Genomic DNA, 57,671 nt, shown 5'->3' with positions numbered 1-57,671 from the left:
CAGCTGCAGGTGCAGGGGTTGGTGCAGTCGGCGGTTGACCCGCAGGACGCCCGCTCCGCGATCGTGTCCTTGACCAAGGCTGGACGGGCGCGGTTCCTCACCCTCGCCGAGGCCCACCACCAATGGATCGCGGATGTGTTCCGCGACTTCCCCCCTGAGCGGATGGCGACATTGCTGGAGCTTCTGACGGACCTCCGGTCGCTTCTTTCCAAAGAGAACTGACATGCCTTTCGAAACCACCACCCAGGTCCGCTTCGCCCACATCGACGCGGCCGGCATCGTCTTTTATCCACGCTATTTCGAGATGCTGAATGCGGCGGTAGAGGACTGGTGCGCGCAAGCACTCGGACAGGACTTCAGGACCCTGCATCTTCACCACCGCATTGGGGTACCGACCGTCAAGCTCGACGTCGAATTCGTCTCCCCCAGTGAACTTGGCGATGTGTTGACGATCTCCATATCCCCGCGTGAAGTCGGCCGCAGCAGTTGCCATCTGCACGTCGTGTTCAGCGGAGACGACCGGGTGAGATTGCAGGCCAATGTGGTTTTGGTCTGCATGGATCTGCAAACCCGTCGCGCGACCCCATGGCCCCAGGACATGCGGTCAAGCATTTTGGAGGGAATCGTTCACGCGGTCTAGCGCGCCCGGTTCCCGACCTCCAAAGGGTAACCGCCGCCCTGCTGCGGCGAGGGCGGCGGCGTCGGGGTCAAAAGGACGTACGATCAGAAAAGTATGTCCAACGTGAACCCGATCCAGCGGCCGACATAAATCACCGCCACCCATAATATGAGGGATGTCACCCCGGCCAACCGCGCGGCGGTCGGCGGTGGCGACACGCTGTCCCACACGGCGATGCGCCGATGGGCGGTCATATGGAAGATCACCATGTTGACGCCCGCCGCCAGCATCACCAGCATTTTGAGCTGGAACTGGGTGTTATTCGCATAAGCCGGGGCGTTCGCCGTGAAAAGCAGGCTTCCCGTCACCACAGCGAGGATAAAGGCCCCCCAGGTGAAGGGCAGCAGTTCGGCGATGAGCTTGTTGGCGCTTCGCCGGTGCGAGGCAAAGCCGAGCAGACGCAGATCGACTATCATGATCGTGCCGAAAACCAACGTGATGGCGACCACGTGCAGCGATTCAATGATGGGGAAGATGGCGGGGTTCTGGCGGATCCACAGGGAGAGGCCGGAATTCTGGATACTCTGCAGGACGGTTTGCAAGGACATGGTGCCCCCCTGGCTTAAGTCGGATAACGATCGCGTGCCATGTGGCTGGATCAGGTGTAGGCGATGAAACGGCCGCAAAAGATCACGGCCAGCCAAAGGCCCAGCGAAAGCCAGGCTGCGGACTTCGTCATGGTTGACCTGTCAGGGCCATTGTCAGCCGACTGGCGGTTGAGCAGCGGCTTTTGGAAAACCAGCGTCAGCACGAAGGCGAACAAGACCAGCGCCATCTTGGTCCAGAAAACCGCATTGTTCAGCGTGCGGCCCGGCTCGGCCACGATCAGCAGAAGGCCCGTCAGCAGCAGAACCGCCAAGGCGCACCACATCCAGGGCAGATAACGGCGTATGATCGTCGTGGGCGCCTCATCAGCCGCGAAGACGCCGGCCAGCCGCAAATTGGAAACCAGGGCCGAGCCGACCAGAACCGCGATGGAAAGGATATGAATGGCCTGGACCGTGGGAATGACCCAGACGGTCTCACGGATGGCGGCTGCGGCAGGCGTCGTGTAGAGCCACTGGCCGAATGCTTGTACAGACATCCCTCGATTTCCCCCTGATGGGTGATGGGCGACGCGGCGGCCAATGGGACGGGCCCCCGATGTTTCTCTGTCGATGACAGTCGCGCGGCGCCGCGTGGGGCGCGTAAGGACTATCCCGCTGCCAGGAATACCGCCATGCCCCACCATCCCGGCATGGTGAAACGGTTTGATACGGGAACAACACGCCATGAAACGGTAATGCAAACGGACCATACAGCGCGGGCTTTGGGGTGATGTCCGTACGATCAGCCTGCCGCACGCGAATGGATGAAAGCCTGCCCCTCCCTTACGCGACCAAGGCGATCACGCGCAGTGGACTCCCCGAACCGCCCTTGATCTTGAGCGGCATCGCCATCACCACCGCGCCGAAGGTGGGCAGCCGGTCGAGGTTGGTCAGGCATTGCAGGCCGAAGCGCCCGTTGCCATGCAGGATGGAGTGCGCCGGCAGGGGCTCATCGAAATGCGCGGCCTGCCCGGCGTCGGTGCCGACGGTTTCAACACCCAGGCCGACACAGTCGCGGTCATGCACCAGGAAGCGCATGGCGGTCACATCCGGCCCGGGTGAATGGGCGCCATCCTCCCTGAGGTTGAGATAGGACACGGTACCCACCCGCTTCGACCAGTCACTGCGCAGCAAAATCCAGTGCCGGGGCGGAATCGCGCCGTTACGGGCCTCCCAATCTTCAAGGAAAGCGCGGGTCAGGACGAAGTCCTCGTCGGCGGCGGCCTCCCGGCTGATATCAATGACCACTGCGGGGTGGATGAAGTCGTCGGGGTTGACCTCGTCCACCGTGCCGTTCGGCACATCGCGGCCCGTGATCCAATGCGCCGGCGCGTCGAAGTGCGTGCCGGTATGCTCGTTCATCGAGATATTGTTCCAGTACCAGGCGGGGCCGTTCCCGTCATAGCGGGAAACGGTTTCCATCCTGAACGGCTCGCATTGGCCGAACTCCGACGGCAGGACGATGACCGGAAAATCCGGTGACAGCGTATTGGTGAGATCGACGGTGCGGATCCGCCGTGAAGCGATGCCGGCGAGCAGGCCGGCAAGCGTTGGGTCCATCGCGATCATAGGTTCTTCTCCCTCATGTAAAGCGCGGGATCGGCCAGCCAACGGTCCATGGCGTCGACGGCGACATCACCAACGCATGAAACCTCCCGCCCCGCCTCCAGCGCCTCGATGATCGCCCGGGCGAGCCGCAGGGGCGCGACCTTGGGGGGCGGAGCCGATTGATGATCCTCGTCATCGCTGGGTCCGGTGAAGACCGACAGCACCCGAACCCCCACGGCGCGCATTTCGTGACGGAAGCTCTGCAAGAGGGAGTGCCGGGCCGCTTCACCGGCTGCATAGCCGGCGCAATCGGAATCGCCGGCCAGCGCCTGTGCGGACAGGAGGTCGACGAAGGCGCCGGATGGACGGCCCTGCAACAGGGGGGCGCTGGCCTGTGCCAGGCGCATGAACCCCAGAACGGCGATGTCCAGCATTCGCCGCTGCTCCACCAGGTTGCCGTCCGCGCTGACGCCACCGCCCCGCACCAGGCGTGCGGTGTTGATGACGATGTCCAAGGGCCCGGCTATCTTGCTCATGCATTCCGCGACCATGACCGGATCGGTCAGGTCAAGGGGGACCGGCTGAACCCGCGTCAGTCCCGACACGCCGTCTGACTGGTCCGCCACCCGGGCGGGTGGGGCCAGTCCGGCAACGATGTGGCCGGCGCCGGCCGCGTGCAGCGCGTGGACGACAGCGCGGCCGATCGCGCTGCGGGCGTCACTGACCAGGATCGTGCGGTCCTTCACCGGAACGACAAATTCGCGCCATTGCCGATCGCCCATGTCGGGTTCCCTTCCGGCGGGCAGGGCGAAAAGCGCCGCATTTCCGCCCCTGTCCAGCATCAACCGCATCTCAGCCCGTTCTCCCACCTTCAGACCGGCGTGCAGATGGGCAAGCGCCACCGGACCGGCATCCAATTCGACCTTGCCCATGCGCCAGGGCAGCTGGCCGCGGAAGTAAAGATCGGTCGAGACACGGATGATGGTTTCCGACAGCACGCGCGCCCCCCGGTCGCGGTCAGTCCATTGCAGCTCACCCCAGCAACGGGGACAGGCATCGCGCGGGGGATAGGTGACCTCGCCGCAGTCCACGCACCCCTGCAACACGAAGCGCCCCATGGCCGCCCTGGCGGACATTGCATGCATCGCGCGGCTGCGCGCACCTGGGGGGACGTGCCGTTCCTTGCGTCGGGCGAGCGGGTCGCGCTTCTCACGGTTCATCGGCATGCCTCGACAATGGCGGCGGCGGTGCACACGCCGCGGTCGTAGTTCACCAGGCCGAACCCGGATATCGCCGCGATATCGGCATCCGGCACTTGGGTCCCCAATGGCTGGCGCAGCACCTGGCGCAGCGCTTCCGTCACGTTCTGGAAACCACCCGCCGCCCCCGCCTGACCGAACGACAGCTGGCCGCCATTGGTGTTCAGCGGCAGGTCGCCGCCAATCTCGAAGGTGGTCGCCCGAATGAATTCCGCGGCCCCGCCTTTGGCGCAGAAGCCCAGATCCTCAAGCTGCATCGCCACGATCACCGGATAATCGTCATAAGCCTGAAGCGTATCGACCTCGGCCGGGGCGATCCCTGCCGACGCCCACAGGGAATCGGCATCCATCGCCCATCCCCCGCGCAGTTGCACCGGATCGTCCGGATAGGCGTTGTGCCGCTCGATCGTCGCCAGGATGCGCGCCATCTGCAGACCACGCCGCGCGGCGATCTCCGGGGTCGTCACAATGAAGGCTTCCGCCCCGGCGCAGGGCATCACGCAATCGAAGAGATGGACGGGATCGGAAATCGACCGCGCCCGCAGGTAGTCGTCCAACGTCAGTTCCCCGCGCTGAAGGGCGAGCGGGTTGGAGCGCGCATTGCGGCGCTGGGCGACACACAGCTTGCCAAAATCGTCGCGTGTGACGCCATAGGCGCGCATGTAGGCATCGGTGATAAGGGCGAAGGTCGCGTTCGGCCCGCCGAAGCCATAGGGATAAACGGCATCCTGGGAGAAACGCGAGAACGTCGCCAGGGTGTGCCGGAAACTGTCCAAGCGGTTGGTGTCGGCGGCCACGCAGGCGACGACATCCGCGTCACCGCACTGCACCGCGCGGGCGGCGCGGCGCAGGGCCATGACGCCACTCGCGCCGCCGGTCGGAATATGGTCCAGCCAGCGGGGGGAGAGGCCCAGATGCTGGATCAGGCCGACCGCCGTGTCCGGCATCGCCGAAAAGCTGGCGAAGCAGAAGCCGTCGATATCGGCCGGGCCGAACCCTGTCGCTTCGGCAAGAGACCGCATCGCCCGCCCAGCCCACCAGTGGGCAGGCTGGCTGGAATAGCGCTGGTAAGCCACCGTCACCGGCGCGCAGAGGACGACACCATCGTAGGAAGCTTGGGCGCGGGTCATGTTTGCCGCCGCTTCAGCGCGCGCGTATCGAAGAAGGCGCCCCCGTCCATTTTCTCGGCAACCAGCGCCTTGAGCGCCGCCCGCAGGATCTTCTCCGTCGGGGTCCGCGGCAATTCCGTCACGAAAGCGACCCAGCCCGGCACCTTGTAGTAGGCCAGCTGACCCAGGCTCCACCGCACTATTTCCTCAGCCACCCCCCTGCCCGCTTCGGTAGCGGGCGTTACGATCAGCGCCGCCACCTCATCGCCGCGCAGGTCGTCGGGTGTGGCGGCGACGGCCGCCTGCTTCACCAGCGGATGCTTCATCAGGACCGCCTCCACCTCGACCGCGGCGATGTTCTCGCCAGAGCGGCGAATGACGTTCTTTTTGCGATCCACGAAATGGAGATCGCCATCGTCATCGCGGGAAACGATATCGCCAGTGTGGAACCAGCCGCCCTGCCAGGCTTCCTGTGTCGCCCCGGGATTTTTGAGATATTCCTTGAAGAAACCGTAACCTGGATTGTCCCCCGCCCGCCGGACGAGCAACTCGCCCGGCGCGTTGGGGGCGGCCTCCCCACCCGCGTCGTCGATAATGCGCACCTCGACATCCCCCGTCGGCCGGCCGAAACAGTTGGTGCCGATCTTGCGCGGCGCATGGCTGGCGCAAATGACGCCGCCGCTGCCCGTCTCGGTCATCGCCCAAGCCTCGATCAAGGGAAAGCCAAAGCGTTCCTCAAAAGGCGCGTGAAGTTCGCGGGGCGTGCCGGCACCGAAGCCGAAGCGTACCGAATGATTCCGGTCCTGATCGCTTGCCGGCGCCTTCATCAGCATGGATGGCATGACCCCAAGGTAATGCAGGCAGGTCGCACCGCTGCGTCGCACGGAATCCCACCAAGTGGTGGGATGGAAGCGGTCCAGGATGGTCAGGCACCCGCCAACGGTGATCATGGCCAGCACCGATACAGCCATCGCGTTCATATGGAACACCGGCAGGGGGGTAAGCATGCGCTCCAGCCCAGGGCTCAGCGAAATCAGCCCCCCAACATCGCGATACCAGTCACCGGAATGGAGGAAATATTCATTGGCCAGCACGCAGCCCTTGGGATCGCCGGTGGTGCCGGATGTGTAAAGCAGGGCCGCCTCCGTGGATCGATCCGGAGCCGTCAGGTCAGGTGCCGCCCCCGGGAATTGCGGGAGCGGTTCTTGCGGTAGCAGCGTGACCATGCCGCTGCCAATGGCCTGTGCCGCCGCGGCCACCTCCGCCCGCCGATCCTGCAGAACGAAAGCGGCATTCATTTCCGAATGGCCGATCAGATATTCGAGTTCGCTGCGCCGCAGGTCGGGATTGATCGGCACCACCGAAGCGCCAAGCCCATTGGCCGCGAACCAGATCTCGATGAAGTCCGGCCTGTTTTGCAGCAGAAGACCGATCCGGCTGCCCTTGCCGAACCCAGCGGCGCGCAACGCCTTCTGCCGCGCCCGCACCCGCTCCAGCATGACGGCATAGGTGATCTCCCCGGCGTCGATGCCATATATCTCCGCCGTTTCGGGAAGCACGTTCAGGAAAGGGTTGCCCGGATATTTGCCGGCCGCCGACACGAACCTCGAAAAGACAGTTTCGCTGCTCACAACACCCTCACTCAAACAGGCGCGCAGCCTGATGTCGATGCACCGGGGCTTATGGGCCCATGTGTACGAATTACTATTTTAGGCCTAAACTTTTTAGATTCAGGCCTGCGGGCCTGGTCCGGGAATCGCACCGGCGAAGACTCTCTCCCTGCCTGCGGGCGCCTCTTCAGGATCCAGTTGGGCCAGCGGCGCGGAACCCGTCGAGCGGTACTCGCCGTCGCGATTCCAGCCTGCTGGCCATGGTGCTTTTCACCACCGGCCATTCGTCATTCGAGACGCTGAAGACGACCACGTCGCCGAATGTGCCATCGCCCATGGGGATCACGCGGCGCAGCATCCCGTCCTGGCGCGCCCCCAAACCGGCGATAGCGCGCCGTGACGGCAGGTTGCCTTCATATACGAGGAATTCGACCAGTATGCAGTTCAGCACGTCGAACGCGAAGGACATGAGCAGGAGCTTGGTCTGAAGGTTGGCGATGCCCTTGCGATGGGGCGCAGCGTACCAGGTGAAGCCAATCTCCAACTTCCTGCGCCATGGATCGAACACCCGGAACCAGCTGGTACCGATCGGTTCCCCCGTCTCCAGGCACACGGCGAATGGAAAGCTCCGCCCCGCCCGCAGATCGTAAATCGCCCGGCTGACATAGACCTTCATGTCGTCTGGCCTGGGAACGAAGCCCATGTCCCATTCATGGTCGGTCGCGGTCGCCGCCGCCTCGGTCAAGCCCGCGACATGATCCAGGGACAGCGGCTCAAGCCTGATGCCACCGCCCTGCAGGTTCCTGATGCCCTCCGGCCATGCCCACGACATTCAACGAGCCTCCTGAAGCGTCACAGGGTGTGTTCAATATAATAAACAATATATGTAAATTTACGTCATTGTCTCATAAATGATCCACTGCGTGCCACCTTTCAGAAATCATCCGGCCTTGCGATCGGGACCAGACGCGCAGCATCCGCTGGCAGCAGATAGCCTTGCTTTTCGGAAAGCACCTTCGCCGCCTCGAACTTGCGGGCATATGCGGCGAAGTTGCCGTAGAGCGATCTCAACATGTCCCGCGCATAGGGCACCTTGGTGTCGTAGACCATGCCGCAGCCGGTCTCCTGGTCGGTGAGATAGGCCGCCGCAGGGACCTCGACCCAGGCGGGCCGCACGCCCCCCACCATGTTCCCGGTTCGCGCGTCCCGCGCGATGCCCCGCCCCTCCCGCTTGAAACGGGGGGCCCTGGGCATCGGGCGGCCCTCGCGAACCCAGCGGTCCATGTCGTCAAAAAGGGCGGACACGATCATCTGCGCGGGTTCGTCATAGAGATGGCGACAGCGCGGGTCCGACTCCTTGCCCACATCCGCCGGCAAATCCTCAATTTCCTCGGTTCCCAAATCGGCAAGGCGCAGGTGGGAAACACCGGCAACCTCGTAATAGCGCAGGCGCGGCCGGTCGCTGTCGACCGGCACGTCGATCTGTTCAATCGCGTCGTGCATGGCTTCCGATTGACTGTAGACAACCACGAACGGGGCATCGTCCGGCATGTGACGGGGCACGCGGATGGCATCACCCCCAACCTCACCGAAGGACATCTTGCCCGTCATATAAGCGTCGATCAGGGGCCGACCGTCCGGCATGCGCCACTGCTGGTGCCGGCCTTGATCCAGATAGTCCATCCAGACCTGCGCCGTGACCGCCCAGCTGTCGACATAGACCCGCCTTACCTCCAGCCCCCGCATCGGACCATCCGCAAGATTTGACTTCAGCGCCAAAGCAAGCTGAGCGCCTATACCCTGGGACTGCGGAACGAAGGGATCGGCGTGACCGCCCCGTTGGAACCGCGCGGGATCGTAATACGTCCCGAGAGAGGCGTAGCGCGCGTAGTCGAACCGGCGCATGAAGTCGAGGTTGAGGTCCTGCGGTTCCGGATCGGGCCGCCAATCGGGATCGGTGGTGGTCTTGGGATCCTGCGCGGGCTTGTTGATGTTGAGGGTGTATCCCACCCATGCGTAGCCCTGCCGGATCAGATAGTCCTTGGTCAAAATCCAGCCCGCCCCGCGCTCGCCGATCCAGGTGAAAGGCTCCATCACCACGGTGCCGTTGAACTTCCTTGGATCCTTGGGCTTACGCACCAGAATGCGGGTGATATAGGGGACCTGGAAAAGGGTCGCTCCCTGCGCTGTGATCGCGGGGGCGACGCCCGACATATAATACTCCTCCTCGGCATAGCCGCTCCCGTCGAGATCGATATATTCGGTCCCGGGGTTGGTGACCCGCAGCGCCGAGGAAAGGGGCGGCTGGTCGCTCGGCGGCACCGGAATGATCGTCGGCATTGCAGGCACCTCTCCCGACGCGCCGCAGGCCCAGCCGGCAAGCATGAGGAAAGCCAGGAACCCCATCCTCCAGGGGACATCCTCCAGGAAAGAAAGCCGGCGGCGCATCGTCCACGCGCTCACGTCCGGACAGCCTCGGCCCATCATCAGCAGAAGGAGCGGATCGTGCGGATCAAGCCGTCCAGATCGCCCCCCTCCCCGTCCTTGATGGCGGTTTCACGCAGGCGCCTCGCCCAGTTCGCCGCATCATCGCGGTGGGCGAGACGGCGGATTTCCGCGATCACCTTGTCGAACCTCGAAAGTCCCCGCGCGTGCGTGTCCGAATAGCCCTTGACCAGCCGGCGGCATTTCAGCACCTCCCCGCCCAGGACATAATCCTTGCGGACAAGGTCGCACGCGCAGGCCAGCCAGACCTCGCGGTGCGCCACCTCCTCGGCATGCCGCAACGAGCGCCGGCGCAACCACCGCATCCCGCCCAGCGTGTAGAGCGTCAGGAACCAGGCGGGCGAATAGGTCCGCACGCGGCGCCCCTTGTTCACCCGGCGGTCCAGCCACGCATAGATCGCACCCTGCCGTTTCAGCCAGCGCGCAAAACCGGCCGGCAACAGGCCGGCGATCTCCTCCATGCGAGGATGCATGAATTCGGTGGTGGTCAGCACATGGTGCGGCCCGGCCCCCACCTCGCTTGCGATCCGGCTGCGCCGGCCAGCGCGCGTCTTCAGGTCGGCGACCCGGATGACATCATCGTAGGTCATCGCGTTCGCCACATACTTGGCCGCCGTCACGGTGAAGTCATGGCCCCGGTCCTGGCCCCCCGCCTGCCGGTCGACGGCATGCAGGCGCGCCAGAATTTCCAGATACTCGGTCCCGTAGCGCTCATCCTGATAATCGACGACTTTACGCAGGCCCGCCCACGCCATCGGCCAGGCGGCCTCGGGCAGGGAGGTGCGCAGCAGGTCAAGCAGACGGGCCACGCGCGGATCGGCGGAGGATGAGGGCACACCGGCCGTCCGCGACGCGGCCGGGATTTCCGCCCCAACATGCGGCGGGGACGGATTTGCCGCCCGTTCAAAGGCGGCGTCGAAGGTCTTCAGGCTTGCGGCCACCCCCTTGCCGTCCTGCCTGATCACGGCGTGATACGCGTCGCGGTCGAAGGGAAGCCCCCCCGATCCGGCCAGCGCGCCGAACATCGCCGAGGAGATGACGCTGCCGTTGCGCGCCGCCAGCTCATCCATGTTGAAGATGATCTGCCGCCGCGCCGTCACGCCGATGGCATCGGCCACCGCATCGCTGTCGGCGATGCCATCGCCGGGCGCGCTCTTCTCGGAAATCGCGAAGGAGCGGTGGTCGGAAGCGATCAGGATCGTCCGTTCGGGGGTGACGATCCCCCTCAGGATCGAGCGGCCGGCCTCCATGAATTCCGACGCCAGGACGACGTCGACATCGCCCGGCGTCGGCATCTGCGCCAGTATGGGCTTCCGGCCCGCCGCGAGCGGCATCATCTCGATATAGTAGATGGTGGCGCCCGTACGTTGCGCCACGCCGGGCACCGATGTCGATTGCGCCACCCAGCCGGCATTTTCGGCCAGCTGGACGATCCACCCGGACAGGACGCCACCGCCCTGTCCCCCCATGGCCACGATGGCGATGGAAATCGGCCGTTCGGTCGCGGCACCCGCGGCGGCCAGCGGCAGCCGGACAATATTGTCCCCCATCACGCCACCTCGAAGGCGACGCGGCGGCGCGCTCGCCGCCGCTGCAGGAAACCGATCAAGGCCATGGAAAGCCGAGCCGTCACCCTGTCCCACCGCGTCGGATTGTGGATCACCTCGGCACGATAGAAGGACGGGCAGAGGGCGGCCGCCTCCGATACCTCGCCGCAGTTGCCACAGCCGACACAGGAATTGTCAATCGCGGCGACCGGGTCGTCACGCAGTGGATCGTCGAGTTGCTTGACGGAAAGAGACGGGCAGCCGGACAAGCGGATGCAGGCATGATCGCCGGTGCAGACATCCTCGTCGACGCCGAAGCGCTCCTTGACTACGCGCTTGCCGTCCTTGATCGACTTCGCCGTGAGGGGCCTCTCCCGCCGCTGCCGGTTGAGCATGCATTCGGAGGAGGCGATGATGATCTTGGGCCCCTCCTCCTTGGTCGTCAGCGCCTCTTTCAGCACCGCGCGCATCCTGCCCACATCGTAGGTGCGATCGACCTCACGGACCCAGGTGGCGCCCACCCCCTTGACCGCCTTGGATATGGGGTTGTTCGTCTGGCGGCTTTTGTTGTGCGCGCGGGAGGAAAGGATGTCCTGCCCGCCGGTCGCCGACGAATAGAAGTTGTCGACGATGACGAAGACGCCGTCATGCTTGTTGAAAACGGCGTTGCCGATCCCGCTGGTCAGGCCGTTATGCCAGAAACCGCCATCGCCCATGACCGCGATCGAGCGCTTGCCGGTTCCTTTGCTGAAGGCGGCGGCCGAGGCGGCACCCAGGCCGAAGCCCATGGTGGTCGTCCCGATATTGAAGGGCGGCAGGATGGAGAACAGGTGGCAACCGATGTCGGCCGACACGTGATGGTCGCCCAGCTCCTGCTGCGTCAGCTTCATGGCGGCGAAGATCGGGCGTTCCGGGCAGCCGGTGCATAGGCCCGGCGGACGGGGCGGGACAACGGACTTCAGCCTTTCGACCTTGGGAGCCGCCAGCACAGGGCTGGCATCCGGAACCGGGGGGCGGTTGCCCAGCAGATTGGGGGAATGATCGTCCAGGAACGCCTGAATGCCCTTCGCGAGCGCCTGTATCGTGTAGTCGCCGGCCATCGGAAGGACGTCCTTGCCGCGGACGCGCGTATTGATGTCGCGCCGGCGCAGCACCGTATTGACGGCCTGCTCCAGATATTCGGGCTGTCCTTCCTCCACCATGAGGATGGCGTCCTTGCCCATGGAAAAATCGGCGATCTCGCTGTCGATCACCGGATAGGTGACGTTCATGACATAAAGCGGGACCTGCGTGTCGCCGTACGCGTCCGAAAGGCCGAGATACTGCAAGGCGCGGATCACGTTGTTGTACATTCCGCCCTGCAGGGCGATACCGACCTTGCCCGTGGCCGGACCAAACAGTTCGTTCAGCCGGCGCGCGCGAATGAAATCGACCGCCGCCGGCAGGCGCCGGGCGATCTTTTCCCGCTCATGGTCGTAGGCCGCCGGGGGCAGCACGATGCGGCTGAGATCCCGCTTCGGCGCGTTAAGCGCGTCATCGATGGTGAAGGATGGGCGGACATTGTCCTTGCACACGAAACTGCCGTGCATGTGGCAGGTGCGGACCCGGACCTCCAGCATGACCGGCGTGTTCGAGGTTTCCGACAACTCGAAGCCACGGGCGATCAAATTGACGATGCACGCATGGTCAGGGCGCGGGTCGAGCAGCCACATCTGCGATTTCATCGCGAAGGCGTGTGTGCGCTCCTGCATGATGGAGGAGCCCTCACCATAATCCTCGCCGATGATGACCAAGGCGCCGCCGGTGACGCCGCCGGACGCGAGATTGGCCAGCGCATCGGAAGCCACATTCGTTCCGACCGTGGATTTCCATGCCACCGCTCCCCGCAGGGGATACATGACGGAGGCCGAAAGCATGGCCGCCGCCGTGGCCTCGTTCGCCGAGCTTTGAAAGTTAACGCCCAGCTCGTCGAGGATGTCCTTCGCATCAGCCAGGACATCCATAAGGTGGGAAATGGGGGAGCCCTGGTATCCGCCCACATAAGAGACGCCGGCCTGAAGCAGACCCTTGGTAATCGCCAGAATGGCCTCGCCCCGGAAGACGTCGCCGTCTCCCAGTCGCAGATGCTCAACTTCCCTGGCAAAAGAACGCTCAGCCATGTCCGTCATCCATTGATATGCATGCGCATATGTTTAGGCCTAAAGTATTCCGCCGGTTTTCATCCCAACCGCTTGGCCCGGGGCGGTACGGCTCTTGCCCTCAGCCGAGAACCAGGTCGATCCGCTGCGCGTTGAAGGAAAAGCCCGGCATGTACTGGTGAAGGAAGTTCGCCTCGATCCCGGCCCGCGCCTGGGCGCCATCCGCCTTTTCAAGCGCGGCTGCCAGCCGGTCTTCATCCTTCGCGAAGGCCCGGATGCCGTTCAGGTCGGCCCAGGCCAGCCAAAACGACTTGCCGTCAGGCGCGATCCACTTCGGCGCGATCTGGGGCCCGTAGGCGCGCGCCGCAATGTCACCCCCGGGCATCCAGGCGGTTTCTTCATGCACCTGCCGCCAGGGCCCCCACGGCGCCGAGGCAACCCACAGGCCGAGATAGCTGGGCTTGCCGAACTCCGTTCCATCGGGCGCGCAACCGATGCCGGCGCTGGCCATCATGTAAAGGTCGAGCGGCTCATTGTAGACGACGCTGGGCAGCCAGGATTCCAGGACGAGGTCACCTGGGAACAGGTTGGCATGATTGACCCATCCGCGCGGAAAGGTGTGCACCGGCTTGCGATCCGCGATGTTCCCGACCCAGCGCGCATCGCCCCCCGCGAGGTGGCCGCCGAAGAACTCATAGGCGCGCCGCTCAAGGATATGCTCGACACGCACCCGGAACATCACGAGCTCATTCATCCGGCCATCACGGCTTCCATTCGGGCTGTAGACATAGACATGGCCATCGCGATTGGCGCGATAGTCCTGCCCCATCTGCAGGATCGAAAGCAGCGAGAAGCACCCGTCCTGCTCATCGAAAAACGCGAACCGGTCACGGTTCTGGTCCCCCCAGTCCTCCCATACCACCGGTGCGGAGCCGTCCTGGTTACGCCAGCTAAGGCCGCCGTCATCGGAATGGATAAGCTTCGCCCCCGTCCAGTGCCGTGGCCGGTCCTTGGCATCGTCCAGCGTGCTCAGGAACTGGTACAGCCGGCCACGCACCGACAGCAGGCCAAAACCATAATAGGACGGCGCACCTTCCGGCCGCGTGGCGCGGTCGAGTTCGGGATAGCCGGTGATGTCGCCGAATGTCGCGCCTTGAGCGGGCCCGTCCATCGCCCACAGTCGCGTGTTGTAGAAGGCGGTGGGGGGATCGGCCCAGCCGGTGCCGTCATTGACGATCACGACCTGGCGATCGGCGGCGGTCCAGGTCATGTGATAGCCGTCGCCCAGGTTCCGCGACCGTCGGGTCGTGTCGTCGCGCCGGATGGCCGAGACGATGTCGTGGGCACGGCTGGCACCCGGCCGGGCACTGGCAAGGATCGCCGGGGCGTACAGGGTGTGCGCCGCCCCGACCCCTGTTGCCAGGGCCCGCTTAAGAAAATTCCGTCGATGCGACATGCTGTCCTGCTCCCGGGAAAGGCGAGCGGCTTGCCTGGGGGAAACGCGCGGCCGCCCGAAAGCGGCCGACGGCGCGGAAGGGCTGACGACAGGGCCGCCGTACCGGCGGGGCGATCCGCAACCCGTTTACTTGATTTCGCTGATTGATTTCATTTCGATAGTCCCATCCTGCTTGACCTTGAACAGCGGATCTTCCCGGTCACAGTAGTATTCCATGATCTGGTATTTATCGTTCCGCTTGTAGCCATAGGTGAAGCGGTAGGGTTCGAGGAGCATCTTGGGGTCATCGATCGTGATCTGGTCTTCCATCATGTCCGGCGCGGTCAGACGGATGCGCTCCGTGATCGTCATGTCGCCGCTGTGAGGAATTTCGAAGAAGCGAACGTCCTCCTTCACGCCACGCGTCGTGACGACCAGGGTATCACCCTCCCAATGGCCGATGGACATGCCGTAGTAGGATGGCACCAGCTTGTTCGGGGGGGGCATCGGCCGGTCGAGATAAATCCGCCGCGTCTGGCTGAGGAACTCGGCCAGCACGGTCAAGCGCCCCTTGGTCTGGAGGAATTCCAGCGGGAAAATGGCCCCCATGATCGTCGGCATGCCTTCGGGCAGGCACAGCGTGCTGGCATCGACGAGCGGGGTGCCGGCCTTGAGCTTGGCGTCACGCTCAGCCCGAAGCGCTTTCCACTGGGTCGCGTATGGCTCTTTCAGGTGCGGCCCGTCGCCGGGCACCGGAAGCTCCTTGAAGGTGTTTTCGTCGCCGGCGAAAGGGTCGGGATATATTTCCCAAATACCGGTCATGTAAGGCTCCGCCGCATGACGCGCGGGCGCCGCGGTGGCATGCCCCGCCGGCCCGGCGCAGATCGCCGCCACGGCCACGGCGAGCAGCAGGGGCTTCCCCATTCTCATCACAAACCTCCCAGTCCCTTTGACTCTTTATGAATTGGTCGCCATCCGGCACGCGGCGCCAAGGCGCCAGCAAGGGGATGCTGGTCAGGGCGCCGCGCCCTCCGCCATCGGCATCACCAGCCGCTCAAGGTCCTGCCATCCGGAACCGTGATCGTCTTCAGCATCCCGCCGGGCCGCCCATCGCGGAGCGGATAGAACGCGATGTTGACGGTGTCGCCCGCCTTGATCGTCGTCGGATCCCACCCCGCGGCACTCATCATGTTCACGCTGCTGCATTCCAAGGCGTAACTGGTCTTTCCATTCGCCCCCTCGGCGCTGACGACGACAAACGAATGCGGGTTGGCGAAGCGGAATTCGGTGACGGTCGCCTTGTTCAGCTGATCGATCTTCGTCTGATCGAACATCGCGAACGAGTGATGAGCCAAGGCCGGCATGGCGACCACGGCCGCGACGAGACCGACGCCGACAGCCGCCGATACCGCTTTCTTGACCAGTTTCATCAATCAACTCCTGTTTATTTAAGACCGCGTGTCGCGCGCCGCGCGGCCACGCCGTCGCCTTCATCCGGACGATGCGAAAAACCAAGGCGGGAACGTTCAGGCGCGTGTCTGAAGCAATCCCTGGCGCCCGATCCCTTGCTCCCTTTATCCGGCCGCCACAGGCGCTTCCCCGTTGCCACGTGCTGTTCCCACGTGCGGCTCGGACCCCGGCGCATGTCTCGCGCCGGTAAGGGATGCCCTGGAAAAGTCTTAGCACTTGCTCCGAACTCGTGGCGGCGATTACAGTTGTGAAACCGTTACAGGGCGGGAACGCGGGGACGTTTCAATAGGGTTTCCGGCATCTTCCCCATTAAAATTGCTCCGTAATGGCCCCCGAATCCCTAAGCCAACCAGCCAGCGGCGGCAGCGCCGTGACAGTGGGGGGAAGCGTTACAGGATTTGGACATTCCTGAAATGGACGCGCGTTGCTGAAGGTTTGAACGGCATGAAGCTTTGGTCTCATCGGCAACCTTCCCCACCCCAGCACGGTGCCGAGGAACCGGCTCCCGCTGGAGACGGCGCTCCACTCCGCGGAGACCGGTTGCGCGAAGCCGCGCAGGTCCTGCGCGACGAACTGGGCTCCAAGCGGTCGGACAAGCTTCTGCGCCTGTTCGATTTCCTGTTGGAACGAACCATCGACCTGCGGCCGCCGACAGAGCTGGAGATAACAAACGAAATATTTTCCACCGGCAGGACGCTGGACGCGCCCCAGGATGCGACGGTCAGGGTGTACATCCACCGCCTGCGCAAACTGATGGATGAGGTTTACAAGGACCGCCCCGACCCAGGCCTCATGATTCCCCTGGGGCAGTACAGCGTCCAACTGACCGGCGTTGCCGAAACGGTCGTGCCGAAGGTGGCCCCCGCCGAGCAGGTCCCTCTGGGCCGGGCGCGATCGGTGCCGCGCTCACGCCTGGCGCTGGGCGCTGCCTGCCTGGTGGCGCTTCTTGCCATTCTTTTCCTTTTTCCGGCCGTCCAGGACCGGCCGACATGGCCCGCCATCTGGCGGCCCCTTGCCAAGAGCGACCGGCCGATAACCATCGTGATGGGCGACTATTTCCTGTTCGGCCAGATGGGAAGCCAGGGCCCCACGTCCACCGCAGTGCCCCGTCTTGTCTGGGATCATTCCATTCTCACCCGGGACGACCTGGACATCTACCTGATGCGCCATCCGGAGGAGGGTGAACGCATTACCCCTCCCAGGGAGCAATATGTCTCATCCAGCACCATTATGGCGCTGGAGAAGGTCCAGGCCATCCTACGCGACCTCACGCGAGGGCAAGCACGCCCCATCAAGCTGATTTCGGCCTCGCAACTGGTTCCTGACGCATTCAAGTCGTCCGACGTTGTCTACGTCGGCCTGTTGAGCGGCCTCAGCGTCCTGCTGTGCGATCCCCTGTTCCAGGCTTCGGGCTTCACGCTTGGTGACACGTTCAATGATTTGACCGACGCCGCGACTGGCACGAAATATCAGTCCGACGGTGTCGTCCTGACCGAGGAGCGCATACCGCGCGTGGATTACGGCTATATGGCCAGCCTGCCCGGGCCCGCCGGAAACACCATCATGATCATCGCGGGAACCCGCGATCCCGGCCTGTTGGAAATGGCTGAATTGGCGGGTGAACCCGCCCGCATCGCCGCGGCCGGGTTCAACGGGAACGTATCCTTTCGTGGCCTTGAAATGCTTTACCGGGTTCGTGCCATGGCGAACCTCAATATTGGCGCCACCCTAGTCCTGCATCGCGAACTGCGGTCCCAGGGTATCTGGGATAAATCCGCGACAGCGGATGGCACTCCATCACCATCGGACACGCCAGCGGCAGCACCGATCCCACACTAAGCTGTCAGGCGCACCGGGCTGACGGACGACCGCTTTCGCCAAGGAAATGACCGCTTCGGCAATTGTTCCATTTTTCCCCGTCTGCAAGGGTATTCGCCATGAACAGGATCGAATACCTTCTGGCCGCTGCCATTCTGCTCGGAATGCCGGCGCGCGCGACCGCGGAACCGGTCAATGACTACATCGCCGCCGAGATGACCCGCGAGGGCATTCCCGGCCTGGCGGTCGCGATTGTGCGCGACGGCAGGCTGCTGCGCGCCCAAGGATACGGTTCAGCCAACCTGGAGCATCAGGTGCCCGTCCATGCGGACACGCTGTTCAAGACCGGGGCGATCGGCATGCAGCTCACGGCCGCCGCAGTGATGCTGCTGGTCCAGGATGGGAAAATTCGGTTGGACGATTCCATACGTCTCCACCTTCCCGAAGTGCCACCCAGTTGGCGGCCCATCACGATCCGCCAACTGCTCAACCACACGTCGGGCCTGCCGGCGACGCCGAATGGCGATTTCCGCACCGACTACACCGATGCGCAATTGCTGGACATCATCGCGAACCAGAAGCTGAATTTCCCCGCCGGCGCCCGCTGGCGCTTCAGCTATTCCGATTACATCGTCCTCGGCTTCCTTGTGAAGCGGGTGAGCGGTCAATATTACGCCGACCTCTTGCGACAGCGCGTGTTCACGCCACTGGGAATGCGCACCGCGCGCGCCATCGATGAGACGGCCGTGATCCCCAACCGGGCGGCAGGCTACGAGGCGCGGGACGGCACGCTGCGCAATGCCGAATGGATCTCGCCAACCGCCAACTCGACCGCCGACGGGTCCCTGTACCTGTCCGTGCTCGACTATGCGGCCTGGGCGGTGGGCATGGCAGACCGCCTGGTGCTGACCGACGATTCCTGGGCCCAGGTCGCGAAGCCGGCCCGCCTGAACGATGGCTGCGTTTACCCTTATGGATTCGGCTGGTTCCAGCAAACCGACACCCAAAACAGCGTGTGGTGGCATTCCGGCACTTGGCAGGGATTCCAGACCTATGCCGTCCGCTATCTCGAAGGCCGCCTCACGGTCGCCGTCTTTGCCAACAGCGACAATGCCGACGCCGGGAGCATCGCCCGCCATGTCGCGGAAATCGTGGAACCTGGCCTCGCCCGCGCACCCGCCACCCCGGCGAACGACGGGGAACCGCCCATGACCGAGCGGGTGAAGCGCCTGCTGGGCGATATAGCGGCGGGTCGGATGGCCTATGGCGACTTCACGGATTACGCCAAGCTGGACTTCACGGAATTGATGGCCGGCTACACCAAGACCATATCCGCGCTCGGCCAGTTGCGGGAGCTGGCACCGTTCGGCCGGCAGGACATGTGCGGCGACACGCTGTATCGCTACCGCGCGCGCTTTGAAGATGGCGTCATCGAAGCCAGTGTCACCATCGCGGCCAACGGCAGGATCGGCAACCTGGTGATTGTGCCGCTTCGCGCCTGGGACGCGCCCCTTTAGTCAGCCCCCCGCCCCCAGCCATTCCGCGTAGGAGGGCCGTGAAAGCTGGAACAGGTCGGTCGAGCGGGTGTACCAGCCGGCGCCGTGCATCCGCGCGACCAGCGCCATGGCCAACGTGTCCACATGCAGGCGCCGTGGATCAACCAGATCGTCGCGGATGTGAAAGTGCAGCACCTCACCCAGGACGACCGTGGACTGCCCGGCATCGACATGGTGGAAAAGCCGGCATTCCATCGCGACCGGAACAGAGGCGATCCGTGGAGGAGCGACCGCGACCGAGGGCGCGACGGCGACCCCCGCATGCTCCAGTTCGTCAAATTCCGGGGGCGCGTCAATGCAGGTGAAGTTCATCGCCGGCGCGTCCGTCTCGCTTACCAGATTCACCACGAATTCGCCCGTCTCCAAGATGTTCCTGGCGCTGTCCTTCAAGGTGCCGTCGGGGCGGCGCATCAATCCGATGGCAATCAGAGGGGGCTCCGAGCCCATCATGTTGAAGAAGCTGTAGGGCGCGGCGTTGCGATACCCCTCGGCCGAGAGGGTGGTCAGCCAGGCAATGGGCCGGGGGGTTATCGCGGCACTCATCAGCTTGTAGCGGTCCGCCGCCACCAGTTGCCTGAAATCGAAGTCCATATGCACGGCCACCCTCCCGCTTCCATCCGTGGACGCCTTGGCGGCGTTGTTGTTCCCGCCAAGATACTTGCATCTGCCGACCTGGCAAGATATTTTAAGCCTATAATAAATCCTTGGAGGGCGTCATGCCCGAGCTCAGCTACGACGCGTATCGGGAGGATGTCGTTGGCCGCGCCAATGTGTCCGATACACCTGAATTGATTGACTATTATCGGCGGCTCGGCCGCTTGGGAACGGGTGCGCTATGGACCGTCGCGAACAAGATCGAACCGTGGCAGCCCAGATCCTCATCGGTTCCGATGATCTGGCGGTTCCAAGACCTGCGCCAGGACGTGCTAAGGGCGCTTGACCTCGTGACGCCTGAGCAGGCTGGGCGCCGCGTGGTTTACCTGGAGAACAAGGGACGGTCGGATGTCGTCGCCGCGGTGGGATGGCTCTATGCCGGACTGCAGGTGATGAAACCAGGCGAGTGCGCGTCCAGCCACCGCCACAGCGCGTCGGCGTTGCGCTTCATCATGGAAGGCAGTGGCGCCTTCACCAATGTCGATGGTCACAAGATGACCTTGGGCGCCAACGACTTCGTGCTGACGCCGAACGGCACGTGGCACGAACACGGCGTGGCGGAGGACGGGACGGTCTGCATCTGGCAGGACGGGCTCGACATTCCCTTGATGAACGCGCTAGACGCCAATTTCTACGAGGTCCACCCGGAGCTTCAGCAGGCCGTCGCCCACCCCGTGGACGACAGTCTCGCCATGTGGGCCGGATCCGGCTTGCGGCCGGCGGGCCAGCACTGGGCCAAACGCTATTCGCCGCTGCTCAAGTATGAGTGGGCGCCGACCTATGAGGCGCTGTCGCGCTATGCGCGGGTCTCGGACGGCTCACCCTTCGACGGCCTCATCATGGATTACGTGAACCCGGCCACGGGCGGGCCGGTGATGCCGACCATCGGCGCGACGATGCAAATGCTGAGACCCGGGGAGAGAACCAAGGCCCACCGCCAGACCGGCAGTTTCGTCTATCAGTGCGCCAAAGGCCGGGGCTGGTCGGTGATCAACGGGCAGCGTTTCGACTGGCGGGAGCGGGATATCTTCGTCGTCCCATCCTGGATGTATCACGAACACGCCAACGCCTCCGCCACCGAGGACGCCTGCCTGTTCAGCTTCCACGACCTGCCCGTCATGCACGCGCTCGGTCTCTATCGCGAAGAAGCCCTGGGCGAGAACGGCGGACATCAGCCGGTCCTCTCCTGACCAAGCCTGAAGGAATTTCAATGCGTCTCGTCACCTACCGCGCCGATGTGGAGTCGGCGGCGCGCCTCGGCGCCATCGCCGGCGATCTCGTGATCGACCTGGCCCGCTTCGGCGGCGCGAAAAACGTTCCCTTCCCCTCTTCGATGCTGGAATTCATCGATCTGGGTCCGCGAGCGGTGGCGATCGCCACCCGGTTGATCGCGGAGTGCGAAGGAGGGTTCCCACTCGGCACCGCCGTCCCGTTGGCGAACGTGACGCTGCTGGCGCCCATCCCCCGCCCCCGCAAGAACATCTTCGGCATCGGCCTCAACTACACCCAGCACGTCGCCGAAAGCGCCAAGTCGCTCGACACCTCGCCGGACCTGCCACGCCAACCCGTGATCTTCTCCAAGCCGCCGACCAGCGTCATCGGACCGGGCGAGCCTATCCTGCATGACGGCAAGATCACGCAGCAGCTTGATTGGGAGGTGGAACTGGCGGTGATTGTCGGCACCAAAGCCAGATGCGTGCCCCGTACCGACGCCCTGCGCCATGTCTTCGGCTATACGGTGTGCATCGATATGAGCGCACGTGATTGTCGCCGCGCCGGCCAATGGATTTATTCCAAGGGGCAGGATAGCTATTGCCCCTTGGGACCGGTCGTCGTCACCGCCGATGAAATCCCCGATCCGCAGTCACTCGACTTGTGGCTGACCGTCAACGGCGTGGAAAAGCAGCGCAGCAACACCGCGTACATGCTGTTCAAGGTCGACGAACTGGTCGCCGACATCAGCCGGGGCATCACGCTGGAGCCAGGCGACATCATCGCGACTGGCACACCCGCTGGCGTCGGCGCCGGCCGGGACCCGCAGGAATGGGTCTGGCCGGGCGACGTCATTGTCGCGACGGTCGATGGCATCGGCACGCTGCGCCATCCCGTGGTCGCGCGCTAGCCGGTACTCCCCGGGGGGCGTGCCTTTTCATCTCCAGGAAGAAGCCATGAAACAGATGCTTCGGCGCGCCGGGCGCGCCCTCACGATCGCGGCCGCCGGTATGGCGTTACTGACTCAGCAGGCCGTCGCCGCCGACCGCGACGACGTGATGAAGACCGTCAACCAATGGGTGGACAGCCTGAACCGGGGCGACGTCGCGACCGCGATCGCCGCCTGTGCCGAGGAAACGTCGATCGTTGACGAATTCGCGCCCTTTCAGTGGCACGGCAAGGACACGTGCGCCCATTGGGCGGCGGGACTGGCGGCATTCAACCAGTCGATCGGCCTGACGGACGGGGTCAACAAGCTGCGCAAGCCCTGGCGGGTGGATGTCGAGGCGGATAGCGCCTACGTCGTCGTCCCCGCCGATTTCCGGTACAAGCTCAACGGCAAGCCGGGCGCGGAATTGGGGGCGATCTTCACCGTCGCCTTGCGCCGGGAAGGCGCCGGCTGGCGCATCGCCGGCTGGGCCTGGTCGCGGCCCAAAGGATCATAGGGGGCCGTCGCGTCTCGTCGCGCCGCAACCGCCTTCCCTGTCGTCCCGATGAGCGGATCGCGCCAACCCTGTTACCGGTGTCGCGCGATCCGCCCTGGGATGAACATCCACGGGAGTCAGAATTGGCGGGCGACGGTGAAGCGGACGGAGCGAGGCTCCAGCGGATGGATATGCATGTCGGGAACGCCTGACGCCGGTTCGCCCCGCAGGCGATCGGTGTAATAATAGTCGGCGGCATCGTCCTTGCTGTTGAACATGTTGTAGACGCCGATACCCAGGCGCAGGCCGCTCTCCAGCTTATAGTCCAGGCTCAGATTCCATTCGCTATACCCGTTGGACTGGATGCTGTTGTCCTCGATCAGGGGATGGGAGCCGAGATAGCGAAATTCCAGCCCGCCCGAGAGCCGCCCCTCCGCCCAGGTGCCGGCGGCCCACGGCCCCACCCCGCCCCATGATCCCAGGTCCTTCAGGTACAGGGCCAGGGAACCGATGTATTTAGGGGCATCGGGGATGAAATCGCCCGCGGGATCGCGGTCGGTATAGCGGGCGTGGCTGAAGGCGACGCTGCCATAGAGTTCCAGCCAGGACCAGGGCGCGTAGGTGGTGTTCAGTTCCAGCCCCCGGCGCCGGCTGGGACGTCCCGCCGTCGTCTGGCCCGCGTCGGCGTTGTACGTCAGTTCCGACACGAAATCCATCTGGAAGGCCGTCAGCGTGGCCGTGAGGTTGGGAAGGAGGGTGCTGCGCAGGCCTACCTCCGCCCCGTCCACCTTGGGCAGCAGCGGCGCGTTGCCCTGCGTTGTGCCGCGCACGTCATTGCTATGGAAGCCGCGACCCGCGCTGACATAGACCTCCGTGCTCTCCCAGGGGGTGACGATGACGCTGCCCTTGGGCTGCGCCAGGCGGGCAGCCACCACGCCGGCGTTGGTGCCATGGTCAGTGCCGGTCAGGTAATCCTCGCGCGCGCCGACAACGGTGCGCAGCCAGGGTGTCCAATGGCTGATCGCTTGAAGGTAGGCGCCGCCGCCGGCCTCCCGGACGTTGTCGTCGCCCAGTGCCTCATAAGGCACGCGCTGGTGGGTGGCCAGCAGATCAACATTCACGTCGTCGAAACGAACATCCAGGCCGGTTAGCAGTTCATGGTCGACACCGAACAAGGACAATGTCTTGGCGTAGCTGACCGCCCCACCCGCCACCATGCGGTTCTCGTTTTGCTCGTGCTGGTCTCCCAGAACCGGATTATCCAGGAAATGGGTGAAGTTGTTCCACAGGGTCAGCTGATTGTTGACGACATAAGCGTTGGCCTTCACGGCGCCGCCGGCCAGCCAGCCCTTGTCCACCGGCAGGGCGAGGGTGCCGGACAGGCTCATGCGCTGAGCCTTGCCGCCATCCGACGGGTCCAAGGTGCCGTAGCGGCCGATCAAGCCGTCATCGATGGCGCGCGCCGGCTGATCGGTCGTGGCGTTCCATAAGGCATGGTAATACATCGCGGTGACGGTGAAGCCATCGTAATGGTCGCCTTGGCCGTAACGCAGCACGGCGTTCCCCTTGCGCAGGTTGTCCGGATGGTCCCAGGGGCCGTCGTAATGCACCAGTTCCCCACCCGCGGTGAGGTGACCGGACCCTAGATCGGTCGTGCCGGCGGCAAAGGCACGCTGATAGCCCAGCGTGCCGGCCGTCAACGCCATCTGGCTCGCAATCTGGTCGCCGTAGCCCATCTGGACCGATCCAACCGCCGAGAAGTCGCCCTGGGCCGCGAAATAGGGACCCTTGGTATAACCCAAGCCGTTGGCCAGTTCCGGGATGACGAAGTTCAGGTCGGTATAGCCCTGGCCATGGGCATGGGTGCGCATGTTGACAGGCATGCCGTCGATACTGACGGCCAAGTCGGTGCCGTGGTCCAGATTGAACCCCCGCAGCAGGTATTGGTTGGCCTTGCCCTCACCGCTATGACTGGTCACCACCAGACCCGGCACCGTTTCCAGCATCTGGCCCACGCGATAGGCCGGCAGCAGGTCCAACTCGTCCTTGACCACCACTCCCTGACTGGAGGTCAGTGCGCTGCCGATCAAATCACGGCGCTCGGCGGTCACGATCACGTCTTCGGCGATATTGTTGTCCGTCTCCGCCAACGCGATGTGGCTGACAGTTGAAATCAGACAACCTGTCAGCATGGTCACCTTGAGGGCGCGTGTTCCTTTCCAACAGCTTCCAGCCTCACACGCGCGGCGTCCGCCCTTCTGGACCGCCCCTAAATCCTGCACGGTTCACCTCCCTTTTGTGCTTTCCGCCCATATCCGGCAGGAGAAGGCTCAGCGCGCAAGTTACGTACGGTTACGACGCCAATGAAGCGGCGCGACAACAGACGCGCTCTTCCAGTCACGATGCCAAGACCCGGTAGCTGATGGAGATGGAAATCCAGGAATTGACTGGGACCGGCCTGTCAATCTGCAGCGAACATTGACCCGGTACTGGAGTGCGCCCCTTGGGGTGAACAGTTCCAAGCCGCAGAATTGACCGGTGGCCAGGAAGCCGTTGGTATTCGTGATGACTTGGTGCGGCGAACCACGCGCAGCAGCGTGCCGATGCCCACGCATCATCAACCGTAGCGCCAGGGCCGATGCCGGTCGCGCCTTGCCGTCCTAGTCACGCCTTCGGGGTCACGCCTTCGGGCCCCCTGGTCGCCTTGACATGCTGTCCCTCCAACCGCGACCGGGGAACGTACACACGTACGGGCGCTCTCGGACGACGTTACGGGACACTCCGAAACGTTTCCGGACAGTTTCAAGCAGCCTTGCTGCGTTTATCTCGAGCATCGTTTACATTAAGCAACAAATATGCGTATTCAGCTTCATTGTTGTGATTCAAAAACGACCGCCAAGGCCGGCGAAGCACCAGCCAAATGACGGTGTCGAGGCTTGAACCGCGACAAGCGCTGACTGGGAGCGAAGCGCAAGCTGGCCAACAAACATATTTTCAAAATCGGGGAGAGCAAACCGTCATGACGGGTTTGAAGAATCGGCTGGTCTTGGAATGCGGCACCGCAATTCCAAATGAACGAAAAACGTTCATGTCTTTACGCGTGCTACTGCTCGCCTGTTCCGTCCTGTCCACACCAATAGGCGTGGTCTATGCACAGGAGCAAGCCACGAAGCAGAATGATGGCAGCGATGGACTCAATATTGCCGAGATCGTCGTATCGGCCAGGCGGAAGGATGAGAAGGCATTGGACGTCCCAGCCTCCATCACCGCCTATTCGTCCGATTATCTGAAGACGCAGAACATTCAGAATTTTACCGATTATGCGACCCGCATTCCCAACCTGACCTTCCAATATGGTCAAGGAGCGGATCTGTTGTGGAGCGGTAGCCGCCAGACCACCATTCGTGGCGTGGCCGGCAGTGGGACGACATCCTACTATATCAATGACACGCCGGTGCCCTCATCCGTCAGTCCGTTGACGCTGGACCTCGATCGCATCGAAGTGCTCAAGGGCCCCCAGGGAACCCTGTTCGGTGCCAGTTCCATGGGGGGCAACGTGCGCTTCATCACCCGCAAGCCTTCATTGACTGAGAATTCGGGCGAGGTGCAGGTGCAGGGCGGCGGTACCGAAGGCGGGGGGCTTGATTATGATGGCAACGTCGTCGCAAACGTCGTGCTTGCTCCCGGTCGGCTCGGCCTCGATGTCGCCATTGCCGATACCCGGGATTCCGGATTCATCACGCGCCGGTTTCCCGATGCTTCCGGCAATCTTGTCTCCAGGGATGGACAGGGTCGCAATGACACCTACGCGGCGTCGGTCACGCTTCGGGCCAAACTGACGGACGAAGTGGAGGCGACCATCAGCGCCATGGGCCAGTCAAGCGACCTGCACGGCTTTCCGGCCGCCTACGTACCCTACCCCGATTATAAACCCTTGTCCTACACGGTGGACCGTGCCCAAGACGTGCAGGAATATTCCCGGGATCGCTGGGGTATTGGGTCGTTCGTCCTGAACTATACCGGAGACGATTTCTCCGTGGCTTCTTCCACCAGCTATTTCGCGCGCCGGATCAACGAGCGGGAAGACGACACCGAGGGGAGCAACCTGTACCTTACCCAGGCTACGGGGATCGACTTCGGCAATACACCCATTTACCAGGATACCCACCATACCGAAACGCGGCTCACGCACGAAAGTCGCGTTTCCTTCGATGATGGCACGCTATTACCGCACCTTTCCGGCATTGCCGGGGTATTCTACCAGCATCAGAACCGCCGTGACACCGTGCCGGTCACTCCGATTCCGGCGCTGGCCGACGCGGGCTTCAATCCGTCCTATCTCGCCGCCAATGGCACGTTCATTCACAGCAACGATGCGGCGCTTTTCGGCGAACTATATTATGAGATCATCCCGAAGCTGACCGTCACGGCAGGCCTGCGGCAATATTGGACAAATCAGAAGACCGACGCAAACGAGGACCAGGGATTCGTCTTCCTACCCGCGGGGTCATCCTATGTGCCAGCCATCGGGAACAGCGAGTCGGGGCTCATTCCCAAAGCCGTGGTCTCCTATAAGCTGGACGAGCAGGGCAATATCTATGCCTCTGTGTCCAAGGGCTTCAGGGCCGGGGGCGCGCAGCAATCCCTCCCAGCGGATCTTTGTTCGGCCGACCTTGCGCATTTGGGCCTGAATGGGGATGCGTTGCGGCAGTATCGATCCGACACGCTGTGGAGCTATGAGGCCGGAATCAAGAGCCGGCTGGCAGAGGGCCGGCTCAGTGCGTCCGCGGCGGTCTTTCAAATTGACTGGTCCGACATCCAGCAGTCGGTTTATTTGCCCACCTGCACCCTGTCCGTCACGACGAATGCGGGTAAGGCGCGTATCCGGGGCGGCGAAATGGAGGTTTCCGGCCGTCCCTTCGCCGGGGTGCCGTTCACGATCGAGTTGGGGCTCGGCTATACCGATGGCGTCCTTCTGGATCCCGGCGTGCTGCCGCAACCCGCGAACAGTCCCCTTTCTCAGGTTCCGCAATGGAGTGGGACCATATCTGGATTCTACCAGGTGGACCTCAGTCAAGACTATCAGCTCTTTATTGCTGCCGACTACAGCTATACCGGCTCCGTCGATGTCCCGACCGGGCGCGGAGGCTTTGTGGTGCGCCAGGCGTTCAACATGGTCAACGGCAATATCGGCGTGAGTTTCGGGCAATCCCAGGTCTTATTTTACGTCAAGAATCTGCTGGATGAACGCCTGAACTTTGGTGACCAGCCTGCCGCGGGCTTCGAACGCCAGATGCTTCTTGCTGACGGAACCTATGAACGCTACCCCCGTGGCGTGGTCAGCCGCCCACGCCAGTTCGGCGTGCAGTTCCAGCAGAGTTTCTGAGGCGGACTTCGCGGCGACCTGAATTCGAAGGTCGCCTGCTTGACCGGCCAGGGGCAGCCAGCCAGCCGAGGCGGCCCGCCCCGGCTGGAAAAAACCTCAAGTTCCTGCAGGGTGACCAACGCCTCGATCACGGAGTGATCTCGCATGCCGCAAAGACGCGATTTCCTGATACAGGCCCTGGCAATGGGTATGGCGGCCCAGACGCTGCCTACCGCCAGCACCGGTGTGCTGGCGGCACTCCGCCCTTCGGGGGGCGCCGCTTCCGTCCGGTCCCTGCGGCGGCAAGACGAAACGATACTGAGGCTGCCCAGCCTGGGGGACGGTTATAAGATGAGTTGGGGCGCGGACGATCGTCAATTGGTCGTCGTCAATGACGGGCCAGGTTGGCTCAATCCTCCCACGAAATCCTTCAAGAGGTCCTTGTGGAGCATCGGTGGCGGCCCGACCGACGCCACCGTGACCCAACTCGATGGTTACCCGCATGTCGATGAAGCCGGCGAACCGGAAGACGCCCCTCATTATCACGGACATGGCCTGCTGGCTGTGGGCGGCCGGATATATCAATTTCTGAGCGCGCTGGACCAGGCGGCAGAGCGGCCCCGCCGCTGGACAGCCGCCAAGCTCATTCAATCCGATGACGGTGGGCGGTCATGGCGCAATCAGGACGGTACCTCTCCGGTCAGATGGGAGGGATGGAGGGAGCAGTCGCGCAAGCGGCTCGCTTTCTTCAACGAACCAAACGGCTGTTTCTCACTGCTTTCCATTCTCCAGATGGGCCAGGATTATCGCGCGAACCGCGACGGGTATATTTATGTATATGGCCCGAATGGCAATATCGATGGCCTGATGAACGAGCTGATGATGTTCCGGGTGCCCATCGACCGGATACCCAACCGCGACGCCTATGAGTTCTTCGGAGGATGGGCGGGCCACGGCGTGGCACGATGGGTGGCCGACATCGGCGGACGAAAGCCGGTCCATGTATTTCCGCGTGGCTGGGTCAACCGCTCCAACCTTTTCCCCGGCGACATCGTCGTCGAAACATGGTTGCCGAGCGTGGTCTATAACGAACCCCTGGATTTGTACATGATGGTCAGCGCCGGGACGGGCTGCGCCCCTGACGGCACTGAATTCGCCAAGCCCGGCTATTTGGGCTTCTGGGTCTCCGCGACACCTTGGGGGCCCTGGCGTCAGGTACATGAGGAGGCCGCCTGGACGCCCGGTGGCGACCCCGCCGCGCGGGCGTATTCACCCCAGATCGCGCCTAAATGGATCGCACCCGATGGCAAGTCCTTCTGGCTTGTCTGGGCCGATCTCAAAGGAATCCGCGAGTTCAGCGGAAATACGGACCGTACCGGCACCGCGGGCCCGGTAACCCCGGAGGAAACGGCCATTGCCGAATCCGCCCTGATGCGGAGAGCCATGCCCGGCTACTCCTTCAACGCCCAGCGCGTCGACCTGGATATAGGTTGACGCGACGATCCAGGCCGTAACCGGCCGTGCTTGACGATAGGCCCCGGTTTCGCCAGCCTCGTCGCTGCAATGCCGAACTGTTTGAACAAAGGGGGGCGCATTGACACTCCGGATGGGGCAGGACGAGATACCTCCTGCTGGTAACCACTATGCGGTCGAACCTCACCGTGCCAACTGATCAGCCCGGCGATGAGAAAGAAGCGCTGATCGCCGCTGAGGCCTCGCAGTTCCGGGCGGTGCTGCTGGGTGAAAACCGCTCCGTGATCCTGACGCAGCTATTCGACTATCTTTTGGAGCGTTCGGCGGATCGCCGGGCTCCCAAGGAAATCGAAATAGCCATGGCCGTATTCGGCAAGAGCGCGGCGTTCGACACCTCGCAGGATTCGATGGTGCGAGGGCATATGTCCCGGCTCCGCCAGCGGCTGGATCATTTCAATACGGGAAAAAGCGGACCTCGCTTGCAGATCCCCAAAGGGGAATATCGCCTGATCTTGGCCCCCGGGCCTGAGGATACGGAGGAGGAGGAAGCCGTACCCCCTCCTGAACCGCCGCCCGCCCGAAGTGCGGCTTGGCGGCGGCTCGCGGTCATGTTCGCCGCGAGCGTGCTCGGATGGGCTGCCTTCTTCCTTTTCGAGCAGCTGGACCGTGGCCCGTCGCCCCTCTGGCAGACGGCCTTTTGGCGGCCGGTCGCGGTGCATAAACGGTTGCCTGTGATCGCCGTAGGCGACTTCTATGTGGTTGTAGAAAGTGGCCCCGATGGCAAGCCACGGCGCCTTATCATGAATCCTCTAATCCAGTCAGGACGGGATCTCGATAATTACCTGACTCTGCATCCCGACGACTTCAGCAAGCTGCACGATCGCGACATTCACCGGGTGCCGGCGCGCGTGGCCACCGGAGCGGCGGCGATCTTGCCGTTGATATCGGCCATGCGCGCCGACCACGGCATTCCGGACATCACCCCGGTGTCGCAGTTGTCCCAGGACGCGATTGACTCGGGGAATGTCATATTTATTGACTATTTCGCACAGCTGGGGACGCCGCGTTCCCCCATCCTCCAAATGTCCGGTTTCGTCCCCAGCCAAAATTTCGATGAGATGAGAGACATAGCCTCAGGCAAAGTATTCACGGCGCGGTCCGAATCCGCACAGAATTCGGACGCCACGCATCCAGCCGCGCCGGCCTACGGTTATGACTATGGCTATGTCGCCAGCTATCCCGGGCCGTCGGGCAACCAGATCCTTGTCATCTCCGGCATCGAAGATGCCGGGCTTTCCCGTATGGTCAAGCTTGTGTCCGACAAACGTGAACTCGACCTGCTGGCCCGTCAGACGCATGGCGCGGCGGCGTTCGAGGCGCTCTATCAGGTCCGCACCGTTGGAGGGCTGATATTCGACACGAGCCTTCTGATCGCGCGACCACTGAAAACGGAGGGCCAGGGACCGCCAGTCGTTAGGGCACGGAACCATTATTTACCGATGTTTCCCAAATCCGGTCGGAATTGATCGGCCGGGCAATCAAAAGCAAATTTCCATAGCTCTGACTGAACATCGTGCGCACCTGGTACAGGGCCTCAAATGATCTGAGGTTCCCTCCGACCCGTTGGCGAAGCTCCTCTAGCTTGTTCGCGTCGGTGACGATGCCGGCCATCTGCGTAACTCCGGCGTCCCCCGTGCCGGAAACGATCAGGACCTGATTACCCGAAGGTCCCGGAAAGCCCGCTATATAGCCATAGTCGCGCCGGGGGATGATCCCGTCATCCAACAGGTAGGGGCTGTCGGAGAGGAACCGTCGGCCGGACGGCCTATCGACCAACTCGTAGCACGTGGTCGCGCAGTTGAATTGCGAAGCGCGGAAAAGCGGGTTCTTCAGCAATGGGTTAAGAGCATCGAGCGCGCCGACATAGACGATATTCGACGTTTTCATGATATTGGGATCAAGCGCCGACGATGCCACAGCGGTGAGCCGGTAATCCTTGAGGTAGGACCACAGCCTGCTGATCGAACCCACAATGTCCGAACTCACCGCATAGAGATCCTCGTTTCTGAGGCTGCCCCTTTCGCTTGCCGTCTTGGTGACATATTCATAGAACGTATCGGCAGAGTCGATGGACGGATCCTGGATGATTTCCTCGACCCCTTTTTCACTCGGCTTGCTGATGAACATGAAATAGTCGCCCATAGCGAAGACGGTGGTTTTTTCCCCGAACGACCGCCAGAACGCCGGTTGGTCAGCCGGGCCGCCAACGCCGATGGTGCCTCTGAAAAGCAACCAGACCAGGGCGACATTCGCTAAAAGCAGGATAGAGGCAGCCACTCGAACGGAGTGGCCATGGCGCGGCCGCACACGTTCGTCTTCGGCAGGCGCTTTTTCATTGTGGTTGGAGGCATCCGGCGATTTGAGGACGAACCCGTACTCGCCCTGCGGAATGATGAGGCGCTTCCCGGGCTTGTCCGCATAATAGAGATCAAGTTTTTTGCGGAGGCGATAAATGCCGACCCGTACCTGTGAGCCCTGGACGCCCGAAGCGGCAGGGCCCCCTGGAAACACCTCCACGGCGATCTCCGTTTCCTTGGGCCGCCGCCCCTCGATCGACTGCCGAAGAAGAAAATCGAAAAGACGCAGGAGGGTTTCGGATCGATTGGAGGCGATGAAATCCCGCACTTCGCGCGCCTCTTCGGCCAGGGCGTGCGAAGTCGCATCGGGTGCCGAGGTACTGATGGTCTTCATTTGCCTTCTTGGGCTGGCTCCGGCGGCGCGCTAGCGGTCAATGGCGCGGCGCTCCAGGGCAAGAGCAGGAACGCCGCGAGACTATAAAGCGCCCTGAAGCCGTTGCGATTCATTTTACCCCGAGGGACACGGTCCCATCGGAATTGATCACGTCAAGGCGATGATCGCAAACATATTCGGATATCCGGTATTTGTCATTCCGCTTGTATTCATATGTAAAACGGTATGGCGTATTGAGATATACCGGATCCTCGATGGAGATATCCACCCTCAGCCTGTTGGGCTTGATCAGTCGGTAATGTTCCGCGATGGTCATCGCATCGCTATGAGGAATTTCGAAGAACTGGACGTCCTTCCGAATACCGCGTGTTTTTACAACAAGGGTATCTCCATGCCAATGCGCGGATGAAAAACCATAATATGATGGCGCAAGGTCATCAGGCGCCGGAAACGGCTGGTCAATGTAGACGCGGCGGGTCTGCATGAAGAGCTCCGCCAGGACCGTGATTTGCCCCGGAGTCTGGAGGATCTGGATGGGATAGATGGCTTGCATGATCGTCGGCATGCCTTCAGGCAGACAACGCGTACTAGCGTCAACAAGTGGTGTGCCGGCGTCCAGCGCCGCTTGGCGTTTGGCCTCTTGAGCTTTCCACTGGCTGGCATAGGGCTCCTTCAAGTCGGGTCCATTACCGGGTGGCGGAATATCGTCGAAGGCGGTGACCCCCTCCGGGAAGGCGCTAGGATAACGTTCCCAGACGCCGGTGATGTTCGGCTCACCCTTGGTGCGGGCGGTGGCCGTATCCGCCAACGCGGTGTCGGCGACCCACTCCGTACAAATAGTCAGCGCAAGAGCGAATCTCGCTATATCTTTAAAGTCCATTTTAGGACCTTCCCTTGTCCTTTTTTATTCTGATACGGGCTTGCAAGCGTCGATCATCACGCTTCCAACTTCTTGCCGTCGGACAGAGTCGCGACTTTGAGCGCTCCTCCCGGCTTGCCGTTGTGTAGCGGGTAAAACACGACGTCGATCTTGTCACCACCCTTGAGCGTATTGAATTTCCAGCCCGTCTCGCTCATGTTTGAAATACTTCCGCATTCCAGCGTGTAGGTCGTCTCGTCACTTTTGACAATAATATAGACGTGTGGATTGCCCCATGTGTATTGAACCACCGTCACGCTCTTGAGTTCGGACAGTTTGTTCTTGTCGAACATGGCGAAGGAATGATGCGCCATGGCGGGCTCCGCGAGCACGGCAGCGCAGATGCCCAAAGCCAGGGCATACTTTCCTATTCTGTACATCCGAAAATCACTCCTCTTCTGCGGCGCAAGGCGCCGCGCCTCACGGCACGGCATCCAAGCCGGGGCCTTGCGACAGCGTCGGCCGAGCCGGCCCGGTACCGTTTTAAAATAGCGGTCGCGATGGACCGGGAAATCGAGAAGCGGTCGTGAAACGGTTGTGCACATGTTGCGTAACATCGCGCACGCCGCATTTTTCCTATACATGTGCCCTGAAAAAGGTGGTCCTTCGTGCTGTCGATCCAAATTGGAACATCCTGCTCCATCAAGCTCGAGACCATCTGTCCGAGGACTGGAGTCTGCTTGACAACTCTATGGGTGCGCGAGGCGTCTGAAGAGCACACCGGACATTGCGGTCAGGATCATTCCCTTGGAGGCGTCGATGCGGCGTTCGTAATCGCGAACAGGGCGGCACCATCTGGTCATCCACACACGCGCCGGATCGTCGAAGACTTTCACTCCTGAGTGACTGAAGCCACGATGAGCCGACGACGAACAAGTTCTCCGCCGAGGTGCGTGTCCGCACGGTGCGGCTAGGGTTGGATCACAAGAAGGACCATCCGTCCCGGTGGATGGCGTTGAAGTCGATCGCAGCGAAGATCGGCTGTTCTGACCAGACGCTGAATGAATGGGCGCGGCGGTCTCCATGGCCAGTCCGGCCAGCCGCACCGTCAGAGCCGCAGGCAGCCCGGGCGTGGTTGATGACGGTCGCGATGAGGCTCAGCTGGCGGACGATGATCACCGGAGCGTAAGCGGCAGCGGCAGCGGCCATCCGGTCTTGGAAAGACCATCATCCGCAAAGCTTGGACTTTGCACGCCTTCAGCACCTCGTAGCTCCCCTAAGAATGGAGCCCTGGCTTTATCTGCCGTTGACCTCAGGCGGCTAGGTGGACTGAACGCCCATAAGGACAAGCCAGCCCTTTCAAGGTCGGCATCCGTGCTCCTATGGTTTGGGCATCGCGCTGGAACGAATTCGGAAAAGTTCTGAACAAGTTGGAACATGTCCGAGTAAATGCGAAAAGGTCGGAATTTGGAGAGCCTGCCTGCCGGGTGGACATCATTGTCGAACCCATATTCATGCCCGAGGGGAAGCGCCTGCTCACGTCGCGCTGCATGTCCGCGGCAACCGGCAGGCCGCTCATCTTCGCCGGCGTGATCCGGTGGCCCGGGACGGCGGACACTGCCATCGCCCAGGGCGGCACCGCAGGGGAATCGCTTGAAGGGGGTTATGCGGACTGTGTGATGACGGCGTGAAGGTATTGGGTATCCCATGCGGCGGATTTTCTTCGGACTTTGAGGCTGTGCTTATCCTTTGCGCCTCGCAGGAGGTTCATGGCCATGTGTCGGATGGTTGCCATGTTCTGGGGTCCGTTGCCGGATCTGAGACGGCTCAAGTCTTCATGGAAGACGACATCGAGCACCCAGTGGAGGCGGTTTTCGATATGCCAGTGGGCTCGGACGGCATGAGCGAAGAGGCGCGTGTCGAGTTTTTGAGATGAAAGGTAGTATCGGCGTTCCAGGCTGGTTTTGCCGTTACGCTCGACCTCGGCTTCGACCATGGCGATGGCCTTGAGGCCGGGGAAGCGGGGCTCGCCGGGGAAGCGGCGGTCTGTGGTAAGCCAGTCAACTTCGTGGCTGACGATATGACGGCGGACCTCGATGCGGCCGTGCTCGCCATCGGTTGTCTCGAACGTGTCGGGGGCCGGCAGATCGTCGAAGTGGCGGATGACCTCGCTGTGCAGGTTGGGCCAGTTCTCTTTGATGGCCAGCAGGTAGTCGGCGCCTTTATCGAGGATCTTCTGGGCGATCTTGGTCTGGCAGCCCATCGCATCGATGGTGACGAGCGCCCCGGTCAACGCCAAGCGGTCGAGCAGCAACGGAATGGCCGTGATCTCATTGGACTTGGCCTGGCACGCTTGCTGGCCCAGCACTAGGCGCTGCCGGCTGGCCCAGGCTGAAACGAGATGCAGCGGATTGCGATCCTTCGCCCGGTCATGCGTCCGCCGCGAGGTCTTACCGTCGATCGCGACGATGTCCGGTTCGGCCTCGCGCAGCCCCTCGACCCAGTCGCCGAAGCATCGCGCGAAAAGATCGCCATCGAGCGCGTTGAGGATGTCATTCAGCGTATCGTGGCTCGGTATCCCGTCCGCATAGGGCAAAAACCGCCGCAGGAAATCCCGGTTCATCGTGCCCCAGCGCCGAATCTCGACGAAATCCTCAGCCCCCGCGATCGTCGCGCAGAGCACCACAAGCAGGATCTCCGGCAGTGGATAAACGACCTTCCAGGATTGCCGCGGATCGCTGAGCGCCGCAAAATGGTCGAGAAGCGAACCGGCCATCGAGAACTCCAGATCAATGGAGCCTCCTACGAATCACAGATCGCCACCGCTCCGAAAGCCCCGTCTTGTCAAGACCCGCTTCAAGCGATTGCCGTGGGCGGCACCGATATCATTTTCCTGGGCCGCGGGCTGGCGGCGGACCCGCTCTGGCCGAAGAAGGTCCAGGCAGGCAAGGTCATACCAGGGCGTGAAGGTAGGCGGCCTCCCTTCCCCCGGTGAGCATGGACGCCACCTTGACCTGGGCGTGGAAACTGAAATGCCAGCAGCCGCCGGTCGCCAGATTCATCACTCCTCCGGGCTGATGCCGGGGATGAGCGACTCCGCCAGGATCAGGCGGCGCACCTCGTCCGGATGGCGGGAGGCCCCCAATGGGGAACATTCCCTTGTTATGCGGGATTCCGCCCGACAAAGAACTCTCGGAACGGATCCATGCTGGGCTTCAGGCCCGCATCAATTAGCCCCTTACGCAGGGCGGTCATCTGCGGGTCATGAATGCGCTGTGTCGGCATGCGTAGCGGACCGCCGTTGTACCCCTGCAGCCAGCCCTGGAACTTCCAGGCCTGGCGGTTGATGAAGTTGCCGCCGTGCATCTGGGCCGCCAGCGCGCCCTTGATCTTGCGGGCGGGATGCAGCTGCCAATAGATGGCTGTCGCCTGATCAAACTTGCCTTCACGCAACAGGGTGAAAACCTGCGGGATCAGGGGGCCGTAGTACTCATGATCGCTGGTGGCCGACAGCTGGATGGGCATGATCTGGCTGAGCGGAATCAGTTCGCCCTCGATGGGCATGGAGATCACCACCTCCTTGCCGAACAGGCGGTCGCACTCGATCACGCTCTGGATGGAGGGGAAGCCGCCCTCCGCCTTGATCGCGGCGATGTTGGGGCAGTCGTCCAGCAGGCGGCGGATCAGGCTGGCCGGAATGTCGGACGGGTGGATGCGGCTGGAGAAGCCCCAGAGGAACATGGGGAACAGCATGACGGCCAGGTTGGTCGCGTCGCACACCGCCTTGGTGTAGTCGTAGATGTCCTGCTCGCTCTCCGGATAGAAGTTGGGCGGATAGGACAGCAGCACGAATTCCGCCCCCGCCGCCTCCGCTCCGCGCACCGCCTCAATGTTCTGGTCCAGGTTGTTCCAGCTGGCGTGATGGGTAACCACCAGGCGCTCGCCGGCCTCATCCTTGATGATGCGCAGGAAATTCAGATACTCCGGCAGGGTGATCGACACCTCCGACACACCCAGCGTGCCCATGAAGCCATGCTCGATGGCCAGCCGGGTGTCGTGGCGGATGGCCGCCTCGTTGATGCAGGTCAGGTCCGAGGTGAAGGATGGGATGGTGCAATTGACCACGCCCACCAGCTTTTCGCGCGCCCACTCGCGCGCCTCATTACGGCGATAGCCGGCCATAGCTCTCTTCCTTTTTCTTACGTGTTGTCGCGGGCGCCTTCCCAGGCGAGGTATTTCAGTTCCAGGTATTCATCGATGCCGTAGAGGGAGCCTTCGCGCCCCAGGCCGGACTGCTTGACCCCGCCGAAAGGCGCCACCTCGTTGGAGATCAGGCCGGTGTTGATGCCGACCATGCCGCTCTCCAGCGCCGCCGCCACCCGCCAGATGCGCTGGGCGTCCGACGCGAACAGATAGGCGGCCAGGCCGTATTCGGTGTCATTGGCCAGGCGGATGGCTTCCGCCTCATCGCTGAAGCGAATCAGCGGCGCCACCGGCCCAAAGGTTTCCTCCTTGCAAATGCGCATGCCGGCGGTCACGCCCGTCAGCACGGTGGGCTGGAAGAAGCGGCCACCCCGGGCATGGCGCCCGCCGCCCTGCGTCACCCTCGCGCCCTGGGCCACGGCGTCGGCGATGTGCGCCTCCACCTTCGCCACCGCGGCGTCATCGATCAGGGGGCCCTGCTGCACGTCCTCCTCGAAGCCGTCGCCCACCCGCAGGGCGCCGACGGCCTGGGCCAGCCTGGCGGCGAAGGTGTCGTACATGCCGTCCTGAACGAAGACGCGGTTGGCGCTGATGCACGCCTGGCCGGTGTTGCGGTACTTGGTGGCGATCAGGCCGGCCACGGCCTTGTCGACATCGGCGTCGTCGAACACCAGGAAGGGGGCGTTGCCGCCCAGTTCCATGGACATCTTCTTGATGGTCGCCGCCGACTGGGCGATCAGCACGCGGCCCACCTCGGTCGACCCGGTGAAGGTGATCTTGCGCACCAGGGGATTGCCGGTCAGCTCCGCCCCCACCACGCGCGCCGGGCCGGTGACGATGTTCAGCACCCCCGTCGGCACCCCTGCCCGGGCAGCCAGTTCGGCCAGAGCGAAGGCGGTCAGCGGCGTCTGCTCCGCCGGCTTCACCACCATGGTACAGCCGGCCGCCAGCGCCGGCGCCGCCTTGCGCGTGATCATGGCGGCCGGGAAATTCCAGGGCGTGATGGCCGCGCACACGCCGACGGGCTCCTTCAGCGTGACGATGCGGCGCGTGCCCTCCGGCGCCGCCATGACGTCCCCCTTCACCCGCTTCCCCTCCTCCGCGAACCATTCAACGAACGACGCGGCGTAGGCGACCTCCCCTTTGGCTTCGGCAAAGGGCTTGCCTTCCTCCAGCACGATCAGGCGGGCCAGGTCGTCGGCATGAGTGACCATCAGGTCGAACCAGCGGCGCAGGATGACGGCGCGCGCCTTGGCCGGCAGCGCCCGCCAGCCGAGGAAAGCGCGATGCGCGGCATCGATGGCCGCCGCCACCTCCTGGCGGCTGAACTGCGGGATCAGGGCCAGCCGCTCGCCCGTGGACGGATTCAGGAGGGGACGTCCCTCACCCGGCCGGGCCTCAATCCAGACGCCGTCGACATGGGCGGCGGACTTGAACAGAGCGGGATCATCGAACGTGGGGTAGGTCATTTCTTGCCTTTCCGCACCGGCGCGATGCTGACAGGCAGCACGGTGCCAATGCCTGACTGCCGTGCCCGGCCGGCGCACAAGGCGGCGACGGTCAGGTCCTGGATGGCGGCGCCAACCGATTTGTAGAGCAAGATCTGATCCGGGCTGGTGCGGGCGGGATGGCGCCCGCCGACCACGTCGGCCAGCGCCACCAGCTTATCCCCCCAGCCCACGCCCGCCTGGACGGCCGCGATCATGTCGCCGGTGTCGTGGGCCACCTCGTCCACCATGTCGGCGACGATCAGGTCGGCGCGACGGATGGCCTCCGGGTCCAACTCGCGCTGTTCCGGAAGGGTCGAGCCAATGGAGATCACCGTCATGCCGGGCAGCAGCCAGTCGCCCAGCAAGGTTGGGCTTTCGTCGCGGGATCGCGCCGCGCAGATCACCACGTTGGCGCCGTCCAGCGTGGCCCGCGCGCTGTCGACGTCACGCAGGGGGACACCCAGGTCCGCCAGTTCCGCGGTGAAGCGGGCGCGGCTGTCCGGGCTGGGGCTGAAAACGGTCACCTGGCTCAAGGGCCGCAGGGCCGCCAGGGCGCGGACATGGTTCTTGGCCTCGAAGCCCGATCCGATCACCGCGACCCGAAGGGGGCCCGCCGGCGCCAGCGCGTCCGCCGCCATGGCGGAGGTGGCGGCGGTGCGGAATCCGGTGATGGAATTGCCGTCCAGCAGCGCCACCAGTTCCGCCGTCCCCTGATCCAGCAGGGGAATGAGGTAGGAGGCGATGCCCTGATGGATGTTCGCCGTGATCAGCTTCGCCCCCAGCAGACCGCCGTCCGGAGCGATACCACTCAGCGTGCGCAGCCACAGGCCCGGCCCCCGCGCCATGATGCGCGGCGGAAACATCTCCGGCTGGGCGGGCATGGCATAAGCGGCTCGCAAGGCGTCGGCTGCCGCCCGCCAGTCGAACACCGACTGGACGTCCGCGTCGGTCAGGAAAAGCGGCAATGACTGCCGTTGGTCATCTTGAGACATGAAGGCCCCCTTTTAATCCGCCGCCAGTGCCAGAGCGACGCCCAAATCAGCTACGTCAGATCAATCAATATGTCAATCGACTTGCATCAATATAATTATTGATCACATTGAGCCGGCCAGAAAAGTCGTTAAGATGCGCGCATGAGATGGGGGAATGCCGGTGGTGGCTGTGGATGACCTGAGCCGTTTGCGGGATTTGATCGAGGCGACCGGCCGATCCGGTGAACAGCGACTGCCGCCCGAGCCCAAGCTGAGCGATCTGCTGGGCGTTTCGCGCGGCAAGCTGCGCACCCTGCTGAAGCGGGTGGAAGAGGAAGGGCTGATCTGGCGCCACGTGGGCAAGGGCACCTTCGTCGGTCCGCGCGACCTGACGGCCGAGGCGCAATCGCCGCTGCCGATCAGCCTGGGCGACATCATGGATGCCCGCCTGGTGCTGGAACCCCAGTTGGCCGCCCAGGCAGCCATCCATTCAACGGCGGCCGACCTTCAGGCCATGGACGCCTGCCTGGCGGAAATGTCCGCCGTCCAATCCCTGGCGCTGTGGCGGCGCCTGGATGAGCGGCTGCACCGCACCGTCGCGGAAGCCAGCCATAACATGTTGTTATTGTTGCTGTACGACACCTTGCGCACCCAGGGCCGACCCAGCCTGGACAGCCGCATCGACGCGGTGTTCGGCGCGGCCATGGCCACCGCCACCGCGGTTTCCGATGGGGAGCATCGCGTGCTGGTGGACTCCATCCGGGCCCATGATCCCGAGCGCGCCGAACAATGCATGCGCGACCACCTTCGCTCCGTCCGGACGAAGCTGTTCGGCCTGCGCTGACGCGCGCCCTCTCCTTTTCCAGATCATTCCCCGGCCGCCGCATGGCGCGGGGGGGGGGGCCGCGGCCGTGCGCCACAAACCTGATGCCATCACCAAATCAATTACCGAATCAAATGACATATTGACACGCATCAATTTCCCCCTATAGAACCAGCAAAAATCATAACCGGGAGGGAAGAATGAAGGCGTTGTCTCTGGTGGTCGCATCCACACTGCCCCTGCTTGCGTACACGGCGATGGCTCAGGAAAGCGCGCCTGAGGCGCTGGACGAGATCATCGTGACCGCGACCAAGCGATCGGAATCCCTGCAGCGCGTCCCCATGGCCATCAGCGCCATCGGCGGCGACACCCTGGCCTCGTCCGGCATCACCGAGGCACGGGCCCTGCCCCAGATCGCCCCATCGCTGTTCATCTCCACCTCTACCTCCGAAAGCTCAGGCACGCAGGTGCGCCTGCGCGGCGTCGGCACGTCCAGCCAGAATGTGGGCTTCGAGCCATCGGTCGGCATTTTCGAGGACGGCGTCTACCTCAACCGCCCCGGCGAGGCGCTGTCCGACCTGATGGATGTAAAACGGGTGGAGGTGTTGCGCGGGCCGCAGGGCACCCTGTATGGCAAGAACACCACCACCGGCGTCATCAACGTGATCACCAAGGAACCGACTTTCGACTGGTCGGGTGACGGGTCCATCACCTACGGCAACTATAACACCCTGCGCCTGGGCAGCGACGTGTCCGGCCCCATCGTGGCCGACAAGCTGGCCTTCCGCCTGTCGGGCCTGTACAGCCGCCGTGATGGCTACATCCACGACGTCACCGACGGCCGCGACCTGAACGACCGCGACCGCTATCAGTTCCGCGCCCAGCTGCTGCTGAAGGCCAGCGAGACCTTCAGCCTGCGCCTGATCGGCGAGGTGCAGCACAAGGATGAGGCCTGCTGCGCCGCCCCCTATCTGTCGCTGGGGTCCGGTGCGGCCACCATGGCGGCGGCCGGCGGCACCATCCTCAACCCCGCCAATGAGGACAACCGCTACAAGGTCGCCCTGAACGGGCCCATGGACTCCAAGGTGAACGCCCACGCGGTGACGGCCATCGCCAATTGGGATTTGGAGGACTTCCAGACCAAGGTGACCTACGGCCACCGCTATTTCGGATCGTCCGACAGCTACGACAGCGACAACTCCTCGGCCAACGTCCTGAACGTTTATGGCCAGCAGCTGCGCGACCGCATGGACACGCTGGAGGCGCAACTGACCACCACCCAGGGGCCGGCCGACCTGCTGTTCGGCGTCTTCGGCTATGACAACACCATCGGCGCCAGCCAGAGCAGCGTCTTCGGCACCGACGCCGGCCGCTTCTACAACCTGCTGTCCGGCGGCATCGCCCCGGCCTCATATTACCCGGCCGGCGGCGGCGACACGCAGCAGACCTTCTCCCAATCAGGGCGCGGGCTGTCGCTGTTCACCCATGACGTCATCGAGATCGCGCCCAAGCTGAAGGCGACCGTGGGCCTGCGCTGGCTGACGGAGGAGAAGACCGGCAGCGGCCAAGTCTACACCGACGGCGTGGCCGACTATTACGGCATGCCGCTGCCGGCACGCTGCAAGGCGCCAGTGCCCAGCGCCGCCCGCGCCTTCTGTCCCGACAACCCCATCGGCGGCAAATACTCCGCCAGCCACTGGACCTACGCCCTGGGCCTATCCTATGAGCTGACCCCGGACGACATGATCTTCGCCAACTACAGCACCGGCTACAAGGGCGGCGGCATCAACGCGGCCAAGGATGCGCGCGGCCCCACCACGGTCAACCCGGCGACCGTCAGCGGCACCTTCGCGGCGGAGACGGTGAAGTCTTACGAGGTCGGCCTGAAAAGCCATGCCTTCAATCGCATGCTGACCGTCAACGCCACCGCCTTCCTGATGGATTTCGACAATTTCCAGTTCCAGACCCGCGACCAGACCACGCTGTCGACCCAGGTACAGACGGCGGCCAGCGTGCGGTCCAAGGGCGTGGAGCTGGAACTGTCGCTAAACCCCGTCAAGGGGCTGACCCTGGGCGGCAACGCAGCGTTCATCATCGCCCAGTACGGCAAGGAAACGGCCGACGCCACCCTGGCCGGCAACCGCCTGGGCAACTCGCCCAAATGGACGCTGCAACCCTTCGCCACCTATTCGGTACCGCTGACGCCTGACTGGACGCTGAACAGCACCGTCAACGCGCGCTATGTGACGGACTACATCGCCAACACCACGCTGCTGGCCGGCAACCGGCAACCCGGCTACGCCATCGTCAACGCCTCCTTCACGGTTGAAAGCCGGGACGACCTGTCGATCTCGCTCTACGCCAACAATCTGTTCGACCGGTACTACGCGACATTGCGCACCCAGGCGCCGTTGCAGGCCAACACCTTCATCATCTTCCCGGGTGAGCCGCGCACCTTCGGCGTCACGGTGCGGAGGTTATTCTGATGGGCGCTGATCCGCGTTCGGAAAGCGCGGCCGCCCTGCCCCCGGGGGCTGCCGAGTACCCAGTCCCCGCCTACGCCTGGTACGTGGTGCTGGTGCTGCTGATCGTTGGCATCACCTCCTACCTTGATCGCTACCTGATCGCCTTGCTGGTCGAGCCCATCAAGGCCGATCTAGCGATCACCGACACACAGATCAGCTTCCTTCAGGGCAGCGCCTTCGCCCTGTTCTACGTGGCCTTCGGCCTTCCCTTCGGCGCCATCGTGGACCGTGCCAGCCGCCGCACCATCCTGGTGGTCGGCATCGCGCTGTGGAGCATCATGACCTTCGCCTGTGGGCTGGCCACCAGCTACTGGCAGCTGTTCATCGCCCGCGCCGGCGTGGGCATCGGAGAGGCGTGCCTGGCCCCGGCCGCCTATTCCCTGATCGCGGACTATTTCCCGCCGCGCCAGCGTGGCCGGGCGATGAGCACCTACAACATGTCGAACTACCTGGGCGTCGGCGCCTCCCTGCTGCTGGGCGGGATCGTGCTGCGTCTGCTGGGTGACGCGCCTCAGGTGTCGCTACCCGGCCTGGGGCCCACCACCACCTGGAAGGCGGTGTTCTTCGTCGTCGGCCTGCCGGGCCTGGTGCTGGCCGGCCTGATGGCCACGGTGCGGGAAGAGACACGCAAGGACGCGCAGGTGACGACCAAGCCCACGTTCGGACAATTCTTCGCCCACCTGGGCGCGGCCAGGGGCGCGTACACCGCCGTCTATGTCGTCTCCGCCCTGACAGCCTTCGTCGGACTGACCTTCGCCACCTGGGGCGCCAGCTTCTTCATCCGCACCTATGGCATGAAACCGGCCCAGGTGGGTTTGATGCTGGGTCCGGTGAACGCCCTGGCCGGCGTGCTGGGCTGCCTGGCCAGCGGCGCCATCAGCGACCGTCTGGTTGCGTCGAACCGCGCTGGCGGCCGCTTCCTCGTGCCGCTGATCTGGTGGCCCATCGCACTGGTGGGCCTGCTGGCCCTGGCCGTGGCCCCCACCAAGGAAACGGCGCTGATGGCCATGGCCTTCCTGACCTTCGGCAGCGGCCTTGGGCTGGCCAGCGTGCCGCCGACCATTCAGGACATCACCCCCAACCGCCTGCGCGGCCGGGCCATCTCCCTGCACTTCATCTTCTCCGGCCTCTTGGGCATGGGGCTGGCACCGACCTTGATCGCACTGGTCACCGACCATGTGCTGCACGATCCGCGCGCCCTGCGCGCGTCGCTGATGATCGTCCTGGTGCCGGTAATTATCGCCGGGTTCATCGCATGCCTGGCGGGCCAACGGGCCTACGAGAACGTGCGCCGTCCATAACAATAGCCGGGGAGCCACCAGCCCTCCCTCGCCGATACGGGTGGAAATCAATGCGCTTCCGCCATCTGGACCTGAATCTGCTGGTTGCTCTGGATGTGCTGCTGGAAGAACGCAGCGTTTCCCGGGCCGCCAATCGCCTGCACCTCAGTCAATCGGCCACAAGCGGGGCGTTAGCCCGTCTACGCGTCTATTTCGACGATGAGATCATGGTGATGGTCGGCCGTACCATGGCACCGACGCCCTTGGCGCAAACCCTGATGGAGCCGGTGCGCGACATTCTTGTCCGGGTGCAAAGCGCCATCGAAGCGCGACCTGTTTTCAATCCCACCACCGCCCGGCGCCAGTTCCGTATCGCAGCATCCGATTATGTAACGGAAGTGGCGCTGTCCCATGCCATTCGCCGCCTGCGCCAAGACGCCCCGGACATCCAGTTCGACATCAGCGCCACCAGCGACAACATGGCTGGCCGGCTGAGTTGCGGCGACGTTGATTTGATCATATCGCCGGACTCCTACCTAATCCCTGAACAACCAAGGGAAATTCTGTTCAAGGATACCTATAGCTGTGTGGCCTGGACGGGAAATGATTCTGTTCCCGGGGCGCTAACTTTCGAGAACTATTTGGAAATGACACATGTCACGGTGATGATGGGGGACAAACGGTCAGGCACGTTTGAGCAGGGGTTCCTGAACCGATATGGAGCGATCAGGAAAGTCGCAGCCGTCGCACCTGACTTCTCCTCCGTTGCCTCCATCATCGTCGGCACAGATCTCATCACGACCATGCACACCCGGCTGGCCCAACTTTATGCCCGATACATGCCGCTACGCGTTCTGCCGGTTCCCATAGAACTGCCCCCGCTCGTAGAAATGATGCAATGGCATCCGCAATTTGAGCATGATCCTGGGATCGCATGGCTCAGGGCCTATTTAAGGGAATGCGCATCGTCTCAGAACGCAACGGGAGAAGATTGCTGCCCTGCAGCAAATCCATGACTGAACTGCGCTGCGAATTTGGAAAGATACCCACCTTGGTATGGCGCTTGATCTCGCCATTGAGGCGTTCGATGGGGTTCGTGGAGTGGATCTTGGCCCGATGTTCCTCATCGGCGCCCAAGCCGCCCACCGATTGACACCGATGCAAGCGTTACTGACAACAGCAGAGCAACTGCTCCACCTCACTAATACCAGAGAGCGCTGATGGCGACTCTCACTAAGGGGATTGAACGAACCCGCTGTCGCGGGAATGGCGCCGCTGTTGGCGTATGAGGCCTCCGGTCTGAGGATTGCGGTTGTCGAAGCCCAATCCACAGACAGGAGGTTCGTAAGCGTCAGCGCAGCCCCGCCTTCCCATGGCGTTATTGATGGGCATGCTTGCCGCTCGGCTTGAGTGGTGGACGCATGGATGACGTGACGGTGATCGGCAAGGAGGCGCTTCGAAGTGCTCATACGAGCGCTTCGGAGTTGCACGGCGAAGTTTTGAGCGGGCCGGAGCGTCGGCGGCGCTGGAGTACCGAAGAGAAGCTGCGGGTTCTGGCGCAGAGCGTGGCGCCGGGGTCGTCGCCGAGCCTGACGTGCCGCATGCACGGTATCAGCACCGGTCAGCTATCGACGTGGCGCAAGCAGTTCCGGTCGGGTGAGCTGACGGGGTTCGTGCCGGTCTCGGTTGTTGCCGATGCGGCGTTGCCCGCACCGGCTGTCGTACCTGAAGTGGCGGAGCAGACGCCCGTTGCCGTCGGCGTGGTCGAGGTCGAGCTGCCGACCGGCGTGCGCCTGCGGATCACCGGCGATGTCGGTGAGGCGGCCTTGCGCCGGGTTTTGGCGGCATTGTCGTGATCGGCCTTCCGGGCAATGTCCGCCTCTACCTGGCGTGCGGCGCGACCGACATGCGCCGTGGGTTCGACAGCCTGGCCGCTCAGGTGCAGACGATGCTGAGGCTTGATCCCCACGACGGCGCGCTTTACGCCTTCCGGGGGCGGCGGGGTGACCTGATCAAGATTTTATGGTGGGACGGCCAGGGCCTCTGCCTGTTCTCCAAGCGGCTGGAGCGTGGCCGGTTCGTCTGGCCACAGGCCCGGGAGGGCTCGGTCGCGCTTACCGCCGCCCAGGTTTCCATGCTGCTGGAAGGGATCGATTGGCGGACGCCGGTGCGAACCTGGCAGCCGGACGCGGCCTGCTGAGCGCGCTCGGTCCCGTGCGGCCCCCGGCGCGTCATAGTGACTCGGATGCTGTCCACCACGCTGCCGACGGCGGCGTTTTCGGGTAGAATCCGCCCCATGACCGCCGCCGCCGCAGAGATCGCCGAGCTCCGTGCCCGGCTCGCCGAACGCGAGGCCGAACTGGCCACGGCGCGGGCGGAACTGACTGGCGCGCGCCTCCTGATCGAGCAGTACAAGGCCCAACTGGCCAAGCTCCGCCGGATGCAGTTCGGCCGCTCATCGGAGAAGCTCGACCGGCAGATCGCGCAACTGGAACTGATGCTGGAAGACCTGGAGGAAGGCGAAGCCGCCCGGACGGCGCCGTCGCTGGATGCCGGGAACGCGGCCCCGGAACGGCGCCAGCGGGACCAGCGCCATCCGGTGCGCCATCCCTTGCCGGAGCATCTGCCGCGGGAGGAGGTCGTCCATTCCCCCGGTGACGTCTGCCCCGGCTGCGGCGGCACGCATTTCTCCAAGCTGGGCGAGGACGTGACCGAGGTGCTGGAGAAGATCCCGGCCCGCCTCAAGGTGATCCGCCACATCCGGCCGAAGCTCTCCTGCCGGGCGTGCGAGGTCATCCTCCAGGCGCCTGCCCCAGACCTGCCGGTGGAGAAGGGCCGCCCCGGGCCCGGCCTGCTGGCCAATGTCGTGGTGTCGAAGTACCTGGACGGGCTGCCGCTCTACCGGCAGTCGGCGATCCTGGCGCGCGAGGGCATCGCGATCGAGCGCGCGACCTTGGCCGATTGGGTCGGCCATGCCGCCTGGTGGGTGGCCCCCCTGGCCGGTCTGATCGGTGCCCATGTAATGGCGGCGCCAGTCATCCACACCGACGACACGCCGATCAAGGTGCTGGCCCCCGGCAACGGCCAGACCCGGCTCGGTCGGCTTTGGACCTACCTGGTCGATGAGCGGCCCTGGTGCGGGGAGCGTGCGCCAGCGGCGTTCTATCGTTTCAGCCCGGATCGCAAGGGCGAACGGCCCCGTGAGCATCTCTCCGGGTTCAGCGGGGTGATCCAGGCGGACGCCTATACGGGTTATGAGGCACTGACCCGGCCATCGAGCCTGGTCCAGCCCGGCATCATCCCATCGGGCATCGTTCATGCTGCCTGCTGGGCGCATGCGCGGCGGCATCTCTACGACCAGTACGAGAAGACCAGGTCACCCATCGCCGAGGAGGCCTTGCGCCGGATCGGGCGGCTCTACGAGGTCGAGGCCGCGATCACCGGCCTGTCGGCTGAACAGCGCCGGGACGCCCGGCGGCAACTCGCCGTTCCCATCCTCGACGACCTCAAGCCATGGCTGGAGGCGCAGCAACGGCGCCTGTCGGCCAAGAACACGCTGGGCAAGGCGATCGGGTATGCGCTGAACCGCTGGGAGGCGCTCACCCTCTATGTCGCCGATGGCCGTATCGCCATCGACAACAACCCCGCCGAACGCTCCCTGCGCGGCATCGCAATCACCAGGAAGAACTTCCTGTTCCTGGGCTCCGAGGCGGGCGGCGACCGGGCGGCACTCCTCTACTCCGTCCTGGAGACGGCGAAGCTGAACGGGCTCGACCCCGAGGCCTATCTGGCGGATGTCCTGGACCGCATGGCCAAGGGGCATCCGATCAACCGGCTGGCCGAACTTCTGCCCTGGAACTGGATGCGCCGGGCTGACAAACTCGCGGCATGACCGCCGACACCCTTGCCATCCTGCGCATCGAACTGCTCCATACCGAACCCCTGGTCTGGCGCCGCGTTGCCGTGCGCGGCACCACCAGCCTCGCGGCGCTCCACAAGATCATCCAGGCCGCCATGGGCTGGCTCGACTACCATCTGTGGGAGTTCGAGGTCGAGGGGGCCACCTACGGCCTTCCCGATCCCGATGGCATGGACTGGGGGCGCACTATCAAGCGCGCCAGCACGATCAAGCTACAAAAGTTGCTCGATGCCGGTGTCGAGACGTTCGGCTACGTCTACGACATGGGCGACAACTGGGAACACCAGATCATCATCGAGCGCGTCGAGGCCGCTCAGCCGGACCAGCCCTATCCCCAGTTCCTTGGTGGCGAGCGGCGCTGCCCGCCCGAGGATTGCGGCGGAGTTCCCGGCTACTACGACTTCCTCGATGACATCGCCGGGCCCGACAAGGGCAGAGGCAGCAAAAAGAAGAAGGAAGCCCTCGACTGGTACGGCGGCCCCTACGACCCCGACGATATCGATGAAGAGCAGATCCGCATTACTCTTAAGCGGATCGCCAGCGCTTCAAGAATGAAGAAGGCCGTCAACCCTTGAACTGCTCGCCGATCCGCTGACGCTTACGGAGGTTCCGCGATGGCCGAGTTGAGCCCTCTACGTCGCCGCATGATCGAGGACATGACGGTCCGTAATCTGTCGCCGGCGACGCAACGATCCTACGTGCATGCCGTGGCGAAGTTCAGCCGGTATTTTGGGCGGTCGCCGGACCGCCTTGGTCTTGAGGACGTCCGTGCTTTCCAGGTCCATCTGGTCGCCACGGGGATATCGTGGCCGGCGTTGAACCAGACGGTGTGCGCCCTGCGGTTCTTCTATGGCGTGACGCTGGGGTATGGCGATCTGCCCGAACGCATCCCGTACGCGCGCGAGCCACGCAAGCTGCCGGTGGTGCTGAGCGCGGACGAAGTGGTGCGTTTCCTGGAAGCGGTGCCGAGCCTGAAGAGCCGGACGGCGTTGACGACGGCGTACGCGGCGGGCTTGCGGGCGTCGGAGGCCGTCAGCCTTAAGGTCGGCGATATTGACGGTGGGCGGATGGTCATCCGGGTCGAGCACGGCAAGGGTGGCAAGGACCGCCACGTCATGCTGTCGGCGCAGTTGCTGGGCATCCTGCGCACCTATTGGCGCCTGGCCCGGCCCGGTCATTGGCTGTTTCCCGGCCGGGACGGGAGCCGGTCGATGGACGTGCAGGTGCTCCATTCGGCCTGCCGTTCGGCTTGTGCCGCCGCCGGGCTGGCCAAGCGCGTGACGGTCCACACGCTCCGGCACAGCTTCGCCACCCATTTGCTGGAGGACGGCACGGACATCCGCATCATCCAGGTCCTGCTGGGCCACAGCAACCTGTCGAGCACGGCGCGGTACACCCAGGTCTCCAACAGCGTCATCCGGCGCACCGAGAGCCCGCTCGACCGCCTGAAGCTGGAGGTGGTGCCTCCCGCCTGAGCCGGCATCGCCATGCCGGCCGGGCTGGAGGTGGCGGACGTCTTCCGCCGCCACGGCGACGCCTATCGCCAGGCGCACGATGGCCACCTCGGCTGCGTCGAGCGCCGGGTGATGGGTGCGATCGAGGCATGCCGCACGGCGGCACTGGGCGGCCACGCCGAAGCTTGCCCGGAGTGCGGCCTGGTGCGGTGCGCCTACAACTCCTGCCGCAACCGGCATTGTCCCAAGTGCCAGGGCGCCGCGCGGGCGGAATGGCTTGCCGCACGACAGGCCGATCTGCTGCCGGTACCCTACTTCCACGTCGTGTTCACGCTGCCGGCACCCGTGGCGGAGATCGCGTTCCAGAACAAGGCGGTGGTCTATGCCATCCTGTTCAAGGCCGCCGCCGAGACCCTGCGCATCATCGCCGCTGATCCCAAGCACCTGGGCGCCGAGATCGGGCTTGTCGCCGTGCTCCACACCTGGGGCCAGACCCTTCACCACCATCCGCATGTCCATTGTGTCGTGCCCGGCGGTGGACCGTCGATCGATGGCACGCGCTGGGTCGGATGCCGGCCCGGCTTCTTCCTGCCGGTCCGCGTGCTCTCCCGCCTGTTCCGCCGCTTGTTCCTCGACGCGCTGGCCGCCGCGTTCGAGGCCGGCACCCTCGGCTTCTTCGGCGACCTCGCCCCCCTGGCGGAGCCCGCCGCCTTCCACCACCGCTTGCGCGACCTGCGGCGGGTCGAATGGGTCGTCTACGCCAAGCCGCCCTTCGGCGGCCCCGCCCAGGTGCTGGCCTATCTGGGCCGCTACACCCATCGGGTCGCCATCTCCAATACCCGCTTGGTCGCCATGACCGGCAGAGACGTCACATTCCGATGGAAGGATTATCGCCATCATGACAAGGCCAAGGTCATGACCCTGGCATCCTTCGAGTTCATCCGGCGCTTCCTGCTCCACACCGTGCCGGATGGCTTCCACCGCATCCGCCATTATGGCTTCCTCGCCAACAGTCACCGGGCCGGAAAGCTGGCACTTTGCCGCAAGCTCCTCGATGTCCCACCGCCGGCGCCAACGGTGGCCGAAGAACCCACCGACCGCTCCCCATTGGCCAGCCCCCCGCTGGATCGCTGCCCGTGCTGCGGTGGCGCGATGATCCTCCTGGCCGTCTTGCCGCCGCTTCGGCCCCATCGCCCGCCCCTCCGGTACGACACCTCATGAACCGACAACATTCCAACATCGCCCGGCCGTCCACCCCGGCAGCCCCGCGCGCCGGCCGGAGGTGTTTTACCCGCCGCACCACCGCGGACAGCTCCCGGCTTCAAAATAGCGGCAAAGCTGACGCCAGTCCTCGCCCGTGGGCCGCCAACGAGCGCCCTACGGTCAATCCAGCCCCATCAGAACCCTTCCAACGGGCCCGGATCGGCATCACGAACCAGGCCCCAAAGCCACTTTCCCCATAGCCCGCGCCCGTCATCCCGCGGCTTCGCTCAATCCGGCTTCAATGAGGTCGCGGTCGCCCCCGGTAGCACCCTCGGCGCAACGCGACCTCACAGAAGCCTCCAGATTCCCTTGAGACGCTGGATGTGATTCATCTTTATCGGAGGTGGATCCTGGGCAAGCCGTATTCAGAGGACCTTCGGGAACGGGTTGAGGCCCGGATAGCGGCGGGTCATTCCCGCCGTGAAGCATCGCAGCTGTTAGTCAGCGTGTAGCTTGTACGCCAATCGGCACGGTATCCATTTGATTCTATTGAAGTCGGTAGGGTCACTGTGTCGCGCCGATTTACAGTCGGGCGCCTGTTACGCCACGCCCAGGGACACGATCACGCCACCGCCGGACGGCCACCTCATCCGGGGCCGAACACCGGCGGATCTTGCGGGTTTATACCAAGCTGCCGCGCCATCAACCTGCGACAACACCTTTCACCTCGATGAATTCCGTCAGCCCGAATTCGGCATACTCGCGGCCATTACCGGACTGCTTGTAGCCGCCGAACGGCACGGCCGGACTCCACGCCGGATCGTTGACATAGACCGTGCCGGCGCGCAGACGGCGCGCCACCGCCTGAGCGCGGCCAGCATCGCGGGACTGGACATAGGCTGCCAATCCGTAAACGGTGTCATTGGCCAGAGCGATGGCCTCCTCCTCCGAGCGGTAGGTCAGGATGGACAGGACGGGACCGAAGATCTCTTCCCGCGCCACAGTCATCGACGGGGTCACGCGGCCGAAGATTGTGGGCCGGACGTAGTAGCCGCGATCCAGCCCCGCGGGCCGGCCGGGTCCGCCCGCCACCAGTTCCGCCCCCTCATTTACACCAACCTCGATCAGCCGCTGAACCTTGGCGAACTGGGTGGCATTGGCCAGCGGCCCCAGGGTCGTCGCGGCATCCAGCGGGTCGCCCACGACGATGGTTTCCGTCACGGCGCGGGCCAAGGCGGCCGCCTCCTCATACCGGTCCTCCGGCACCAGCAGGCGGGTGGGCGCGTTGCAGGATTGGCCGCTGTTGCTGAAGCAGCGGCGCACCCCCTGCTCCACCGCCGTGGGCAGGTCGGCGTCGGGCAGGATGATGTTGGCGGATTTTCCGCCCAATTCCTGGGTGACGCGCTTCACGGTGTCGGCGGCCAGCTTCGCCACCTGCACGCCGGCGCGGGTTGAACCGGTGAAGGACACCAGGTCGATGTCCGGATGGCGGGCGATGGCCTGGCCGACACCGGGACCATCGCCATGCACCAGGTTGAACACGCCGGCCGGCACGCCGGCGGCGTGCATTACCTCCGCGAACAGGTTGGCGCTGAGCGGGGCCAATTCGCTGGGCTTCAGCACCACCGTACAGCCCGCCGCCAGCGCGGGCGCCACCTTGCACACGATCTGGTTCAGGGGCCAGTTCCACGGGGTGATCAACCCGGCGACGCCCACCGGTTCCCGCAACAGCCGCAGGGAACCTCGCTCCTCCTCGAAAACGAACGTCTTCAGCGTCTCAATCATCTGCGCCAGATGGGCGGCGCCGATGCCGGCCTGAACCTGCCGGGCGAAGCCCTGCGGCGCCCCCATCTCCCGACTGACCGCGTCACCAATGTCGGCCATGCGGGCACCGTAGGCCGCCAGGATGGACGACAGCAGATCCAGGCGCTGCCCGCGACTGGTTTGGCAGAAGGTGTCGAACGCCCGCCGGGCCGCCGCCACGGCCAGGTCCACCTCGGCCGGGCCCGCCAAGGCCACCTGGGCGCAAGGAGTCTCGGTCGCCGGATTGATCACATCCAGCAGGCCGCCGCCGGGCAGGCGCCACTGGCCGTCGATGTAACAGGAAAGAAGCGGAAGTGAGGACATGGGTCCGATCCAAGCAGTGAAACCGAAGGAATGGGGAAAGGGGGCCGGCGCCTCAGGCGCACCGACGCGCCCACCCGAAGGCGGCGGCCGACAGCACCAGCAAAAGCGCGCCCAGGGCGGCGACGGCGACATAGGTCCCGGTGTAATCCAAGGCGTAGCCGGCAAGCAGCGGGCCCAGTGCGGCGCCACCGCCGATGATCATGTTGGACAGGATCACCAGCCCCCCGCCGGCGTCGGTGTCGGCCAGCGCGGCCAGCAGCATGGGCACCAGGAAGGACCAGCACACCTGCAGCAGCACGACCGCGGCCACGAAGACGCCTCGTCCCGGTGGGAAGGCCAGCGCCAGCAGGCAAGCCAGCAACAGCCCGAAGAAACCCAGGCTGAGGACGCCGCGGTGACGGGAGCGGCCCGCGAGCGTCGCCAGGATGGAACCGAGGATGGCGGTGAACATGGCCACCGCCGTCAGCGTGCCGACCTCTTCCTCGCTCAGGCCGAGGCCAAGCCCCGGAACGCCGACGAAGGCCCAGGCGCCGCCGATGGCCAAGTAGTAGCAGAAGATGGCGAAAAGGTTCAGGCGCGCCGCCACCGAGCGGCCACCACGCGCGGCGTCAGGCTGGCGCGGCCAGCCGGCCGGCAAGCCCGCCACCACCGCCAGCGCCAGGAACGCCGCCGCCCCCAGCAGGGCATAGAGGCCGGCGAGGCCCGCGTGGCCGAACAGGCGCGGCAGGTAGAGCAAGCCCAACGCCGCCGACACGGTCTGGCCGCCCGTCCAGCAGGCGAAGGCTCGGTGTGGATCGGCGGAGCGGCCCGCCGCCAGCAGGCACACCACCGAGAGCATGCCCCCGGCGGCACCCCCGATGAACCGCAGGGGGACCAACGCGGCGGGGTCGCCGCCGGCCCGCGCGACCATCGCGGAGCCAACGGCCGCCACGGCGAACACCACGGACGCCGCCGCCGCCAGCGGCCGCCACGGCAGGCGGCGCAAGAGGAAGACCGCCGGGAAGGAAACCAGGGCGGCCCCACCCAGCTCCACCGACATGAGCTGGCCGATATCCCCGGCCGACCAGTGCCATTCCAGGGCCAGTTGCCCGGCGATGACGGGTGACACCAGGAATATGAAGGGTCCGATCAGGCCAAAGACGGTGATGGCCGCCAAGGACAGGATGGGTGTGACCGGCTGGTCGGCGGCGGGGGTGACGGATGCCATGGTGCCTCCTGTGGGCGTGGCGTACTGGCGGGCGACGGCGTGGGCGTCTTCACCAGGTCTTCGTGAGGTTCAGGCCATAGCTCACGGGGCGCCCGTACACCGAGTAATAGCTGCCCAGGCCGTCATTGCTGCGATCGGTGAAGTAATGCCGGTTCAGCAGGTTCTTGCCCCACAGCGACACGCTCCAGCCTTCGTGGTCCGATGCCAGCGTCAGCCGCCCGTTCAGCAGACCATAGCCGCCGATATTGCGCATGGCGCCATCGACCAGAGTGCTGCCGATCACCTGGGCGCTGCGCACGTCGAAGTCGAGCTGCGCCGTGCCCACCAGATCCGCCGTGACCGCATGGTCGTAGCGCACGCTGAAGGAACCGGTCCACCGCGGCGAGTAGTCGATGCGCCGCCCCTGCCAGGGCAGTGCCTGGTTGTCGAAGGAGTAGAGCACGTCGTTGCTCTGCGTCACCTCGGCATCGACATAGGCGCCGGACGCCTGCAGCGTCAGGCCCGGCAAGGGCTTCAGCGTCGTTTCCAGTTCGATGCCGTCGTGGGTGGCCTTGCCCACGTTGGTCAGGCGGAAGATGAACTGGCCGGGCGTCAGCACGCTGGGCAGGGTGGTCAGCGCCTGCAAATTGTTATGGTCGTAATGGAAGCCGGCCAGGTTGACCTGCAGCCTGTGGTCCAGCCAGGTGCTCTTCACCCCCGTCTCGTAGGCCCAGACGATTTCCTCCTTATACGGGGTCACGTCGCCCGGTTCCTGGGGGAAGCCGCCGAAGACGCCGCCTGACTTGTACCCACGGGCCGCCGAGGCGTAGAGCAGGACAGTATCGGTCAGGTGGTAATCGGCCGACACCTTGCCCGACACATGGTCGTGCAGGCGGTAGGTGGAGTTCAGGTTGTCCAGCAGGGTGATGCCGGCCAGGGGAAAGAAGTCCTTGCCGTTGCGGAAATCCGTCTCCTCCGTCGCGTAGCGCAGCGAGGCCGATAGGTTCAGGCGGTCGGTCAAGGCGTAGTCGGCCTGGCCATAGACCGAGGCGTGGCGCGTCTGCTGCCGGTACTGCACCGCCAGCACGCCGTCCTGCTGCGGCACACCCAGCGGCGTGAAGGAGGCGGAGACGACCGCCACGTTGTCGCGCATATCGAAGGTCCGGTACTCCTGGAAACCGGTCTGGGCATAGACCGCACCGGCCAGCCACTTGAACCGGCTGTCGCCGGTGGAGGTCAGGCGCAGTTCCTGGGACAGGTTGCGGATGGTGGCCCGTTCCGCCTGGTCACCCAGCCGCAGGTTGGTGGCGTCGTAGTCGTAAACCTGGCCGTAGTGGAAATAGTCCGCCGCGCTGATCGACGTGAGCCGGGCGGCGTCGAAGTCATAGTCCAGGGTCAGCGTGGCGCCCCATTCGTGATTATCCAGCCGGTTGATGGGGCTGGAAATGACGACGCGACCGTCGTTGGACTGGCTGGCCGAGGACAAGGCGCCGGTGGTGCCGGTGATGAGGTTGTTGAACTGGGCGAAGTTCAGGCAGGAGGCGTTGCCGTTGCCCCCACCGGCCACGGCGCCGCAGAAGCCGCCGGTGGCATCATAGGCGGCGTTGCTGGTGGCCAGCGTCGTCTGTGACTGGTCCCGGCTGCCGAACAGCTTCAGCTGGGCGGTGAAGCGCTCCGACGGCTGCAACAGGGCTTGAAGGCGGGCCGAGGTCCGGTCGGGCGCCCCCCAGCGGGTATTGCCGGCCAGGGTCTTCTGCCAGCCATCGCCCCCTTCCTGCACCGCGGCGACGCGCAACGCCAGGGTATCGGTGACGGGGATGGATTGCGCTCCCTCCACCCGGTATTCGTTCCATTTGCCGTAATCGACGGAGGCATAGCCATCCGTGGCGCCCAGCTTGGCCGGCTTGGACAGCACCTGGACGGCGCCGCCGGTGGTGTTGCGGCCGTACAGCCCGCCCTGCGGGCCCTTCAGCACCTCCACCCGCTCCAGGTCATAAAGCGCGCCGCCACCCATGACGGCGGAGCTTTGGTAGACGTCGTCGATGTAGATGGCGGTGGCGGGGTTGTTGTTGGCGTTGAAGTCGAACAGCGCAACGCCACGGATGACCCAGGTGGGGGCGCCGCCGCCCTTGTCGTTGTGGATCTGGACGTTGGGGATCATGCCGCCGATCTGGTCGATGGAGGTCACCCCCCGGCTTTTCAGGTCGTCGCCGGCGAAGGCGCTGACCGACACGGGCACATCCTGCAAACTTTGGGCGCGCCGTTGCGCCGTCACCACGATGTCCTGCAACACGTCGTCGGAGGCGCCGGCCGCAGGCGCGGCGGATGGTTCAGCGGCGCGCGATGGCGCGGACGCCCCCAACACCAGGGAGCAAGACAGGCCAAGGGCCGCATAGGCATACCGTTTCCGCTTCATTTCCGTCTCCCGAATCTTCCCGTTCATCTGTTCGCGGCACGCCTTGACGGCGGCCATTATCCGGCAAGCCGTCCCCGTTCGGGGACGCTTTCGCACCCCGCCAAAAGGACCCGCGCCCCAAGGGGCCAGCCTGCATCGGAAATCACCGGACGGTCGTCCCGTACCGGAGCATCAAAGCCATTCCCGGCCAGAGCTGGCCGGATACCCTGTTCACGTCAATGTTTGATCATTTGACCAATTTATGCCCCAAGTGCGACGCATTTCGGAAAGGTTGTCAAGGATAAAGATTCAAGGTTCGACGAATTATCTGCGAAAGCCACACAGAGGTCGTTTCAAAAATATTCATTCATAAACAATATGATATATGGCTTTTCCCTAGTCGTCATACTCTGCGCACACTGAGAGGCGCGACAAAAAATCCGCCGATTGGCGCCCTGCCCTCAGCCCAGACAGGGCCGAAGATAAATTGATCAAATGACTAAATATGATTGACAGACTCATCGGCGGCCTGTAACCAGGAAGCATGACGAACGTCGATCCGGCCCCCAGGCGCCCCGTAAGGTGCCCTTAAGCCGGTCCGCGGCCTGGCAACGACCCGCCGCACGACGCTGACGCCTTCTTAAAAAATGTCTTTCAGGAACAGGGACAGGACATGGGCGGCACCGCGCTTTGGCAATGGGATGCCACGGATCTGGCATCCGCGATCCGGGAACGACGGGTTTCGGCACGGGAGGCGACGGCCGCCTGCCTGGACCGTATCGCCACCGTCAATCCGGCGGTGAACGCCCTCACCGAGATAAGCCGTGACCCCGCCCTGGCCGCCGCCGCCGAGGCCGATGCCCGGATGGCGGCAGGCGCCCCTTTGCCGCCGCTGCATGGTGTGCCTGTCACGACCAAGATCAATGTCGACCAAGCCGGCAGCGCCACCACCAACGGCGTCACCGCCTTCACCAGCCTGGTGGCGGCAGAGGACAGCCCGCCGGTGGCCAACTGGCGCAAGGCCGGGGCCATCCTGCTGGGCCGCAGCAACGCCCCCGCCTTCTCCTGCCGCTGGTTCACCGACAACGCGCCGCAC

General features: G+C 64.1%; 46 protein-coding genes and 2 pseudogenes (2 of these 48 running past the window's edge). 22 read left to right on the top strand and 26 right to left on the bottom strand.

The window, feature by feature from the left end; genetic code table 11:
* Positions 1-222: the 3' portion of a MarR family winged helix-turn-helix transcriptional regulator gene (locus Y958_RS15250; RefSeq protein ID WP_040843198.1), read on the top strand. 261 nt of this gene lie to the left of the window's left edge; only the last 222 of its 483 coding nucleotides appear in the window; its start codon lies off the left edge, out of view; the stop codon is at positions 220-222.
* Position 223: 1 nt separating this feature from the next.
* Positions 224-640: an acyl-CoA thioesterase gene (locus Y958_RS15245; RefSeq protein WP_088872905.1), complete on the top strand. Its 417-nt coding sequence runs from the start codon at positions 224-226 to the stop codon at positions 638-640.
* Positions 641-723: 83 nt separating this feature from the next.
* Here Y958_RS15245 and Y958_RS15240 read toward each other — a convergent pair whose 3' ends face one another.
* The 13 genes from Y958_RS15240 to Y958_RS15180 form a co-directional block, all read right to left on the bottom strand.
* On the bottom strand, positions 724-1,227 hold the full coding sequence (locus tag Y958_RS15240; RefSeq protein WP_040843200.1) for a DUF6644 family protein: 504 nt from the start codon (positions 1,225-1,227) through the stop codon (positions 724-726).
* 50 nt (positions 1,228-1,277) lie between these two features.
* Complete coding sequence (locus tag Y958_RS15235; RefSeq protein ID WP_040843202.1) at positions 1,278-1,763, bottom strand: DUF6644 family protein; 486 nt, start codon at positions 1,761-1,763, stop codon at positions 1,278-1,280.
* A 286-nt stretch (positions 1,764-2,049) separates the two neighbouring features.
* Positions 2,050-2,835, bottom strand: coding sequence for a cyclase family protein (locus tag Y958_RS15230; RefSeq protein WP_244909530.1), 786 nt, complete (start codon positions 2,833-2,835; stop codon positions 2,050-2,052).
* Positions 2,832-4,034, bottom strand: a complete 1,203-nt coding sequence (locus tag Y958_RS15225; RefSeq protein WP_088872904.1) for an SDR family NAD(P)-dependent oxidoreductase — start codon at positions 4,032-4,034, stop codon at positions 2,832-2,834. Before Y958_RS15225 ends, Y958_RS15230 begins: the two co-directional genes overlap by 4 nt.
* Entirely contained in the window at positions 4,031-5,203 is a 1,173-nt protein-coding gene (locus Y958_RS15220) for a thiolase family protein (protein WP_088872903.1), read from the bottom strand. Before Y958_RS15220 ends, Y958_RS15225 begins: the two co-directional genes overlap by 4 nt.
* On the bottom strand, positions 5,200-6,813 hold the full coding sequence (locus tag Y958_RS15215) for an AMP-binding protein (RefSeq protein WP_088872902.1): 1,614 nt from the start codon (positions 6,811-6,813) through the stop codon (positions 5,200-5,202). The genes Y958_RS15220 and Y958_RS15215 overlap by 4 nt, the downstream gene beginning before the upstream one ends.
* 166 nt (positions 6,814-6,979) lie before the next feature.
* Entirely contained in the window at positions 6,980-7,624 is a 645-nt protein-coding gene (locus tag Y958_RS15210; RefSeq protein WP_088872901.1) for a GNAT family N-acetyltransferase, read from the bottom strand.
* A gap of 101 nt (positions 7,625-7,725) precedes the next feature.
* Positions 7,726-9,255, bottom strand: coding sequence for an alpha/beta hydrolase domain-containing protein (locus Y958_RS15205; RefSeq protein ID WP_244909529.1), 1,530 nt, complete (start codon positions 9,253-9,255; stop codon positions 7,726-7,728).
* Between the two features lie 23 nt (positions 9,256-9,278).
* On the bottom strand, positions 9,279-10,847 hold the full coding sequence (locus Y958_RS15200; RefSeq protein WP_088872900.1) for an indolepyruvate oxidoreductase subunit beta family protein: 1,569 nt from the start codon (positions 10,845-10,847) through the stop codon (positions 9,279-9,281).
* Positions 10,847-13,003, bottom strand: a complete 2,157-nt coding sequence (locus tag Y958_RS15195) for a thiamine pyrophosphate-dependent enzyme (RefSeq protein ID WP_088872899.1) — start codon at positions 13,001-13,003, stop codon at positions 10,847-10,849. Before Y958_RS15195 ends, Y958_RS15200 begins: the two co-directional genes overlap by 1 nt.
* Positions 13,004-13,103: 100 nt before the next feature.
* Positions 13,104-14,438 (bottom strand): DUF4185 domain-containing protein, encoded by a 1,335-nt coding sequence (locus Y958_RS15190; protein ID WP_244909528.1) that lies wholly within the window; start codon positions 14,436-14,438, stop codon positions 13,104-13,106.
* A 126-nt stretch (positions 14,439-14,564) separates the two neighbouring features.
* Positions 14,565-15,341, bottom strand: a complete 777-nt coding sequence (locus Y958_RS15185; RefSeq protein ID WP_088872897.1) for a hypothetical protein — start codon at positions 15,339-15,341, stop codon at positions 14,565-14,567.
* A 119-nt stretch (positions 15,342-15,460) separates the two neighbouring features.
* A complete protein-coding gene (locus tag Y958_RS15180) occupies positions 15,461-15,847 on the bottom strand; it encodes a DUF6152 family protein (protein ID WP_050897937.1) in 387 nt (128 codons plus the stop codon).
* Positions 15,848-16,427: 580 nt separating this feature from the next.
* On the opposite strand from Y958_RS15180, the gene Y958_RS15175 reads away from it, so the two are divergent.
* A complete protein-coding gene (locus Y958_RS15175) occupies positions 16,428-17,726 on the top strand; it encodes a hypothetical protein (protein ID WP_088872896.1) in 1,299 nt (432 codons plus the stop codon).
* A 98-nt stretch (positions 17,727-17,824) separates the two neighbouring features.
* Positions 17,825-19,222, top strand: a complete 1,398-nt coding sequence (locus Y958_RS15170; RefSeq protein ID WP_088872895.1) for a serine hydrolase domain-containing protein — start codon at positions 17,825-17,827, stop codon at positions 19,220-19,222.
* Here Y958_RS15170 and Y958_RS15165 read toward each other — a convergent pair whose 3' ends face one another.
* Positions 19,223-19,852 (bottom strand): flavin reductase family protein, encoded by a 630-nt coding sequence (locus Y958_RS15165; RefSeq protein WP_004271708.1) that lies wholly within the window; start codon positions 19,850-19,852, stop codon positions 19,223-19,225.
* Between the two features lie 125 nt (positions 19,853-19,977).
* On the opposite strand from Y958_RS15165, the gene Y958_RS15160 reads away from it, so the two are divergent.
* The 3 genes from Y958_RS15160 to Y958_RS15150 are packed head-to-tail and all read left to right on the top strand — an operon-like array spanning position 19,978 to position 22,572.
* Positions 19,978-21,105, top strand: coding sequence for a cupin domain-containing protein (locus Y958_RS15160; RefSeq protein ID WP_088872894.1), 1,128 nt, complete (start codon positions 19,978-19,980; stop codon positions 21,103-21,105).
* A 20-nt stretch (positions 21,106-21,125) separates the two neighbouring features.
* Positions 21,126-22,037, top strand: coding sequence for a fumarylacetoacetate hydrolase family protein (locus Y958_RS15155; RefSeq protein ID WP_088872893.1), 912 nt, complete (start codon positions 21,126-21,128; stop codon positions 22,035-22,037).
* 46 nt (positions 22,038-22,083) lie between these two features.
* Positions 22,084-22,572 carry a nuclear transport factor 2 family protein gene (locus tag Y958_RS15150; RefSeq protein ID WP_186291415.1) on the top strand — a complete coding sequence of 163 codons (489 nt, stop codon included), beginning with the start codon at positions 22,084-22,086 and terminating at the stop codon, positions 22,570-22,572.
* 116 nt (positions 22,573-22,688) lie between these two features.
* Here the strand turns inward: Y958_RS15150 and Y958_RS15145 are convergent, their stop codons facing one another.
* Entirely contained in the window at positions 22,689-24,743 is a 2,055-nt protein-coding gene (locus Y958_RS15145; protein ID WP_244909527.1) for a TonB-dependent receptor, read from the bottom strand.
* Between the two features lie 827 nt (positions 24,744-25,570).
* Between Y958_RS15145 and Y958_RS15140 the strand changes: the two genes are divergently transcribed.
* From Y958_RS15140 to Y958_RS15130, 3 genes are all read left to right on the top strand, one after another.
* On the top strand, positions 25,571-27,937 hold the full coding sequence (locus Y958_RS15140; protein WP_088872891.1) for a TonB-dependent receptor: 2,367 nt from the start codon (positions 25,571-25,573) through the stop codon (positions 27,935-27,937).
* A 144-nt stretch (positions 27,938-28,081) separates the two neighbouring features.
* A complete protein-coding gene (locus Y958_RS15135) occupies positions 28,082-29,410 on the top strand; it encodes a glycoside hydrolase family 183 protein (protein WP_244909526.1) in 1,329 nt (442 codons plus the stop codon).
* A 149-nt stretch (positions 29,411-29,559) separates the two neighbouring features.
* Entirely contained in the window at positions 29,560-30,915 is a 1,356-nt protein-coding gene (locus Y958_RS15130) for a hypothetical protein (protein ID WP_088872890.1), read from the top strand.
* Here Y958_RS15130 and Y958_RS15125 read toward each other — a convergent pair.
* The 3 genes from Y958_RS15125 to Y958_RS31450 form a co-directional block, all read right to left on the bottom strand.
* Positions 30,863-32,140 carry a hypothetical protein gene (locus Y958_RS15125; protein ID WP_088872889.1) on the bottom strand — a complete coding sequence of 426 codons (1,278 nt, stop codon included), beginning with the start codon at positions 32,138-32,140 and terminating at the stop codon, positions 30,863-30,865. The two genes, Y958_RS15130 and Y958_RS15125, sit on opposite strands and share 53 nt — an antisense overlap.
* Positions 32,141-32,249: 109 nt before the next feature.
* Positions 32,250-33,020 carry a hypothetical protein gene (locus tag Y958_RS15120; RefSeq protein ID WP_088872888.1) on the bottom strand — a complete coding sequence of 257 codons (771 nt, stop codon included), beginning with the start codon at positions 33,018-33,020 and terminating at the stop codon, positions 32,250-32,252.
* Positions 33,021-33,076: 56 nt separating this feature from the next.
* Positions 33,077-33,682, bottom strand: a complete 606-nt coding sequence (locus Y958_RS31450) for a DUF6152 family protein (RefSeq protein WP_145727588.1) — start codon at positions 33,680-33,682, stop codon at positions 33,077-33,079.
* A gap of 266 nt (positions 33,683-33,948) precedes the next feature.
* Here Y958_RS31450 and Y958_RS32400 point away from each other — a divergent pair.
* A pseudogene (locus tag Y958_RS32400) lies at positions 33,949-34,080 on the top strand (IS3 family transposase); the annotation flags it as partial.
* 582 nt (positions 34,081-34,662) lie between these two features.
* Here Y958_RS32400 and Y958_RS15100 read toward each other — a convergent pair.
* The 4 genes from Y958_RS15100 to Y958_RS15085 all read right to left on the bottom strand — a co-directional run bounded on the left by Y958_RS15100 (position 34,663) and on the right by Y958_RS15085 (position 39,684).
* Positions 34,663-35,775, bottom strand: a complete 1,113-nt coding sequence (locus tag Y958_RS15100; RefSeq protein WP_088872885.1) for an ISAs1 family transposase — start codon at positions 35,773-35,775, stop codon at positions 34,663-34,665.
* A gap of 386 nt (positions 35,776-36,161) precedes the next feature.
* Positions 36,162-37,181: a dihydrodipicolinate synthase family protein gene (locus Y958_RS15095; RefSeq protein WP_088872884.1), complete on the bottom strand. Its 1,020-nt coding sequence runs from the start codon at positions 37,179-37,181 to the stop codon at positions 36,162-36,164.
* A 17-nt stretch (positions 37,182-37,198) separates the two neighbouring features.
* Positions 37,199-38,671, bottom strand: a complete 1,473-nt coding sequence (locus tag Y958_RS15090; protein WP_088872883.1) for an NAD-dependent succinate-semialdehyde dehydrogenase — start codon at positions 38,669-38,671, stop codon at positions 37,199-37,201.
* Positions 38,668-39,684 carry an ornithine cyclodeaminase family protein gene (locus Y958_RS15085; RefSeq protein WP_186291414.1) on the bottom strand — a complete coding sequence of 339 codons (1,017 nt, stop codon included), beginning with the start codon at positions 39,682-39,684 and terminating at the stop codon, positions 38,668-38,670. Before Y958_RS15085 ends, Y958_RS15090 begins: the two co-directional genes overlap by 4 nt.
* 154 nt (positions 39,685-39,838) lie before the next feature.
* Between Y958_RS15085 and Y958_RS15080 the strand changes: the two genes are divergently transcribed.
* The 4 genes from Y958_RS15080 (at position 39,839) to Y958_RS15065 (ending at position 45,307) form a co-directional block, all read left to right on the top strand.
* Positions 39,839-40,507 carry a FadR/GntR family transcriptional regulator gene (locus tag Y958_RS15080; RefSeq protein ID WP_004271720.1) on the top strand — a complete coding sequence of 223 codons (669 nt, stop codon included), beginning with the start codon at positions 39,839-39,841 and terminating at the stop codon, positions 40,505-40,507.
* Between the two features lie 179 nt (positions 40,508-40,686).
* The gene (locus tag Y958_RS15075) at positions 40,687-42,972 is read left to right on the top strand and encodes a TonB-dependent receptor (protein WP_088872881.1); all 2,286 of its coding nucleotides are present in this window, start codon (positions 40,687-40,689) and stop codon (positions 42,970-42,972) included.
* On the top strand, positions 42,972-44,312 hold the full coding sequence (locus Y958_RS15070) for a spinster family MFS transporter (RefSeq protein ID WP_088872880.1): 1,341 nt from the start codon (positions 42,972-42,974) through the stop codon (positions 44,310-44,312). Before Y958_RS15075 ends, Y958_RS15070 begins: the two co-directional genes overlap by 1 nt.
* 50 nt (positions 44,313-44,362) lie before the next feature.
* Complete coding sequence (locus tag Y958_RS15065) at positions 44,363-45,307, top strand: LysR family transcriptional regulator (RefSeq protein ID WP_088872879.1); 945 nt, start codon at positions 44,363-44,365, stop codon at positions 45,305-45,307.
* 16 nt (positions 45,308-45,323) lie between these two features.
* Here the strand turns inward: Y958_RS15065 and Y958_RS31440 are convergent.
* Positions 45,324-45,413 (bottom strand): annotated as a pseudogene (locus tag Y958_RS31440) (transposase); the annotation flags it as partial.
* Between the two features lie 299 nt (positions 45,414-45,712).
* Between Y958_RS31440 and tnpA the strand changes: the two are divergent.
* The 6 genes from tnpA to Y958_RS15030 are packed head-to-tail and all read left to right on the top strand — an operon-like array spanning position 45,713 to position 50,885.
* The gene (gene tnpA, locus Y958_RS15055; RefSeq protein WP_088870543.1) at positions 45,713-46,147 is read left to right on the top strand and encodes an IS66-like element accessory protein TnpA; all 435 of its coding nucleotides are present in this window, start codon (positions 45,713-45,715) and stop codon (positions 46,145-46,147) included.
* Entirely contained in the window at positions 46,144-46,491 is a 348-nt protein-coding gene (tnpB, locus tag Y958_RS15050; RefSeq protein ID WP_088870542.1) for an IS66 family insertion sequence element accessory protein TnpB, read from the top strand. The genes tnpA and tnpB overlap by 4 nt, the downstream gene beginning before the upstream one ends.
* Before the next feature lie 45 nt (positions 46,492-46,536).
* On the top strand, positions 46,537-48,183 hold the full coding sequence (gene tnpC, locus Y958_RS15045) for an IS66 family transposase (protein WP_088870541.1): 1,647 nt from the start codon (positions 46,537-46,539) through the stop codon (positions 48,181-48,183).
* A complete protein-coding gene (locus Y958_RS15040) occupies positions 48,180-48,785 on the top strand; it encodes a plasmid pRiA4b ORF-3 family protein (protein WP_088870540.1) in 606 nt (201 codons plus the stop codon). Before tnpC ends, Y958_RS15040 begins: the two co-directional genes overlap by 4 nt.
* Before the next feature lie 39 nt (positions 48,786-48,824).
* Complete coding sequence (locus Y958_RS15035) at positions 48,825-49,685, top strand: site-specific integrase (RefSeq protein ID WP_088870550.1); 861 nt, start codon at positions 48,825-48,827, stop codon at positions 49,683-49,685.
* Positions 49,686-49,697: 12 nt separating this feature from the next.
* The gene (locus Y958_RS15030; protein WP_088870551.1) at positions 49,698-50,885 is read left to right on the top strand and encodes an IS91 family transposase; all 1,188 of its coding nucleotides are present in this window, start codon (positions 49,698-49,700) and stop codon (positions 50,883-50,885) included.
* A 684-nt stretch (positions 50,886-51,569) separates the two neighbouring features.
* Here Y958_RS15030 and Y958_RS15025 read toward each other — a convergent pair.
* From Y958_RS15025 to Y958_RS15015, 3 genes are read right to left on the bottom strand one after another with little or no spacing between them, the layout of a single operon-like run.
* Positions 51,570-52,994, bottom strand: coding sequence for an aldehyde dehydrogenase family protein (locus tag Y958_RS15025; protein ID WP_088872877.1), 1,425 nt, complete (start codon positions 52,992-52,994; stop codon positions 51,570-51,572).
* Between the two features lie 52 nt (positions 52,995-53,046).
* On the bottom strand, positions 53,047-54,201 hold the full coding sequence (locus Y958_RS15020) for an MFS transporter (RefSeq protein ID WP_088872876.1): 1,155 nt from the start codon (positions 54,199-54,201) through the stop codon (positions 53,047-53,049).
* A 49-nt stretch (positions 54,202-54,250) separates the two neighbouring features.
* On the bottom strand, positions 54,251-56,596 hold the full coding sequence (locus Y958_RS15015) for a TonB-dependent receptor (RefSeq protein ID WP_186291413.1): 2,346 nt from the start codon (positions 56,594-56,596) through the stop codon (positions 54,251-54,253).
* A gap of 652 nt (positions 56,597-57,248) precedes the next feature.
* On the opposite strand from Y958_RS15015, the gene Y958_RS15010 reads away from it, so the two are divergent.
* Positions 57,249-57,671: the 5' end (the start) of an amidase gene (locus Y958_RS15010; protein ID WP_088872874.1), read on the top strand. The gene runs 1,017 nt beyond the window's last position; 423 of the gene's 1,440 nt are visible here — the first part of the coding sequence; the start codon lies at positions 57,249-57,251; its stop codon lies beyond the right edge, outside the window.

The organism is Nitrospirillum viridazoti CBAmc (assembly GCF_000730165.1).
GTDB classification, from domain to species: domain Bacteria; phylum Pseudomonadota; class Alphaproteobacteria; order Azospirillales; family Azospirillaceae; genus Nitrospirillum; species Nitrospirillum viridazoti.
Note: the sequence above shows the minus strand (reverse complement) of the source record. Positions and strands in the feature narration are given on the sequence as shown.

Bases quoted from the DNA above. Each gene is read 5' to 3' on its own strand.
- Y958_RS15245 (WP_088872905.1), top strand. From the start codon at position 224: ATGCCTTTCGAAACCACCACCCAGGTCCGCTTCGCCCACATCGACGCG.
- Y958_RS15240 (WP_040843200.1), bottom strand. From the start codon at position 1,227: ATGTCCTTGCAAACCGTCCTGCAGAGTATCCAGAATTCCGGCCTCTCC.
- Y958_RS15235 (WP_040843202.1), bottom strand. From the start codon at position 1,763: ATGTCTGTACAAGCATTCGGCCAGTGGCTCTACACGACGCCTGCCGCA.
- Y958_RS15230 (WP_244909530.1), bottom strand. From the start codon at position 2,835: ATGATCGCGATGGACCCAACGCTTGCCGGCCTGCTCGCCGGCATCGCT.
- Y958_RS15225 (WP_088872904.1), bottom strand. From the start codon at position 4,034: ATGAACCGTGAGAAGCGCGACCCGCTCGCCCGACGCAAGGAACGGCAC.
- Y958_RS15220 (WP_088872903.1), bottom strand. From the start codon at position 5,203: ATGACCCGCGCCCAAGCTTCCTACGATGGTGTCGTCCTCTGCGCGCCG.
- Y958_RS15210 (WP_088872901.1), bottom strand. From the start codon at position 7,624: ATGTCGTGGGCATGGCCGGAGGGCATCAGGAACCTGCAGGGCGGTGGC.
- Y958_RS15200 (WP_088872900.1), bottom strand. From the start codon at position 10,847: ATGGGGGACAATATTGTCCGGCTGCCGCTGGCCGCCGCGGGTGCCGCG.
- Y958_RS15195 (WP_088872899.1), bottom strand. From the start codon at position 13,003: ATGGCTGAGCGTTCTTTTGCCAGGGAAGTTGAGCATCTGCGACTGGGA.
- Y958_RS15190 (WP_244909528.1), bottom strand. From the start codon at position 14,438: ATGTCGCATCGACGGAATTTTCTTAAGCGGGCCCTGGCAACAGGGGTC.
- Y958_RS15185 (WP_088872897.1), bottom strand. From the start codon at position 15,341: ATGGGGAAGCCCCTGCTGCTCGCCGTGGCCGTGGCGGCGATCTGCGCC.
- Y958_RS15180 (WP_050897937.1), bottom strand. From the start codon at position 15,847: ATGAAACTGGTCAAGAAAGCGGTATCGGCGGCTGTCGGCGTCGGTCTC.
- Y958_RS15170 (WP_088872895.1), top strand. From the start codon at position 17,825: ATGAACAGGATCGAATACCTTCTGGCCGCTGCCATTCTGCTCGGAATG.
- Y958_RS15165 (WP_004271708.1), bottom strand. From the start codon at position 19,852: ATGGACTTCGATTTCAGGCAACTGGTGGCGGCGGACCGCTACAAGCTG.
- Y958_RS15160 (WP_088872894.1), top strand. From the start codon at position 19,978: ATGCCCGAGCTCAGCTACGACGCGTATCGGGAGGATGTCGTTGGCCGC.
- Y958_RS15155 (WP_088872893.1), top strand. From the start codon at position 21,126: ATGCGTCTCGTCACCTACCGCGCCGATGTGGAGTCGGCGGCGCGCCTC.
- Y958_RS15150 (WP_186291415.1), top strand. From the start codon at position 22,084: ATGAAACAGATGCTTCGGCGCGCCGGGCGCGCCCTCACGATCGCGGCC.
- Y958_RS15145 (WP_244909527.1), bottom strand. From the start codon at position 24,743: ATGCTGACAGGTTGTCTGATTTCAACTGTCAGCCACATCGCGTTGGCG.
- Y958_RS15140 (WP_088872891.1), top strand. From the start codon at position 25,571: ATGACGGGTTTGAAGAATCGGCTGGTCTTGGAATGCGGCACCGCAATT.
- Y958_RS15135 (WP_244909526.1), top strand. From the start codon at position 28,082: ATGCCGCAAAGACGCGATTTCCTGATACAGGCCCTGGCAATGGGTATG.
- Y958_RS15130 (WP_088872890.1), top strand. From the start codon at position 29,560: ATGCGGTCGAACCTCACCGTGCCAACTGATCAGCCCGGCGATGAGAAA.
- Y958_RS15125 (WP_088872889.1), bottom strand. From the start codon at position 32,140: ATGAAGACCATCAGTACCTCGGCACCCGATGCGACTTCGCACGCCCTG.
- Y958_RS15120 (WP_088872888.1), bottom strand. From the start codon at position 33,020: ATGGACTTTAAAGATATAGCGAGATTCGCTCTTGCGCTGACTATTTGT.
- Y958_RS15100 (WP_088872885.1), bottom strand. From the start codon at position 35,775: ATGGCCGGTTCGCTTCTCGACCATTTTGCGGCGCTCAGCGATCCGCGG.
- Y958_RS15095 (WP_088872884.1), bottom strand. From the start codon at position 37,181: ATGGCCGGCTATCGCCGTAATGAGGCGCGCGAGTGGGCGCGCGAAAAG.
- Y958_RS15090 (WP_088872883.1), bottom strand. From the start codon at position 38,671: ATGACCTACCCCACGTTCGATGATCCCGCTCTGTTCAAGTCCGCCGCC.
- Y958_RS15085 (WP_186291414.1), bottom strand. From the start codon at position 39,684: ATGTCTCAAGATGACCAACGGCAGTCATTGCCGCTTTTCCTGACCGAC.
- Y958_RS15080 (WP_004271720.1), top strand. From the start codon at position 39,839: ATGCCGGTGGTGGCTGTGGATGACCTGAGCCGTTTGCGGGATTTGATC.
- Y958_RS15075 (WP_088872881.1), top strand. From the start codon at position 40,687: ATGAAGGCGTTGTCTCTGGTGGTCGCATCCACACTGCCCCTGCTTGCG.
- Y958_RS15070 (WP_088872880.1), top strand. From the start codon at position 42,972: ATGGGCGCTGATCCGCGTTCGGAAAGCGCGGCCGCCCTGCCCCCGGGG.
- Y958_RS15065 (WP_088872879.1), top strand. From the start codon at position 44,363: ATGCGCTTCCGCCATCTGGACCTGAATCTGCTGGTTGCTCTGGATGTG.
- tnpA (WP_088870543.1), top strand. From the start codon at position 45,713: ATGGATGACGTGACGGTGATCGGCAAGGAGGCGCTTCGAAGTGCTCAT.
- tnpC (WP_088870541.1), top strand. From the start codon at position 46,537: ATGCTGTCCACCACGCTGCCGACGGCGGCGTTTTCGGGTAGAATCCGC.
- Y958_RS15040 (WP_088870540.1), top strand. From the start codon at position 48,180: ATGACCGCCGACACCCTTGCCATCCTGCGCATCGAACTGCTCCATACC.
- Y958_RS15035 (WP_088870550.1), top strand. From the start codon at position 48,825: ATGGCCGAGTTGAGCCCTCTACGTCGCCGCATGATCGAGGACATGACG.
- Y958_RS15030 (WP_088870551.1), top strand. From the start codon at position 49,698: ATGCCGGCCGGGCTGGAGGTGGCGGACGTCTTCCGCCGCCACGGCGAC.
- Y958_RS15025 (WP_088872877.1), bottom strand. From the start codon at position 52,994: ATGTCCTCACTTCCGCTTCTTTCCTGTTACATCGACGGCCAGTGGCGC.
- Y958_RS15020 (WP_088872876.1), bottom strand. From the start codon at position 54,201: ATGGCATCCGTCACCCCCGCCGCCGACCAGCCGGTCACACCCATCCTG.
- Y958_RS15015 (WP_186291413.1), bottom strand. From the start codon at position 56,596: ATGAAGCGGAAACGGTATGCCTATGCGGCCCTTGGCCTGTCTTGCTCC.